At 58.7% G+C, this 57,345-nt stretch carries 55 protein-coding genes (1 of these 55 only partly in view); 16 read left to right on the forward strand and 39 right to left on the reverse strand.

Going from position 1 to position 57,345, the window contains the following annotated elements; translation table 11 throughout:
• Positions 1-417 precede the first annotated feature (417 nt).
• Entirely contained in the window at positions 418-1,293 is an 876-nt protein-coding gene (locus tag ACUDCK_RS29340) for a replication protein RepA (protein ID WP_445659386.1), read from the forward strand.
• A gap of 85 nt (positions 1,294-1,378) precedes the next feature.
• Here ACUDCK_RS29340 and ACUDCK_RS29345 read toward each other — a convergent pair whose 3' ends face one another.
• The 38 genes from ACUDCK_RS29345 to ACUDCK_RS29530 all read right to left on the reverse strand — a co-directional run bounded on the left by ACUDCK_RS29345 (position 1,379) and on the right by ACUDCK_RS29530 (position 38,662).
• Positions 1,379-2,170: a hypothetical protein gene (locus ACUDCK_RS29345; protein ID WP_054444507.1), complete on the reverse strand. Its 792-nt coding sequence runs from the start codon at positions 2,168-2,170 to the stop codon at positions 1,379-1,381.
• Between the two features lie 14 nt (positions 2,171-2,184).
• Positions 2,185-2,805: a restriction endonuclease gene (locus ACUDCK_RS29350; RefSeq protein WP_082387917.1), complete on the reverse strand. Its 621-nt coding sequence runs from the start codon at positions 2,803-2,805 to the stop codon at positions 2,185-2,187.
• Positions 2,798-3,157 (reverse strand): hypothetical protein, encoded by a 360-nt coding sequence (locus tag ACUDCK_RS29355; protein WP_445659380.1) that lies wholly within the window; start codon positions 3,155-3,157, stop codon positions 2,798-2,800. The genes ACUDCK_RS29350 and ACUDCK_RS29355 overlap by 8 nt, the downstream gene beginning before the upstream one ends.
• 10 nt (positions 3,158-3,167) lie before the next feature.
• Positions 3,168-5,243: a putative bifunctional diguanylate cyclase/phosphodiesterase gene (locus ACUDCK_RS29360; protein WP_054444504.1), complete on the reverse strand. Its 2,076-nt coding sequence runs from the start codon at positions 5,241-5,243 to the stop codon at positions 3,168-3,170.
• Between the two features lie 33 nt (positions 5,244-5,276).
• Entirely contained in the window at positions 5,277-5,996 is a 720-nt protein-coding gene (locus tag ACUDCK_RS29365; RefSeq protein ID WP_445659381.1) for a lytic transglycosylase domain-containing protein, read from the reverse strand.
• Entirely contained in the window at positions 5,996-8,122 is a 2,127-nt protein-coding gene (locus ACUDCK_RS29370; protein ID WP_445659382.1) for a type IV secretory system conjugative DNA transfer family protein, read from the reverse strand. Before ACUDCK_RS29370 ends, ACUDCK_RS29365 begins: the two co-directional genes overlap by 1 nt.
• 1,748 nt (positions 8,123-9,870) lie before the next feature.
• Entirely contained in the window at positions 9,871-10,134 is a 264-nt protein-coding gene (locus tag ACUDCK_RS29375) for a DUF3717 domain-containing protein (protein WP_082387914.1), read from the reverse strand.
• 29 nt (positions 10,135-10,163) lie between these two features.
• Positions 10,164-11,468, reverse strand: a complete 1,305-nt coding sequence (locus ACUDCK_RS29380; RefSeq protein WP_445659383.1) for a hypothetical protein — start codon at positions 11,466-11,468, stop codon at positions 10,164-10,166.
• Positions 11,469-11,495: 27 nt separating this feature from the next.
• Positions 11,496-11,945, reverse strand: coding sequence for a hypothetical protein (locus ACUDCK_RS29385; RefSeq protein ID WP_054444500.1), 450 nt, complete (start codon positions 11,943-11,945; stop codon positions 11,496-11,498).
• A 2-nt stretch (positions 11,946-11,947) separates the two neighbouring features.
• Positions 11,948-12,700 carry a hypothetical protein gene (locus ACUDCK_RS29390; protein WP_109442207.1) on the reverse strand — a complete coding sequence of 251 codons (753 nt, stop codon included), beginning with the start codon at positions 12,698-12,700 and terminating at the stop codon, positions 11,948-11,950.
• 24 nt (positions 12,701-12,724) lie between these two features.
• Positions 12,725-13,537: a hypothetical protein gene (locus ACUDCK_RS29395; protein ID WP_131728564.1), complete on the reverse strand. Its 813-nt coding sequence runs from the start codon at positions 13,535-13,537 to the stop codon at positions 12,725-12,727.
• Positions 13,538-13,661: 124 nt separating this feature from the next.
• Positions 13,662-14,132, reverse strand: a complete 471-nt coding sequence (locus ACUDCK_RS29400; RefSeq protein ID WP_131728563.1) for a hypothetical protein — start codon at positions 14,130-14,132, stop codon at positions 13,662-13,664.
• A 12-nt stretch (positions 14,133-14,144) separates the two neighbouring features.
• Positions 14,145-16,511: an ArdC-like ssDNA-binding domain-containing protein gene (locus ACUDCK_RS29405; protein WP_421466302.1), complete on the reverse strand. Its 2,367-nt coding sequence runs from the start codon at positions 16,509-16,511 to the stop codon at positions 14,145-14,147.
• A gap of 317 nt (positions 16,512-16,828) precedes the next feature.
• Entirely contained in the window at positions 16,829-17,530 is a 702-nt protein-coding gene (locus ACUDCK_RS29410) for a hypothetical protein (protein ID WP_131728562.1), read from the reverse strand.
• A gap of 14 nt (positions 17,531-17,544) precedes the next feature.
• A complete protein-coding gene (locus tag ACUDCK_RS29415; protein ID WP_054444494.1) occupies positions 17,545-17,805 on the reverse strand; it encodes a hypothetical protein in 261 nt (86 codons plus the stop codon).
• 9 nt (positions 17,806-17,814) lie between these two features.
• Positions 17,815-19,023 (reverse strand): LPD7 domain-containing protein, encoded by a 1,209-nt coding sequence (locus tag ACUDCK_RS29420; protein ID WP_054444493.1) that lies wholly within the window; start codon positions 19,021-19,023, stop codon positions 17,815-17,817.
• Positions 19,024-19,097: 74 nt separating this feature from the next.
• Positions 19,098-20,447 (reverse strand): KfrB domain-containing protein, encoded by a 1,350-nt coding sequence (locus ACUDCK_RS29425; RefSeq protein ID WP_054444492.1) that lies wholly within the window; start codon positions 20,445-20,447, stop codon positions 19,098-19,100.
• A gap of 77 nt (positions 20,448-20,524) precedes the next feature.
• Complete coding sequence (locus ACUDCK_RS29430) at positions 20,525-21,064, reverse strand: KfrB domain-containing protein (protein ID WP_054444491.1); 540 nt, start codon at positions 21,062-21,064, stop codon at positions 20,525-20,527.
• Between the two features lie 57 nt (positions 21,065-21,121).
• Complete coding sequence (locus ACUDCK_RS29435; RefSeq protein WP_054444490.1) at positions 21,122-21,373, reverse strand: hypothetical protein; 252 nt, start codon at positions 21,371-21,373, stop codon at positions 21,122-21,124.
• Positions 21,374-21,482: 109 nt separating this feature from the next.
• Positions 21,483-22,973, reverse strand: a complete 1,491-nt coding sequence (locus ACUDCK_RS29440; RefSeq protein WP_131728561.1) for a DUF5710 domain-containing protein — start codon at positions 22,971-22,973, stop codon at positions 21,483-21,485.
• Between the two features lie 209 nt (positions 22,974-23,182).
• Positions 23,183-24,427 (reverse strand): ParB/RepB/Spo0J family partition protein, encoded by a 1,245-nt coding sequence (locus ACUDCK_RS29445; protein ID WP_054444488.1) that lies wholly within the window; start codon positions 24,425-24,427, stop codon positions 23,183-23,185.
• Positions 24,428-24,467: 40 nt separating this feature from the next.
• Positions 24,468-25,220, reverse strand: coding sequence for a ParA family protein (locus tag ACUDCK_RS29450; RefSeq protein ID WP_054444487.1), 753 nt, complete (start codon positions 25,218-25,220; stop codon positions 24,468-24,470).
• A gap of 397 nt (positions 25,221-25,617) precedes the next feature.
• Positions 25,618-25,977: a hypothetical protein gene (locus ACUDCK_RS29455; protein ID WP_131728560.1), complete on the reverse strand. Its 360-nt coding sequence runs from the start codon at positions 25,975-25,977 to the stop codon at positions 25,618-25,620.
• 450 nt (positions 25,978-26,427) lie between these two features.
• On the reverse strand, positions 26,428-26,778 hold the full coding sequence (locus tag ACUDCK_RS29460; protein WP_165601208.1) for an H-NS histone family protein: 351 nt from the start codon (positions 26,776-26,778) through the stop codon (positions 26,428-26,430).
• A gap of 77 nt (positions 26,779-26,855) precedes the next feature.
• Entirely contained in the window at positions 26,856-28,253 is a 1,398-nt protein-coding gene (locus ACUDCK_RS29465; protein ID WP_082387911.1) for a TrbI/VirB10 family protein, read from the reverse strand.
• A gap of 2 nt (positions 28,254-28,255) precedes the next feature.
• Positions 28,256-29,152, reverse strand: a complete 897-nt coding sequence (locus ACUDCK_RS29470; protein ID WP_054444483.1) for a TrbG/VirB9 family P-type conjugative transfer protein — start codon at positions 29,150-29,152, stop codon at positions 28,256-28,258.
• A 12-nt stretch (positions 29,153-29,164) separates the two neighbouring features.
• Positions 29,165-29,929, reverse strand: coding sequence for a type IV secretion system protein (locus ACUDCK_RS29475; RefSeq protein ID WP_082387910.1), 765 nt, complete (start codon positions 29,927-29,929; stop codon positions 29,165-29,167).
• A 114-nt stretch (positions 29,930-30,043) separates the two neighbouring features.
• The gene (locus tag ACUDCK_RS29480) at positions 30,044-30,709 is read right to left on the reverse strand and encodes a hypothetical protein (protein WP_054444481.1); all 666 of its coding nucleotides are present in this window, start codon (positions 30,707-30,709) and stop codon (positions 30,044-30,046) included.
• Positions 30,710-30,718: 9 nt separating this feature from the next.
• Entirely contained in the window at positions 30,719-32,251 is a 1,533-nt protein-coding gene (locus tag ACUDCK_RS29485) for a type IV secretion system protein (protein WP_082387909.1), read from the reverse strand.
• 320 nt (positions 32,252-32,571) lie between these two features.
• Entirely contained in the window at positions 32,572-32,715 is a 144-nt protein-coding gene (locus ACUDCK_RS29490; RefSeq protein WP_165601207.1) for a hypothetical protein, read from the reverse strand.
• Complete coding sequence (locus tag ACUDCK_RS29495) at positions 32,712-32,870, reverse strand: hypothetical protein (protein ID WP_165601206.1); 159 nt, start codon at positions 32,868-32,870, stop codon at positions 32,712-32,714. Before ACUDCK_RS29495 ends, ACUDCK_RS29490 begins: the two co-directional genes overlap by 4 nt.
• Before the next feature lie 11 nt (positions 32,871-32,881).
• Positions 32,882-33,625, reverse strand: coding sequence for a hypothetical protein (locus ACUDCK_RS29500; protein WP_054444479.1), 744 nt, complete (start codon positions 33,623-33,625; stop codon positions 32,882-32,884).
• 167 nt (positions 33,626-33,792) lie between these two features.
• The gene (locus tag ACUDCK_RS29505; RefSeq protein ID WP_054444478.1) at positions 33,793-36,342 is read right to left on the reverse strand and encodes a VirB4 family type IV secretion/conjugal transfer ATPase; all 2,550 of its coding nucleotides are present in this window, start codon (positions 36,340-36,342) and stop codon (positions 33,793-33,795) included.
• A gap of 46 nt (positions 36,343-36,388) precedes the next feature.
• Entirely contained in the window at positions 36,389-36,724 is a 336-nt protein-coding gene (locus ACUDCK_RS29510) for a VirB3 family type IV secretion system protein (RefSeq protein WP_082387907.1), read from the reverse strand.
• The gene (locus ACUDCK_RS29515) at positions 36,724-37,047 is read right to left on the reverse strand and encodes a TrbC/VirB2 family protein (RefSeq protein ID WP_165601205.1); all 324 of its coding nucleotides are present in this window, start codon (positions 37,045-37,047) and stop codon (positions 36,724-36,726) included. Before ACUDCK_RS29515 ends, ACUDCK_RS29510 begins: the two co-directional genes overlap by 1 nt.
• A 52-nt stretch (positions 37,048-37,099) precedes the next feature.
• Positions 37,100-37,267, reverse strand: coding sequence for a hypothetical protein (locus ACUDCK_RS29520; RefSeq protein ID WP_165601204.1), 168 nt, complete (start codon positions 37,265-37,267; stop codon positions 37,100-37,102).
• Positions 37,268-37,280: 13 nt separating this feature from the next.
• Positions 37,281-38,315 carry a P-type conjugative transfer ATPase TrbB gene (trbB, locus tag ACUDCK_RS29525; protein ID WP_082387906.1) on the reverse strand — a complete coding sequence of 345 codons (1,035 nt, stop codon included), beginning with the start codon at positions 38,313-38,315 and terminating at the stop codon, positions 37,281-37,283.
• Complete coding sequence (locus ACUDCK_RS29530; RefSeq protein ID WP_054444474.1) at positions 38,312-38,662, reverse strand: hypothetical protein; 351 nt, start codon at positions 38,660-38,662, stop codon at positions 38,312-38,314. The genes trbB and ACUDCK_RS29530 overlap by 4 nt, the downstream gene beginning before the upstream one ends.
• Positions 38,663-39,082: 420 nt before the next feature.
• Here ACUDCK_RS29530 and ACUDCK_RS29535 point away from each other — a divergent pair, with 420 nt between their 5' ends.
• The 13 genes from ACUDCK_RS29535 to ACUDCK_RS29595 all read left to right on the forward strand — a co-directional run bounded on the left by ACUDCK_RS29535 (position 39,083) and on the right by ACUDCK_RS29595 (position 53,622).
• Positions 39,083-40,702 (forward strand): TcpQ domain-containing protein, encoded by a 1,620-nt coding sequence (locus ACUDCK_RS29535; protein WP_445659384.1) that lies wholly within the window; start codon positions 39,083-39,085, stop codon positions 40,700-40,702.
• 35 nt (positions 40,703-40,737) lie between these two features.
• Complete coding sequence (locus ACUDCK_RS29540; protein ID WP_054444473.1) at positions 40,738-42,597, forward strand: hypothetical protein; 1,860 nt, start codon at positions 40,738-40,740, stop codon at positions 42,595-42,597.
• Positions 42,598-42,605: 8 nt separating this feature from the next.
• Positions 42,606-43,667 carry a prepilin-type N-terminal cleavage/methylation domain-containing protein gene (locus ACUDCK_RS29545; protein WP_445659385.1) on the forward strand — a complete coding sequence of 354 codons (1,062 nt, stop codon included), beginning with the start codon at positions 42,606-42,608 and terminating at the stop codon, positions 43,665-43,667.
• 16 nt (positions 43,668-43,683) lie between these two features.
• Positions 43,684-44,352, forward strand: a complete 669-nt coding sequence (locus ACUDCK_RS29550; RefSeq protein ID WP_082387904.1) for a type II secretion system protein — start codon at positions 43,684-43,686, stop codon at positions 44,350-44,352.
• Positions 44,353-44,358: 6 nt separating this feature from the next.
• Positions 44,359-45,168, forward strand: a complete 810-nt coding sequence (locus ACUDCK_RS29555) for a hypothetical protein (protein WP_054444470.1) — start codon at positions 44,359-44,361, stop codon at positions 45,166-45,168.
• Between the two features lie 10 nt (positions 45,169-45,178).
• Complete coding sequence (locus ACUDCK_RS29560; RefSeq protein WP_054444469.1) at positions 45,179-47,110, forward strand: ATPase, T2SS/T4P/T4SS family; 1,932 nt, start codon at positions 45,179-45,181, stop codon at positions 47,108-47,110.
• Positions 47,111-47,168: 58 nt separating this feature from the next.
• The gene (locus ACUDCK_RS29565; protein WP_445659368.1) at positions 47,169-48,224 is read left to right on the forward strand and encodes a type II secretion system F family protein; all 1,056 of its coding nucleotides are present in this window, start codon (positions 47,169-47,171) and stop codon (positions 48,222-48,224) included.
• A gap of 1 nt (position 48,225) precedes the next feature.
• Positions 48,226-49,536 carry a hypothetical protein gene (locus tag ACUDCK_RS29570; protein WP_131728559.1) on the forward strand — a complete coding sequence of 437 codons (1,311 nt, stop codon included), beginning with the start codon at positions 48,226-48,228 and terminating at the stop codon, positions 49,534-49,536.
• Positions 49,537-49,547: 11 nt separating this feature from the next.
• Positions 49,548-50,078, forward strand: a complete 531-nt coding sequence (locus ACUDCK_RS29575) for a hypothetical protein (protein ID WP_054444466.1) — start codon at positions 49,548-49,550, stop codon at positions 50,076-50,078.
• Positions 50,079-50,088: 10 nt separating this feature from the next.
• Complete coding sequence (locus tag ACUDCK_RS29580) at positions 50,089-50,664, forward strand: hypothetical protein (RefSeq protein WP_054444465.1); 576 nt, start codon at positions 50,089-50,091, stop codon at positions 50,662-50,664.
• 264 nt (positions 50,665-50,928) lie between these two features.
• Positions 50,929-51,165, forward strand: a complete 237-nt coding sequence (locus ACUDCK_RS29585) for a helix-turn-helix domain-containing protein (RefSeq protein WP_082387902.1) — start codon at positions 50,929-50,931, stop codon at positions 51,163-51,165.
• A gap of 26 nt (positions 51,166-51,191) precedes the next feature.
• Positions 51,192-52,421: a tyrosine-type recombinase/integrase gene (locus tag ACUDCK_RS29590; RefSeq protein WP_082387901.1), complete on the forward strand. Its 1,230-nt coding sequence runs from the start codon at positions 51,192-51,194 to the stop codon at positions 52,419-52,421.
• 730 nt (positions 52,422-53,151) lie between these two features.
• Positions 53,152-53,622, forward strand: a complete 471-nt coding sequence (locus ACUDCK_RS29595; protein WP_445659369.1) for a hypothetical protein — start codon at positions 53,152-53,154, stop codon at positions 53,620-53,622.
• Positions 53,623-54,052: 430 nt separating this feature from the next.
• Here the strand turns inward: ACUDCK_RS29595 and ACUDCK_RS29600 are convergent, their stop codons facing one another.
• Positions 54,053-54,820: a hypothetical protein gene (locus ACUDCK_RS29600; RefSeq protein ID WP_445659370.1), complete on the reverse strand. Its 768-nt coding sequence runs from the start codon at positions 54,818-54,820 to the stop codon at positions 54,053-54,055.
• A 123-nt stretch (positions 54,821-54,943) separates the two neighbouring features.
• Here ACUDCK_RS29600 and ACUDCK_RS29605 point away from each other — a divergent pair, with 123 nt between their 5' ends.
• Together ACUDCK_RS29605 and ACUDCK_RS29610 are read left to right on the forward strand one after the other, a co-directional pair.
• The gene (locus ACUDCK_RS29605) at positions 54,944-55,570 is read left to right on the forward strand and encodes a hypothetical protein (protein WP_054444455.1); all 627 of its coding nucleotides are present in this window, start codon (positions 54,944-54,946) and stop codon (positions 55,568-55,570) included.
• Positions 55,571-55,752: 182 nt separating this feature from the next.
• A protein-coding gene (locus ACUDCK_RS29610) for a DNA topoisomerase (protein WP_242609794.1) crosses the window boundary here: on the forward strand, positions 55,753-57,345 show its 5' portion. The gene runs 60 nt beyond the window's last position; the window shows 1,593 of its 1,653 coding nt (coding positions 1-1,593); its start codon is at positions 55,753-55,755; its stop codon lies off the right edge, out of view.

The raw sequence follows: 57,345 nt of genomic DNA on the forward strand, positions 1-57,345 counted from the left end.
ATGAACCGGCAGGCCCCCCTCGAATTGGTAGACCAGAGCCACAAGATGCGCTTTGATGTTGAAGCCTACGATGAACAACTGCAACTCTTGGGCTTTCCCGCGAAACGCGCAGCAGTTCAAGCGCGAGTTGTTGACATGGCGTTTTCGCAATCGAAGAGTGCCGAAGAGTTGGAGGACAAACTCGTCAAAGCAGGCATCGGAGAGGATGTGGCGCACCACCAGGCGCAAGCATTCCATGCGTGCTTGGCCACGCCTCAAAAGGTGGGCAAGACGATCTCGCGCTGGTACGCGTTCGGTGACCCCTCAGTGCTAGCTAATGCAACACAGTTACCGGCCAAAGCCGCGCCGAAGGCTAGAGCGCGAAAGGGTGCGGCAGTCGAATACATACAGTCGACTGGTCAGGTCGACTACCCGTTATTGCAGACGAAGCAAACGTCGCGGGTACTGGATATCGGCCACCAGATCCGTGAGAACCTTCCCTCGAGCGAGGATTTCGCGTTCACCCATGCCATCTTTTGCCAGGTCGCGTTGCCGCACTCACGTTTCGAAGGCAAGGAGTTCATGCGAAAGTCCGGGCCCAACTGGATAAACGTTCAAGCCGGGATGATCGACGAAGGCTCAGGTCCAGTGCCCCAGCCTATTCCGTATGGCCCTATTCCCCGCTTGGCTCTTGTCTGGATCTCGTCATATGCAGTGATGAACCGAGATCGCGAAGTTCCTATCGGCTCGAGTGCCGCGGAATTTTTGGCCAACATGGGGATGGAGCGTGAGGGCAGGCGCTACCGGACGCTGCGCACTCAAATGCACGCGCTGGCCGCATGCCGCATCCAGCTTGGGGTAAACGGTCGTACCTACAACGGCCAGCCGGTCGAGCAGTTCGACGCTTGGATCAACAACCGCGACTCCAACCAGCGCCCTTTGTGGCCAGGCGTATTGCGGCTCTCTGAGACTTATTACAAGTCTTTGATCGAAAGCGCAGTTCCACTCGATAACCGGGCCATGCTGCTACTCAAGGGGAGTAGCCTCAAGCTCGACATCTACACCTGGATGGCGCACCGGCTGCATCGTATTGACACGACAGACGGCCTGTTTATGCGATGGTCGAAGTTGCGCGAGCAGTTCGGTCATGAATACCAAGGCCCGGATGCTGACAAGAATTTCAAGAAGACTTTCCTGTTGGCGCTCAAGGACGTGATGCAGGCCTACCCTGCTGCCAAGATTAAGAAGATCCGCGGGGGCCTGCAGTTCGACGCATCCCCCCCGCCGATCGCACCCCGACGGCTTCGGGCATAAAGACCGAAGCGGTAATTTCTACGGTGATGACGACGCGTGAAATCACCCCCCTTTGAGGGGGACGCCTTGCTGGGAATGGTCAGCCTCAGCGATCGGCCTGGGAGGCGTCGTCACGCTGTCGTCTACGTTGGCGCAAGATTTCGCGGACTCGTGCAGATTCCTGCGCCTGCAACTCTGTCACCGCGCCCTCGTAGTCGATGCCCTTATGGCTCAGCACCCAGCGCAATGTCTGCGCATCGTTTCGCGCCCGGCGTTCGCGTTCATGCAGATCCTGCATCAGCGCTTGCTGTCGCGAGTGCTTACCGCGCACGCGCTTCAACTCGTTTTGCAGTGTTTCCACGTCACCGAGCCTGGCTAAAAGCTTGGCGATGGTACCTAACTCGCGGCCGTGGTTCACGCTGTGCGCCCACTCGGCCTCCCGGCGCGTCGCAACTTCGTCATAGCGCAGCGCCGGCCCGGGGCGGACAGTCAGGTGGCCGGCCGCCACCCGAAAGCGCGGCCGTCCGTATTCGATCAACCCCCAGCGCGGGGGCAATTCTTCCGGCAGGATCAGGCCGGCCGGCGCGAAGTAGTAGCGATAGGTGCCGCCGCTCAGGGACTGATCTTGGCGATGAGGCTTGGCCAGGTCCGCGCGAAAATCTGCCCGGGAGACTTTCACCTCCACCAGCACCGAGTACGTCTCGGGGCCGACAGCGCGCACGCCGAAGGCGTCCATCACCTCGCGCCCGCAGGGCGACTGCACTTCGGAGAATGCCACAGTGCAGCCCGGGCCCTTCTTGCTTTCAGGCCGCACCAGCCATTCGACGGCGGCAGAGCACAGTTCGCGATGGGTTGGGGCCGTGATTGCCGACCGGGTGGTGATGCCCTTTTTCTTCATGAATCCTCCGTTGTCTAGGCGCGATGGGTGCGTATCATTTCTACCAACCGGGGGCCGTCGACCAAATTGACTGGCTTGCCTCGTGCGAACTGTTTCGCGTCCGATGTGAACCCGGCCGATGCCACGATCACAATCCCGCTGGCCCCGTGATGCACGGCCAGGCCGACCATCTCGCGGACAACGGCGACGCCCACTCGGGTGGACTTCCAGTGTTTGCACTGAACGAGAACTAGGTCACCGCCGACACTATGGAGACGGATGTCCACTCCCCCATCTCTGCCACCTTGGCCAACCAGGTCGACGGTGAAGCCCTGGCTGGAGTAAAACTCCGCAATTAGGCGCTCAAATTGTTCCCAGGACAGCTTACGTAGCGCTTCGAGGCTGTGTTGAGATTTGACCCACGTTAGACGTCGGCGCGTGGCGCGTGCTGCAGCGACCGATTTGATTGCCGAAATTGCGAGTGCAATCCACCCTGCCACGGCGATTGTCTCGGCTACAAGCGCTGGCATGGAGCTGCGGGTGGCAAGCCACCACGCAGCGACCCGTAGGGCCGCAAACATTGCAAGGCCCGACCAGAACCAGGTGCGCCACGAGTGGCCTAGCCTCCCCCGGCCAAGCGGCGGCCGCCTAGGCATGGTAGATATGCTCACCAAACAGCTTGCGCGCGGCTTGTAGCCGAGCACCCGTGCGCTCTTCCGGAGTGACCTGCTTCACGACAGTAGAGGCGAGACGCGGGCTTGCGAACGCCGCCAGGAAGGTCTTGTCGTCGAGATTTAAAAGAGCGCCCCGCAGCGCGGCGGCGTGGAAAGCCTGTTCGTCAAACAATCGCTCTGCGACGGCCACGAGCAGAAGTTGCGCTAAGCAGGAGTCCCGGCTGAGTACCGGAACCCCATGAACGTCGTTGAAATAAAGCTGGTCAAGCAACGCCACGAGGTTCATGCTGGGATGCCACGCCAGTAGTGCCTCGAGCTTCTCATTGTTAGACATATCTCCCCCGTTACGCGAGCAGTGGGATCGATGATTCGACGAGCAATTTCCGAAACTCCGCTGCTCGAATGGGCCGGGAGAAGTAGTATCCCTGGCACGAGTCGCATTCGAGTTCGATAAGTGCTTGCACTTGCTCGGCCTTTTCCACGCCTTCGGCGAGCGTCTTCATTTCGAGCGATTTGGCCAGCGTGACAATGCCCGACGCCATCTTCAGATCCTTACCTCCGGTGTGAATTCGGTCGACGAACTTCTTGTCGACCTTGATGGTCGTCACGGGCAATTCCTTGAGGTAGGCTAAGCAGGAATACCCGGTGCCGAAGTCATCGACGGAGAGCTGGACGCCCGCGGATACCAACTTGTCTAGGATGACCCGTGCTTGGTCGACGTCCTGCACCAGAAAGCTCTCGGTGATCTCGAGATTTAACAGATTCGGCGGCAGGCCCGTCTCATGCAATATGTCGAAGACAACGCCTGGCAGGCGCAAGTTGAACTGACGTACTGATAGATTTACGCCGATTGCGAGTCCATGCCCGTTGGGGCCTCGCAAGCCAGCGTCGTACCAACTCTTGGCCTCCCGACACGCCTCACGCAATACCCACTGACCGATTTCGACTATAAGACCAGATTCTTCTGCAATCGGAACGAACAAGTTCGGCGGTACTACATTGCCGTCTTTCTCCCAGCGGATTAGCGCCTCAGCACCCTCGACCTGGCTGGTATGCAGATCGACTTGGGGCTGGTAGACGAGAAAGAAGTGATTGCGGCGCAAGGCCAGCTCCAGTCCCTGTTCCAGCTCTTGCCGCTGTTGCACCGCCTTGTTGATCTCGTTGCTGAAAAATGAGTAGCGGCACCCGCCGGCGCGCTTGGCGTGGTACATCGCATCGTCTGCCTGCCGAAGGAGGACTTCCTTGTCTTTGGCGCCGTCCGGATAAATGGCAATGCCGATGCTTGCGGACAACTCCAGGCTGCGATCGTTGACGATAACGGGACGTTCGCACGCCGAGATAAAGCGCTCGGCGACGAGCCTGGCGTCTTCTGAGCTTCGCAGATCGTAAAGCAGTGCGACAAACTCGTCGCCGCCAAGGCGGGCGATCGTATCGGAGTCACGAATGCTGCCCTGCAGGCGGCGGGCTATCTCCATTAGAACGCGATCGCCAACATCATGCCCGTGCGTGTCGTTGATTTCTTTGAACTTGTCCAGGTCGATGAATAGCACGCCCAGAAGCTTGCTGTAGCGATTGGAGATCGCAATCAACTGCGACAGGCGCTCCTGGAACTGGTTTCGGTTTGGCAATCCGGTCAGGCCGTCGTACAGCGAGGCGCGCAACATTTCATCTTCCTCGCGTTCCCGGTCTGACACGTCACGCATGGTGATAGAACACAGGCGACGCGTCGGGAGGTTGATGAACCCAAAGCGGATCTCCATCACCATTTCGCGGCTATCTTTACCCTTCACCTTTAGACGCCTCGCGTTCCAAAGCGCCGCGACTTTGTCGTCTTTGAATACGTCTCCGTGAACTTCCACGATTTGCGCGGGCATGAAATCGCGGATATGCCAGCCAAGCACCTCCTCTCGCTGCCAGCCGAACAGTTGCGCTGCAGGTGAGTTGAACTCAACCAAGTGGCCCGCCTGGTTGACCACAGCAACTGCGTCCGTTGATCCCTCCAGCACCGCCCGGAACTGTTCGGCCGGGTCTGAGCGGTTCTCATCCATCAGCCGAGACAGGGACTTCATCTTGGCTTTGAGCAGAGGCATAGCGATTGGCCGAACGACCAGGTCGGCGCCGTCATACTCCGCAAGATCGTGGGCTTCGTCCAGCTCGATGTCGTCCAGAATGAAGACGATGGGCGTCCATCGCGGCGCAACGGACGAACGCAAGCGCGCCAGCACGCTTTCTGTCGACAGCGCTGATAGACCGTAGCTCAACACGACAATGTCGTGCTTGTGCGTAACGAAGGCGTCCACGCCCGCTTCAAGGCAGTCGCAGGTCTCCACGGCGAAGCCCCAACTACCTAGCGCAGCCGCCAACGAGACGAGTTCGGCCTGATTCGCATCGATCACAAGTACCGAGATTTTCCGCTTCATGTTCTTTTGTCCTTTCTGTTCCCTGCAGGAGGGCTATTCCTTGGGGGCCTTGAGGTCGGACTCACGTGCCTTGCGCAGTAGTTCGGCGCGCGACTCCCACCATTGCTCGGCCGACTGAGTACGCGCGTCAGCACTGGCCACCTTCAATGCGCGGCTACCGGTTCCAATCTTCAGGTCCGGCACAACCCCGGCGGCTTTGTATACGAGGCCGACATAGCCGTTGGCTACACCGCGGTCCCAGTTGCCGGATTGATAGGCCGAGATGGCCGCTTGCAGCGCCCTTTCGCCGGGGCCAAACTCTTTGGCCGCACGCTGATAGAAGTTAGTGAGGATCTTGCCGCCAGCGGACACGTTCGTGCACGGGTCAAAGACGTCTTCCACGCTCAATCCCAAGGCTTTGAGATTGCGATCGTTCACTTGCGACAGGCCGATGCTGACGGTGTGTCCTTTCTTCAGCAATGACTTGACCAGTTCAACTGCTTCATCTTTCGACGCCGGAAAATGAGAGCGAACCATGTCCTTGCGCACGCTCCAAGGGAGGTGCACCGGCCCGGCATCTGCCACTGCGTATACGTGACCCGATGATTCGACCTTCACAATGGACGCCATCGTGCTGACGGCTACGGTAGGGGCACATTTGGCAAGCAGTTCGGCCATAGGCATTTCGGATGCGGCTATGGCTGGTGCGTTCATCAGCAATAGCGCAATAAATAATGCCTTGCTCGCGAAAAAATTTTCACCGGTGAAAATCATCAGAACGCCCTCACTTGTTGGATTTCTTGGATAGCAATGTGATTTGCCAGCAACTGGTCGACGATTTTTTTCTCTTCTAATGTGAGCGCCGGAGCGTCGCCCATTATTTCTATCATGGTGGCTGTCTGGCGCCTTGGCGCTATGCGCTCGACGCGCTCCCGAAGAGGCGGATTCGCATGTGGTGCTGGCAGCTTTGACCAGGCGGCAAAATCGGGGACCTCGTCATATTTGATCTTCCGCCCATAGATTGGCGGGTTGTTAGCCACCAGCAGCACCAAGTCTTCATTGGACAGCGTCATCCATTCCCCTGCCGTCATCAACGGCCGGCCTGTCTTTTTGCGGGAGACGGACACATTCCCTGGCGAAATGCCCATCCGATTCGCTGATACGTTCTCTTCTTCTTCGGCAACTGTGGTCTCGCCTACCATCTCTTCCAGCCGCTTCGCCGTGCGCTCGTCCGACGGACCATAGGCAATACGAATATGGCACCCGGCCACAATGGTCTCGTTGTCGCCATACTTGTCTTGAAGCTGTCTAAGATCTTGGCAGATCAACATCAGCTTGATGCCGTAGCCAGCGACATATGACAGCGCGTCTTCGATGATCTCAATCTTTCCAAGCGCCGGGAACTCGTCGATCAACAGCAGCAAACGGTGTTTGTATCCTCCAACAAGGCGGCCATTCTCGGCCGACATTGGCACAGTATTTCGCCGAATGATCATGGCGAAAAAGAGCCTCGACAGCGGCGTGAGACGGTCCTTGTCTTCCTCGGTTGGAATGTAGTAGAGGCTGACAGGGTCGTCCAAGGTCATCAGGTCTCGGCACAAGAAGTCACTTGTCCGAGTATTCGCGGCGACCAACGGGTCAAGCCAAAGCCCGAGCACTCGCTTGGCAGTCGTCAGGATTGAGCCACGCTCTTCCTCCGGGATCTTCATCATTGAGGCCGCTTGCGAGGCCACGAGTGGATGTGTCTTGGTCGGCACACCCGCGGTGTCGACCCATCCCATCTTTAATTCGGGATCGTGCTCCGCGTCCAACATTCGCTGCCACATCTGCGTATCAGTTTCGAATCTTGGATCCGACAGATACATCACCATCCCGCCTAATGAGGCGTCCGTCTCGGCATAAATATGGTGCAAGGCAACGGCAGTGAGCAGCATCCACGCCATTGAAATAAAGTGATCCTCCATGCCCTTGTTGTCCGGGTCGACGATCATTTGACAGATGTTCTGCGCATCCGCAACGTCCCGATCGGTGAATTTGCGAATCTCGTCAAGAGGATTCCATTTCCAACCTGAGCCGTCGTTGCAGGTCGGAGCAAACTTCCCAACGCGTTGGCCTGCCCGACTTCGCATCCCTGCCGTCAGCGCGTAGTTCTCCCCTTTTTGATCTGCAACCACGGTCGAACCGGCCCATGCGAACAGGGTGGGAATGATCAACCCGCGTCCCTTACCCGAGCGCGTCGGCGCAAATACGAGAACGTGGGTGGGCGCATTGTCGCGAAGGTACTGTAGAGCCAGCACTACCGAGGGGTTGGCGTCAAGGAGCGGACGACCGTCCGCGTCACGCATTACCACGCCAGCATTCATGCGGAGTCTGTGTCTCGATCTGTAGTCTGCATGGGCCGGAGTTACCGTCTCGCCCTCTTTGTCCAACATGATCGACCCGACCAAGATGCCCTTAAGATCCGCGCCAGGGTGGCCGAGTAATCCAGTCCTATCCACCTCCTCCGCGGTCGCCCAGTGGGCATCGCCATGCAACGACTCCATCCCGGTAGTGCGCTTGAACGCAAAGAACGTCACGAGCATCCCGGCGACCAAACCAATTGCAGAGCCAGAAAGCGCAATGACGGTCATTTGGTATACCGTGGGCTTAACGGCTTCAATGTCCGCAAATCGCCAGCCCCACCCTATCCACTCGAACGGCAGATAGGCCGCCCACGAGCCCAAAGAGAATAGAGGTTCTCCCAAATGGCGCGAGTAGTTTGTCTTCGCCGCGAAGAACTGCGTGGCGCAAGCCGAGGCGATAACGACGATGAACATCATCGCGAGGATGCCAAGCAAGACGTTTTGAAGCGGCGTGCGAGCTGCTTCAAACGTCTGCAAGCGGTTTTTTTCAGTTGCCATAGCCTCGGCGCGATTTAGGAATCAGTGCAAACCAATAGTTTAGCCACATGCAATACATAAAGCATATTTTATTGTCGAATCGCCATTTTTCACTGGTGAAAAAGATAGCGCGTCGAGCATGAACGGTTTAAAGGGGGGTGATTTCACTCACGATCGCAGCCACGTCGCGGAGGTTTACCCTGCCGAGTTCGTCGCTTGTACGAGGCCGAGACCGAACAAGCTAGCCCAGGCTCGCATCGTGGCTGCCTGAATAGCCGGTATAGACGTTTGACTCGCCCACCAGACGTTTGCCGTGGCGATTACCACCTCCGGGCGACTTGAGGCAGCTACGCTTTGCAGTACCGGCCAAACCAGCAGTTGCTCATAGCAGATGAGGATCATCGCGCGGTGCCCTGCGAGATCTACAACTCCCGAGCCCGTCCAGTCTGAGACGATGTGTCGAACGGAAGACCAGGGGGCCCACATCCCCAAAGGAACGGGGATACGTTGGGCGAACTGAACGCCCTCGGCTTGCCCCAAACCGAATAGTCCATTGATGCGCTCGCGCTGGACGTTACCAGATGGGCTCTCTGCTCCCACCAACGCCGCTACGCCGCGTGCGCGCAGCGTGCGGCTAACGTCAGTCCAATACAGCTTGTTCAACTCCCAGCTACCACCTACTGCTTCTGGCAGCACAATAAGCGATGCACCGGCCGCAGCGGCTTGCTCAGTTGCCTCCTGAAGGCGTCGGATGACTTGGTAGTCGTCCGCCTGGCCCAACATGGTATCCAGTCCCACCCACCCTGCTGGTGCTGAAGGCGCCGGCCGGCCCGCCGCAAGGCCCATTGCCCCTAGGACCAGTAGTCCTAAGGCCGCGAGACACCTGGTCTCCATCTTGGAGATGTTTGCATGTTGGCCCTCGATGCGGTGCATCATCAACTGGCCTAGTCGTGCTGCCGAGGACGCGACGGCTAATCCGATAGCCACACCCCACCACCCTAGACCTGGTAGCCATACGCCCATGCCACTGGCAGGGTTGGTCCAACCGATAAAGCCCACTGGCGGCACGCTGACAGTCAGAAGCGCACAAAACGCGCGAAACGTGATCCAGCGGGTACCCCAGCAAAGACTCCAGGTGCCGGCGAGCAGGAGAGCGGGCGCAGTCCATACGATCAAGCCCCACTGCCAAGAGAGGGCATCTGATAAAGATCGATCGGCAAAAAAAACAGCCCCGCCGTGCAAAAGGCCACGACTGGCCGCCAAGTAGTAGACGAGCATGATCGCAAACGCGGTGCGCCTGCTTCGAGCCATGCCCCATCCCGCCACTGCGAGCATGGCCACTGGCAGTGCCCCCCAGATGCCGCTGTAGCCGACAAAGCCGGCGATTGCTGCCAGGGACAGTGCAAGGTATGGCGCACGCTGAGTCATTGCCGCGGCCTCAATAGGCGCTGGCGCTGCGCCGCACGTCGGGACGAAGTAAGAACCTGCACGCGGGCGCTCAACGTCTGTATCTCGCTTCGGAGATGGTTCACAAGCATTTCTGTGTCTTCAGGCAATAGGCCGCCGCGATCTGGCTGCTCGAGTAGCTCTACCAGATCCGCTTTGCAGGCAGCAAGGTTTAACAAGATCAACTCCACTTCGGTCCTCCACGACGCTACAAGATGCCCTTGCGCGAGGTGGCCTTCCGCGCCAGTCACCTCTTCGAGGAGTTGCGCGAGTTCATCATCTGCTCGCTTTGTAATCGTCGGCGGCATATGCGAAAGCCGGCCCTATGAAGTGGCATGCCACCGCAAGTAAGCCGCGCGCTGATCTGACGTGAGTTTGTCGAGTGGCCAAGTTTCGCTACGCGTGTAGATCATCGCACCGTAGACTTCCGCCATGAGGCTGCAATCGCGGCAGAGGATGACCTGATAGCGGACGTCTTCTACCGCGTTTGCTTCTGGATGGATCGAGTCGCGTCCTTGAGATGCGTTGCACCGATTAATTGCAGCTTCAAGCGCCGCAATTGTTAGGATGTGCTGGTCTTCGGACATGATGCGCTCCCCTTGCCTGCCTAAAGGCGTCAAGCGCCAGTGGATGCCCGCGCATCGCCCAGTCTGTCGACGGCGTTCCGCAGCATAAAGACTTCAGTGAGCGCCGTTTGTACGACCATCGTTATCGCGGAGATCAACTGCTGCTGCTGATCGGTGAGGGGCTGATGCGACGGGGGTGTGCCTTCCCCATCCAGTTGCGTCACGCCGGCGGAGTCGGGCCTGGCGTTGGAAATCTCCGATCTGCTCGGCTGCTGCGGTACGCGGGGCTCCTGGGCCTGCAAGGTTCCCTCGGCCGAAGGCGCCATTGCAGGCGCCGGTGCTGACGCGGGAACTTCGTCCGGATGCGGAGGGACTGTGCCGATCGCGTCCACCGTCGAGCGAGCATCGACCTCGTCGTCGGGAGATGCCGGAATGATCCCGACGTCGCTCGTGTGCGTAGCCGTCGCCTCCACGGTCACCTGGTCAGGGCTACGTGCTTGCTCGCGCTCTTGAGCGCGCTGGGTAGCCAACTGCCCCGCCCTCTCCATGGAGGGCCGCACCGGAGGGGTCGAGGTGGTCTGAGGGCTCGAGGTGGCCTCGTGGGCCTCAACTGGCTGAGCGAAGCGCTTTAGGCCCAACTCACCACTTGCGAGTAGTGCCATTAGCCCGGCGAATTGCTGTTGCATTTGCTGCTGGCCATGGGCCATCAGCCGCACTGCCTCCTCCAGGCCTCCCGCCGCGGTGTTACGCGGCTGCGGCGAACTGGGTGATCGATCCCGCGATACCTCGGCGGCTTGGAGCGGCGCTTGCTCGGCCGCCGGCGAGGCTGGGCGCTCCTCAACCTGACTGCCAATATGCAACGAGGCCATGGGCACGGCTGCTTCGTTCGAATGCCCCAGCTCGTGACCCTGCTCAGCCTGGCGGGTCAGAATCTCGGCGCGGAGGTCATTGACCAAAGCAGTGCGTTCTGCCGCCGCCCCGGCTTCCATCGTGAGGTCGTAGGAGGCTGGGATGTATGCGGCCATCTCCGCAATCACCTCTTCCACATCGGCGTCAGTATGCACTTCGACCTTCGCCCATCCCATATTCTTCAACACAGTGAATAGGTCGCTGTAGCACTGACGGAGGGCCTGCGACGAAGCTCCAGCGTCGATAGCCAAGGCGTCGGAATCGCAGGTGATTTGCACGCCGCTTTCAGCGTGGGCGAACGCAAGCTCGTCGGTAATGTCAACTTCGGTGAAGCCGCACGTCATGAAGCATCTTGAAATCCAACGATCTTCCTTCGCAAGTTGACTGTCGGTACGCAATAGGACAGCAGCGTATTCGGAATAGCTTTCCACAAATGGGTGGGTCATTACTTTCTCCACAAGAACTAAGGTCTGTTAGCGGCCGATGAACTGCCACAAGAGCGCGCCTACCAGGCCGCAGGACAGGCCGAAGCCTGCCGCTAACCATGCCGGCACCTTCATCCCGGGGCTGGCCTTGGCGGAGGCGTCGAGAAACATTGGGGCCAGCTTTGCAATCAGGCCCTTCGATACGATGGTTGCTTGGTCCTCAAGCGTTGTGCGATGCACAGCGATTGCGCTCTCAGTCGCCTCTTTGATTTTTTTGGGCAGCTCGTTGACCAGATGCTGATGTATGCCCAATATGACGAGGACAATGATGAGCGGATCGTCATCGGCAATGCCGTATTGGTCTTGAATAGCATTCCAATGCTGAACGTCTTCGGCCGTGAGCGGGCGCTCGAGGATGCGCTCCACACTGGCGATCAGGCCGCTTTTGCTTGTGGGCTGCACTGTGCCTTGGCCCCCGGAAGTCTGTTGATTGGCCATTGTCAGAAGATTCCTTGCTTGAGGTTGGATGCGTCATTCGTCATGGCCGGGGCTAGTGCTTCAGTAACGTCACACATCCAGTCCCGCACACGCTTACGGGAGAACGCCCGCGGAGTGACCACTTCAGGCGATTCGCGGTCGCACCGCAGTTCTGCATATTCCCAGGGGGGCAAGCGCAGCCGCTTGACGCGGTCAAGTTCCCCGGCCGTGAGGCGAGGGAAATCGATGACTTGCTCGAAGTTGGCCGCGTATCTCTCATTGAACGTCTGGAAGCGAAGTGCGTCGCCGAAATGGAGGTTGCGGACCGGGTACAGGCGCTGGAATCGCATAGCCAGCGTTTCGAGGTAGCGCAGCCCGTCCTCTGCCGGGCTCATGACGAAAAGAAATTTGAACAAGACGTCGACCTCCTCCGACATGCTCTCGGTGCATTGGAGGGTCGAATCGAACCATCCCATAAGCTGGTCGTCCGCTCCGTCAGGCGTATTGATAACGACGTGCTCCGATACCCTGACGTAGCTCATCAGAATGCGGAAATACTCGTCTTCCGTCATGCTCAAATGTGAGTCGGGCCGCAGGCGCCGAAAGTCGAGTTGCCGCGCAGGAAGCTTGCGGTCGTAGATCCGGTGCACGTCGGGCGTGCGTCCATCCCCGTCGATCACGGACACCTCGTGCGCGCCGAATTCTTGCATCAAGGCTTGTGCGAGGCCAATTGCAACGGCCGATTTTCCCGCACCACCCTTGTTGCCAGATACCATCCAAACTGTGGGCACGGTCGCGACCTAGAGATCCACGTAGGACCAAACTTGCTCCATCGGAATGGAGAGGTCCTTATTCAAATAGTTCTCCAGCTTCCAGTGTTCGCTCTCCAACAACTTGAACGCATCGGCGTTTTGGACAGCCTGCGAGAGCGGCATCATTCCGTCTGGATCGGATGCGAGCTTCGTCGTGACCCGCATGTGCAGGCCGGGCAAGGAAATCGTTATTGCCCTCCCCCTGCGCTCAAGATCGACGCGGAACGGGGATTCGTCCCAGATGAAGAACTGGTCAGGTGTCCCGAAAACCAGGTTGCGCACCACGATGATCTTGTCGATCAAGGCGCCGACGTTTTCGTAAGTCGTGTGCAGCAGATTTACCGAGTCGGCGAATAGATTAATCAGCCAGAACATCACGACTTCTGGCTTTCCCTGCACCTTCGATTTAAGGTAGCCGCAAAAGTCTTCGAAGTCCTTCCGCATCGCTTCTCCGATACCGGCGGGCAACGAAATTGCGATGTGGTGATCCGGGTGCGCGCGGACGAAGTCGATCACATCCATCCAGCCGTCGTCACGGCGCAGGTTGATCATCTGGCATACGGTCTGTCCGGTGAAGATTCGGATGACGTCTGGGTTCCGGGTGTCAGCTTCGATCACGGCGACCTTGTGTCCGCGCTGCAGAGCGCGGTCGACGAACACGTGGCAGGCGAACGACTTGCCTACACCGCCCTTGTCGCCGTGGAACAGAAACACGCGCTGCTGGAAGGGTTTGACGGCCGTGGCGGGGACCGCAGTTGCTGTCGAGCCGCTGTCCACAGAAGCAGAAGCGTTTTTTGCCATTTTGCACTCCGAAAATTGAATAGTGCAATATTTATAGCATACCGTTGTATTTTGTTAAGCCTCGGAATGCCAACTTTCGCCGGGTGCCGGCTGCGTTCGAGCCGCCCGCCGGCGCGGCTTACAGTCAACTGCGGCGGGTGCTACGCGGGGTCACCATCGCCCTCGGCGCCGTTTCACCGAAGGTGCGCGCCATGCCGGCGTCCAGGGCTTCACAGATGCGTCGTAAGCCAGCCAAGCTCAACGGCTTCGCCATTTCCTTGGCAATGACTGGCGGCAGCAAATCATGTGATATAGCTTTGCCGTCCTGCGCCCACGCTAAGACACTCCGCCTTACCGCCAATTCAGCCCTGATTCCAGCGGTAGCGCTGAACAAATCTTCAAGTTCGCCCTGCCCCACTCCGCCGCGCAACTGGAATTTTTCGGGCTCATCCACTTCAAATCCTAGCCTCTTGTTGGCAATTGCCTGGTCTGCGACGAACTGCAGGCTGGCCCGATCGGCCAACGCCGTTCTTCCGGTCGTATAGACCCATACGGTATTCGCTTCGAGCACTTGTTGGACCGCACTCCAAGCAATCGGATCGATCATTCGGTTCATAGGTGGTTGCTCCTATCGCTTTACATGCCCCTGGCCGAATTTGACCGAAGCCGCGTCGCGCCCAGGTTGCGATGTTTGCTGCACTGATACGCCCAGCGATTTGAGTCTGGGAGCGAGGTGTAAGAGAGTCTGCGTTGAGCCTTCCCTCAATTTCAGATCGTTGAAATCCGTTGGGCGGCCATCGAGAGATGCAAATGCTGGCACAACAGCTATACCAGCCAGAATTCTTGCCGCCTCTTCGCCGCAGTTGCGGCCTTTGTTTTCCAGCACAAGTTGAACATGGCGTTCCGATCCCTTCCGTGCCACATCTACGCGAACCTTCTGGACGCCGGCGCCTTCCCGCGTCTCGATGAAGAGTCGGTATTTCCCGTGGTCCGTTTCATGCCAACGGTCATCCGCGATCGCGGTGCCGAGATGCACGCCGCGTAGGCCTGCACCATCACCGGCCTGCACTTGCACCTCCCTCCCGCTGCTGGGCACGGGCGGCAGGTCAGGCATTACCTCACGAACCTGGTCCAGCGCTCGCTCGATCAAGAATTGATCGTTGTCGCAGCACACGATCTTGGGTTGTGTGGGAGGGAGTCGTTTGGAGAGAGCCTTGGCCACCTCCACCAGGTTGCCAGCGTCAAAGGTGACGACCATAGGAATGCTACAGCCCAGATCTTCATACACACTGGCCGCAGTGGCATAGCCTTCCAAGAAGATCGCCGCCGGCGCAGCCGCCAGTTCTGCAACGTTGTTCACACCGATAAGGTGAAAGGCCCCTTTCTTGGCGGCGCCAGCGACAAACACTTTACCTCCTCTCTCCCGGCTGGATATCACTTGGGCGGTCCTTATTTTGTCGTCGACGTCTTGACCAGGCACCACCAGGAACTGATCGTTCCAACTCTTGAACTCGGGCAGGTTTAGCAGCGAGCGCAACTGACGCTCATCACCACATTGGAACAGCCTGTGAGCGCGAACGCCCTTCCGCTTCAGATATGGGTGATCCTGCCCGTTGACGGACTCGAGGACTCGCAGAATCGATTGTGTTTGCTTGGCGATTTCCGCTTGTTGCTGCGCGAGTTCCCGATCGCGCAAAGCCGCTTGCTCACGTGCTTGAGCTTCATGAGCTGCGCGTGCCTCGGGGCTGATGGACCGCCCGTCATATCTCCACGGCCCAGACGTTCCTTTGAAGTTCTTGATGTATCCATAGGGGACCACGGCGTCTACGCAAAGGATGTAAGAGCCCTTCTTGCTGTTTCCCTTGGCATCGGCAGTGGGGACGTAATGCCATTTATTGTCGTCCACCGGCCCTCCCGGCGGCTCCACCAGGCCATGCGCAGCCATTGCCTGCGCAAACGACTCAAGAACATCCTTTCGCGGGGCCGCGACGCTACGAGGCAGCCATTTATCGACTTTGCCAAGGTCGGATCCTTGTGGCACATACCAACCCCGGAATTCGGGGTGCCACTTCACGCCGGCGGCCTTCGCGGCGGATATCTCGCTGGGAGGAATCGCCAAGAAAACGTGCCCCTGTCTTCCCGATCTCGCCGTGCCAGGCGATTGATTGAAGTTTTGCCGCGCGACAGGAGCGGGCGTCGACTGAGGAGCTTTCCCGAGAGGCGGCGCTTCCGGTTGAACGCTGACAGATTTCGCGAGCTTTGCGATTTTGGCGGCCACCGCTTGTGCATCTCGAGCTGCGCGAAAGAACTCGTCGGGGGCTTCGAGCAGCTTGCTGGTGAGCGGTAGCTGAGAGGCTGATTCGATGCTTGGTCGGTACCAGTCACCAGCCTCGCGAACAAAGAGGTAGCTTGCTAGCTGGACGCGTAGACTGTGTTGCCACTCTTCCCCCTTGCGCGGAGGGCCCAGCAGTTGGCCGGCTGCGCGCCTGGCGAGCGCGCTCGAACTAAGCAGGTGTGCACGCTCGATGCGTCCTCCCAAGGCGTTTGCGAAGGCTTTAAGGTCTACGGGCACCTGAGGCGCGCGGATAGCAAGATCCGGCATGCCGATGACCTCAGCGGCGTTGTAAAGCTTGATTACAGATGAGCGATACTGCTCCTGTTCATTGCCTGCAGAACCCGCGGCTTCCCGATGCCAAAAAATCAAGTTTGTTCCGCCACCCGGGCGCACGCGCCAGCCTGCAATCTCAGCCTGTCGAGCGGTTATGAAACGAGGGTCGTTCCAGCCGTGCGCTTGCATCGCCGCGACCAGCACTAACGCATTGGAGCTTTTGAAAACCCGATCCGCGCCGGCAATTCCGTTGTAGGGCATTTCGGGGGCAGGCAGATCAGCTCGGTCAGGCCGTTGCCAGGGGGCACGTTGTTTTCGCATGAGGCTCACCATTTCGGTGACCAGGTCATGTCTAAACTGCCTTTCTGAATCGGGGTAGCTACTCACAGGTTATGGCCCTTACTCGACCACAGTCAGAGTCTTTACGGCGGCGCGTGTCACGCCGCCAAGAGTAAATGCGGCGATTGGCACGTGGGATACGCCGCGCAGGGCGTCCAGCGCGCTTGGGGAAAGCCTGGCACTCCGCGCTGTATGGTCTGGCAGCCTCAGAGTCCGCGATGCGATGGAGAGGTGCAGCGACTGTGCTTCGAAGAAGGGGCTGTCATGTGCGGTAGCAATGAATACCCCCGCTGCTGACACAAACACCTCGATCGGGATCATTGGTGCACCTTCCATTTTCACTGGTGAAAAGCCATCAACGACGATCAGCGCCGATGGGACTGGCGAACAGCCTGCTGTTCGGCTTGCGACTGAGACTTGCCCTTATCCACCACAAGTCCATTCTTGAATTGCAGATCCAGCACCCGGTCGACGGCGAACGCAACGCCGCTCAGGATTGACTTATCGATGGCCGTCGCGGTTTGGGCGCGACCGTTCACAGACAGCAGCACGTGGCTTTCCGTTTCACCCAAGACCAGGCCGCTGTAGCGGCCATTTTGCAAATCTGGCTCCACGTAACTCCGCTGCAATGCAAACAGCGCATCCATTGCGTTGTGCAAGCCAAAGCCAGGCGCCGACGCCCGAGCGGGAGTGGTGGCCGATCCTTGAGGAAGTGCGGCTTTGGTCGATGGCTGCGCTAAGCTCCGGCTTTCGGTGAGCGGAGTCGCTGACAGCCACGTCTGTCCTTTTGAGGCCAGCAGCGCCTTCATGTTCGCAAAGCCCCGCGATAGCGTCGCAGTCAACTGACCTACGGTGCTGGCTTGAGTTGTGCTTGGTCCCTGCGTGATCTGGTCCTGAGTTGCTGGCGGCAACTTGCCCGGCAGATTGTGATGTGCCTCCGTGCTGGTCATGGCCAGGAGGCTGGTCATGGCGTGGGGGAGAGCAACCGCCGTGGAGAGGTCGACCCCGCTAAGCGTTTGTGTGAATTGGTCGTAGAGATCGCTTGCTCGCTTCGAAAAATCATCCATGGTGTGCCCCGACGTTATTGGTAGGAGGGGTAGTAAGGTTCGGCAAACTGGCTTTCGACCAAATTGCAAAACTGGTCAACGAGTTGAACCATCTTCGCGACGGGCGACTCGCGAACATCGAGCCTTCCGGCCTGGACGTCAGTGAGGAAGCCTGCGTAGAGCACAGCCTGGCGCAACTCGGGATTAAGTTGGCCCAGCATGGTTGCCGCTTGGTCGAGTCGTTGAATGACTCGACCGACGTCTGGAAGCGCATGAGAAACCGCCGCGGGGCGCATGTGACACTCCTATCTTTTGGGTCGAGCCCCGAGCGCTTGCTCGCGTCCGGGGACGACTCGTCCGTTTGAAAACTGCACATTGAGCAGTTGGCCGATCCTGTAGTCGACCCCATCGATCGCACGCTTTTCGATCGCTGTCGCGGTATTGGCACGGCCGTCTACGGTCACGATAATGTGGTGCGAAGTGGCCGCCAGAACTCGTCCGTGATAGGTCCCGCTTTGCAGATTCGGCGAGACCATATCCTTCTTGAACTTCAGAATCTGCTCTTTGGCGTCAACAAGGGATTTGGCCACCACGTCCGGCCGACCCTCTGCCACGCTTTGCTTGGCGGCCTGCTCCGCCAGCCGGCTGTCCAGCAGAGCCTTGTCCTTCTCGGTTGGCTCGTACCCCTGCACTTCGAGGCCCTGGAGGCGGCCCTCGAGCCAGGTGGCTTGGCGGTAGCGAGGCGTGCCGCCCACCTCTATCGAGGTCCAACCCTTGCTCTTTGCGAGTTCGATCCCGGCTCGAAAGGTGTCGATATCACGGTTCTTCAAGGTGATTTGTGCGCCACCATCAATCAGCGCGGGCTTGGACTGCCCAACACGGGTGTACGCGCCTGTCTCGTCTCGGATGTAGAGTCCACCGAGCAGGACGTCGGGCGGTGTCCGAGCCGGCGCTTTTGACTGGCCGGAGCCCGCGCGAATCAGTCCTTCGCCCTCTTCATCGACTGCCGTGCCGCCGGTCGTTTTCCGTTCCGCGCCCGCTCGCGCAACATCGTTGCCAACCGCATTTGGAATTGAGTCGGTTGCGAGATTAGTCCGCGGCTGGACTGCAGAAGGTTTACCTTGGCGGATAAATGACTCTTCTACCGGCCCGCCTTCCTCTTGAGGTGCCGGCGTCCACCATCTCGCGGCTTCATCGTGGTGCTTCTGCAAGCGCAGCAACTCCAGCGCCTGCGGGCCCAGAAGGTCGGCGGTGCTCAACCCACCCAGTGCCCGTAAGTCCTGCAGGGCCATCCCGCCCGGGGTCTTTGCCCTGGCGTCGGCGCCAGCGGCGAGGAGCAACTCGGCGACCCTCCCGTTTTGGATGGCGGCGTGATGAAGCACCGTGAAGCCCTCTGGGTCGCGCTCGTCCAGAATAGACAGCGTCGCCTTGTCGCGAAGCAGTTCTTCGACGCGCCCCTGGTCCCCCGCTTTCACCGCGTCAAACAGCTTCGTGGATTGATCCGCGCTGGGCATTATCCGTCTCTCCAATTTCGAAATAAAGATTGTCTGCCGAATCAAATTCCCCGATCCGGCAGACTGCTCGTTCGCTAAGCGTGATGTCGGCCGCCAACGCGCTTGCTCTGATTGTTCGTCTGTTGGCGTTCTTCTACCAGCGCCTTACCGTTCGGTTGGTATGAGATCTTCACCAACTGGCCAACCGTCGGACTCTCAGCCAGATTGCGCAACTCATGTGCTTTCATGAATTCACGTCCGCTCGCCTGCAGGGCGTAGCGGTCATTGGTGTAGAGAATGGTGCCCTCTTGCCATTCCGGTGCCCTCGGTATCGGAAAGCTAACCTTGGCGCCGGTCAAGCGTTCTTTAGCGGCTGCCAGCACTTCCTTGCGCGCAATAGTGTCCTCGCGAATCTCGCGCCGGGCGTCGGCCACTGCGCGGCCGAATACTTCGGGTGCGCCTGGCTCGTTAAGCGCGCCGCTGGGCACCACGAAGGACTTCAAGTCGACATCGAAAGAGACCTTGTCGGCCCCGTTGAGGAACTTATCCATGCGATGTAATGGCATCGCGGGCCGGCTACTGTGGTGCTCAATGGCGACCAGCATGTCGCCATTTTCCCGCCGTGTCACCGTGACCCCATCGATCTTTTCGCCCAACGTCGCGATCAGTTTGTCGTAACTCATACCGGCAAATTCGGCGCGAGTTTGCTGCGCGGTGAGTACCGATGCGCGGCCTTTGTCGGTGTACTTGATGCCCGTGTTGTCGCCCACGAACACTTGGCGGTCCAGTGCCGACTGCTGGTGGATGACAATTGATGCTTCGCCCTCGGCGCGGCTAGTCAGTTGCGCTGCGTAGTGAAGGTTGGCCGCGACGATTTCGCCGGAGTAGATCCAGTCCTTGCGATGGAAATCCGAGACTTTCACTATTTCGCCGGCGGCGAATTTTCCTGCCGCGGGGCTGAGTTGAGCCATTACCGCTTGGCGGGCTTCCTCCTGTTCAACTAACGTTTGGCCGGCGAACTCCAGCGCCGGCAGAAGTGCATTTCGGGCTTCCAGCGGCACCGACCAAACCTTCGCGTCGGATAGGAACTTCGCTCCCGGCACCCCGCGCATCGAACGAACGATGTCCGGGTGAAACGGGAACCCTACTTCGTAGGCCATGGTCCCACGGTTGAGCTGCACCGACACGGCGGCCTCAAGACTCAAGAACGCCAGGGGCAGGTTTTCGGAATCGAGCGGTGCTTCGTCGTGCTGGGTGGAGAAATGCTGATGTACAGCGGCCGCGATCGCATCCTGCTTTGTGCCGCTTAGGCCGGCTGCCTCTGCGGCGATGTGAAAGTCCGCGAGGACTTGAAACTGTTGTTGCAGGCCCGCACCCTTGACGGTGAAGCCGACACCGGAAGAGTTGAATTCCACATCCATCTTGCCCATTCTTTTGGTCGTCATTTTCAATCCTCAATAAATATTGATACAACGATTACACGGGTATGCCGTGTGCGGGCCTTAGGATCCGGCCGCGGGATTTAGCGGGAAACTCCCCCGCGCTTCTGGTTTATGCCTAGAATCGATACTTGAGCTGGGCGGCGCATGTCATTCGAATACGCGATATCCAGGGATTGCCCGAGCTGCGGCACCCGATCGAGCTTCGCCAATTCATGCACGACGACTTTGCCTCTACCGACGTCCTGCACCAAGTGCAGGTCGGTACGGACCTTAACAGAACCTGAATAAGTACGGTTGGCCTCAGCGGTGCTGACGACCACGTCGTCTCCCATCTGGCTGCGCAATTGCGAAACCGCCAACGTGTAACTGGCATCCAGGTTTCGCTCTACCAGGTCCGTGCTAATCGAAGCGAGCCGGCCTGTCTCGCGCAACTCTGCTTCTGCCTCATAGAGCGCACGCGTAGTCCGTGATACCTGTGCGGGCAAGATACCGACCCTGGTGGCCGCATCGCCCGGCCTCACTCCGTCGACCATCACCAGGCGGGCGGCGGCGAGAGACTTATCCGAAAGTCGGGGCCTTTCCTGGGCCAAGCGTTCGAACAACTCCGGAGCAATCCCCATGCCTCAATTCCTTTAGCAGCCAAGCCGGCTTTTCACTGGTGAAAATCTAACTGGGCTCTACATGTCGGAAAGTGCTTGCTGCGCTTTCAACCTGACACCCTCGAACCAGTTCTCGACGTCATCGGACGTAAACGATGCCTGTTGCATCGCGAGCGACACATCTCCGGGCTCCAGTTCAGCCTTCGTGAGGTCATCGCGCGTGTAGTGTACCTGCGCCTTGTTCTTGACGGCTTCACCATTCATTACGGCACTCATCTTGACTCCCAGCCGCCCTATGGCGACGCCAACAGCAATCTCCGGCACAAACATGCGCATTCCTTCGCGTGCAGCCGTCGACAAAGTGTCGTTGATAATTAACACCAAGTCAACAGCAAATTAACAGTTAATTAACAGATATGGTTACATTAAATATTGTTTTCTAGCTTTTGGTAAAGATGACCCGCTGATACTGGGAACGTTCGTCGCTGCTATTTTCGATCTGGACCAGGCCGTTGTATTTGGGCCTCAGCCGCTCAAGTTCATTCCTCGAAATCTTCAAGGACCGCGCGGCTTTCTCCCAGTAGCTGTCATCGAGACGGAAGATGAACTTGGCACCGATGTTGACTAGGAACGCTTCGGAGAAGTTGCTGGGGGATTGGCTGACAGCCCACAAGCAAAGCCCGAATTTGCGGGCCTCCTTGGCGATCTTGTTGGGCATGTTGTCCTCGTCATCCGAGAAGAATATGTCGCTCTCGTCGAGGCAGACGATCTCTTGCACCTGCTGCTGTTGGCCTCTCTCCACTGCCCGGTCAAAGCGTTCGGCCAACACGAAATGAACAAACATTTCGGCCTCGGCGGGTTGCAACGCGCTGATGTCGTAACGCCAGACGGCTGCGTTCGGATCGAAGGGCGGGGGCTCGGGGCGGAAGATCCCGACGTCGTTCAAGTTGGTCAAGCGATCGTATACGCTGTGCATCACTTCCGCGCTCTTGAGTTCCAGAACTTCGTCAAGCTCACGGCCGGTCTGCACCTGCTGCAGATAGGCCTGAAACGCTTCAATCGCCTTGTCCTGGGCGTCATTGCGACTTTTAAGCAGCCGCTCCAATTCCTCACCAAGCGCTTCATTCTTCTGGTGTGCCAGGCACAGCTTGTGGTAGCGCGCTGCGTACTTGTTGACGTCTTGCAAGTGGTGCACTGCCGCGGTGTTGGTTCCGAGATACGCTGCCTCCAGCCGCCGGCGCGCGAATACAACTGCATCGTCAAGCGTGGGGTTGGCTTTGGCGAGGCTTTTGGGGGCCCACAGTAGCAATTCACCTTCGTAGCGCTCTCGAGGAACCCACCATGCCTTCATGTCCACATCGAAGGCCGCGCCAGCCGCCTTAGCGAGATCCTTCTGCGCGAACGGCACGTCCAGGTATACGCGATTCTCACGGCCCTTCATGCGCGCCGCAACCTCGGCGGGATCAAGGGGGCACCAGGTGCGGGGGTCCTTCGCTGAGAATCCTCTGCTCTTGTACAGATCCTGAAGCAGACGGCGCAGCGCCGCCTGCTGCCGGGCCCCTAGTGCGTGCCGGCGTGTGATGCCCGTGATGAATTTGGCGATTTGTTTTCGCACCCCGCCGAAATGAGGGTGGGGATTGATCGCAAGGGGATTGATGCAACCATACGGAGTTGATTCACTGAACTTGACGACGCTCTCTCCTGGCGTGTCTAGATCGTTGTGCCGATCAAAGACGTGGAAGCGGACGCGCCCCTCTGCACTGGCCGAAGCGTGTCGTATCGCGCGACGCAGTTGCGATGACTTGCCAGCCCCCGACTTGCCTGCAAACATGATGTGCGAGTTGACAACCCGCGCCTCATCCCAGAAGACGCTGATTTGCTTTTGTTCACGCTCCCACTTGTCCTGAATCACTCCGACCGGAAACCGCATCTACTTCCCCGTAAAGGCCGCCTCTAGAGAGGGAAGGCAACCCGAACATTTGCAATGCTTGTGCAAGTATTTCAAGATAACACAAATATTGCCATATTGCGAACAATATGCCATATATCGGCATATATCCCCATTTACCACCGTCGCAAAAATGAGAATGCCCAGGTCCTAGGAGCCTGGGCATCCCCCGAGCTTGCTGGGGCTGAGGCCTACTTGTTGGCCAATTTGTGGCCCGCCTCGGCCAGCTTCAGACCGAGCATCATCGGCGGCAAGCTTTCGACTTCCTCGGCTTCGCCGAGGGCGCTAAGAACCTCGCGTACCACAAGCTCAGGCAAGCGGAAGCTAACCGACAAAGATTGAAGCGTGCCACTGGCCTTTGCCTTCTTTTTTTGAAGGTGTACCAGAATGGCCGATAGCTGCCCGACGGAGAGCTGCGAAGTGACGATGTTGGCAGGCGCATGCGTCGCGTCCGGCGCTTGTCCTGCAGACGCGGCGTTTGAGTCCTCATGGGGAGCGGTGCTGGCGCCGTTGCCCGGGGTGTTGTCCATCGTTCGCAGCTTGCCGTCGTGGGGCTCCAAGCCTTCAGCCGAGAGGCCGTCTGGAGGGCGATAGCCATCGGGAGTTTCCGCGGTGTCAGCATTCATCATCATCCGCTGGGCCGCGGCGGCCGGGTCCAGGACGTTCGACTGCGAAGTGGCGTCGGGAGCGGAGCCTCCGCCAGCGGCCAGCGTGGTGACGGGCAGTCCACGCTTGACCATGGCTTCGAAACGGCGCAGTTCCTGCGAAGTAAGTTCGCCGGAGTCGCGCGATGCGCACATCGCGTAGATCTGATCTTGCACTTCGTCTGGGAGCTGCGTAACCGCGTACAGAATCCAGGCTTTTTGGATGTAGCCGGGCTTCACCCACTTCTGGTAGTTCGCGTCGTCTGCAAAGGCCAGGTAGCGAGTGACCCAAGCGGGCTTTTTGCCGAAGTGTGCGGCAAGTTCATGCTTCTTCATTTCGCCCGCAGCAACAATGTCGGCGATATAGCGCGCCGTGTCCAGCTCGGACAGATCCGCGCGGTCGACGTTTTCAGCCAACCGGAACAGCCGCAGGCTTACGCCCTTCAGATCGTTGCGGATGTTTGCACGGATCTCTTTCCACTCGAGCAGATGGGCGGCGCGAACACGGCGTTCCCCCACCGCGATCTTGAATCTGCCATTGTCGAGTTCGATCAGCGTGACTTCGGCCTGCTGGCCGTGAATCTTCATGCTCGAGGCGAGTTCCTGCAGCTTCTCCTGCACCTCGGGCGCGATCACCCCATCGGGCGTGTAGAAGTCCTGCCGAGGTTGGGTCGAATCAAAATCGATCAGATGCAGAGGGACTACCCTCACGCCGGCGCCGGAAACGGCTTGCGACGCCTTCGACTTCTCCGCATTCGCGGCGATTTTTTGCAAGGTGGACAACGACGTCATGCGATTACCTCTCTTGTACCTGTGTTTTCTGTGCTTTCACTTACTGGACAACGGCGCGAACGAAGTCGAGCCACTGCCCCTTAGTAGCCTTGTTCGCCCGGCGGTACCGCCAGACAGGCACGGGTACGTCCTCCTGGCGGCAATCGGCGACAGCAACGCGATCATTGAGCACGGCAATCACCTCGTCGCCGTAGCTTTGCTGTACAACCCCGCAAATGGTCTTATGAGACTTCGACGACGCCTTGAACTTGTTGATGGCGATCATCGTAACGAGCCCCGGGTTCTCGAACCTGACCGATTCCAAGGTCTTGTATACGTTCTGGAGGCCGATCACCGCTTCCGTGTCAGGCTCAACGGGGATGACCACTCGGTCCGACCAATACAGCGGTGCGACATGCCGTAGGCCGATCGCCGGCGGCGTGTCGATGATCAACACGTCATACGGCAGTTCACGAAGCTTTTCTTTCATCTTCGACGAGTAGACGAGATCTTCGACCTTCGAATCGCTGTCGATGGCTTCCAACTGCTCATGGCCGTGCCACACGTCGATTCCGTTGGCGGTGGTTCGCGAGGGCTTCGCCGTGCCGCCAGACTTCAGCAACTCCATGGCACCGCCCACGTAATCGTGTTGTATGTCGAACTCGTTGGTCAGCGCGCGGCTGAGACTGCCCTGCGTGTCGAGATCAATCACTCCCGTGCGCAGGCCTTGTTCCTGTGTGTAGCGCGCCAGGTTGAAGGCGGTAGCAGTCTTTCCGACTCCGCCCTTGCGATTGATGAACGTATAAATAAACATCCGTTGGCATCCTTCTTGTCGCGTAGTGACCATCCGCACCCATCAATGCTGGGCCGGCGTTGGTCTGGGTTTACTTCGTTTCCGTTTTACCCGCCAGCAACTTGAGCGCCGGGTTGCGTCCCAACCAGTCGCGCATTAGATCCTGAGCCGTTACCGTACTTCCACTCCCCTGCTGAAGCGTGGTTTGCGCGGCGAGCGAGCGATACGCCACGATGAGGTCACCGTTCAAGCGGAGGGTGAGAGCTTCCGTTTCGCCTGGGGTCTTACTCCTAGCCATAAAATCACCGTACAGTGTTGTGATGCTGTAATGTTAAGGCATTGCATAAAATAATGCAACATCGATTTTCACCGGTGAAAAAAAAGCCTCGCATCAGCGAGGCTTGGGTCGGTCGTTATATCAGGCATTGGTCGGAGGATACATGTACTTGACCCACCAAAAGATTGCGGTGTAACAGAAGACCGACATTGAGACGTCCAACTCTGCGCATAGGCGTTCCACCTGCTCCTTGAGTTCGTCCGACACTTGGAGGTTAAACGTGTTCCAACCGAGCACCGTGCGCGGTTTTGGGCGTCGCCAAGTAAGTGGGCTGCTCGCCGCCCACGGTTGGTACATGATGAACTGCCTCAACATTTCTTCGTTCATCACCATCAGCTTGCCATACTTGAGCATGGCGAGCCCTTTCAGATAGCGAATGATCTCCACTGGACAACGCGTTTGAATGATGACCAGAGGACTCTCGCCGAGCGATTGTTGCATATGCTTTAACGTGGAGGTGAATGGCGGCTGCGGGCGGGACAGTGGACTTGTAAGACGCCGCCAATTCATTATAAAAGGTCCATAGTCGTTTGCAGACAACATTAGAACACTACAACATCTTTTGTCCACCGCTAAAAGCCCGCATTGTGACAAGAAAAATATCCGGAGCGGAATTTCTTGTACACACGCCCGCAGTCGCTGAGCGCAGCCCCGCCACGCGGAGGATCCGCAACCACTTGAGGCCGACGGGCTGTCTGGTGTAGGGGCCCGTATTTCAACGCCAGCCGCGATCCCGCCGAGTGGTAAGTCGCATCTATCCGGAAATGGCGCCGGCGCGCAGGTTGGGCCGGTCTTGGTACAGAGGGAGAGGCTTTGCTTGGAGGCGTGCTGAACAAATCGCGCGACAATTTGCCCATCATTGACTTGAGAGAGCGCGTCGGTTCGAACCGCTCAAGGGGTGATGAGGAATGCTTCGCGTGATGTGCCGGCCCGCTCAGCGGCACTCAGCCAGCGGGGCGGCTTGCCTCTTCCTGACCAGGTGTCGCCGGTGGCTTGGTTGCGATACTTCGGCGCAACCGGCGCGCGCTTGGAGACATCGTGAATCCTTGCCGGCGTTGTCCTGCGACCCGTCTTCTGAGCCGATTTCAGCGCCTGTTGTATATCTTCGGGTGTCAGCGAATGCTGGTGCATGATCTGCACAATCTGCTGGACCTCGATCGCGCGACGTTTTACCAACGCACGGTCAAGCTGGGACTGCAGCGTCTTGATCTGGGAACGAAGGCGGGTGATGGTCTTATCCATAAACGTCGTTTCCTTTATCGAAATGTCATTGTGTGCGGCCTGCGCCATTGTCTATGGCGCGCTACCGAAGAGAAGCCCTACTTCCACGACCAAGGGCGGTCAAACACTACGTTCTGCTTGACCAAGATGTTGAAGCGCGTACCTTGGGACGTGGTGATGGTCGGCTGGATGTTCAAGTAACGGTTGACCATGTTCCCAGAGACTTGGCCCAACTGTGTTCCTAGCTGCGCTGCGAGCGTCTGGTTGACTGAGGGGCCTTCGCTGTCGCCGTTCGACCTACGGGACTGTGGTTGCGAGAGTTGAGCCCCTGCAGTAATCACAGACATGAACGTCGCCGCTTTGATCACGGTCCACATGTGGTTGTCGACTTCCCCCGTGAGGCCGGCAGCTCCGACCTGGTCGACTGCTGGCATCCCCAGAAGGGCCAATTCAGAGCCATCCGGGAACTTCAGCAGGTCCCAAACCACCAATACACGCTGTTGCCCGAAAGCGATTTGCGAGTCGTAGTGGCCAACCAATCTGGATCCGCTGGGTATTAGGACAAAACGACCAGTCGCAGAGTCCATGACATTCTGGCTGACATGCGCGCGGATGGTGCCGGGCAGGTCGGAGTTCATCTGTGAATCCATCATGGCTGGAATGAGCCAGCCCGCTTCAATTTGATATGGAGACCGGGGCTTCTGAACGCTGGCGGGCAGGTAGGTAGCAGGAACCGCCCCAGCGTTACCCACCATGCCGCCTAAGAATGCCTCCTTGCGCGCTTGTTTGTTCTGATCGTCCTGCATGCCATTAGGCATGCCCTGAAGATTTGGCTGCCCTCCCCCTTGCTGCCCTCCTCCGATCGGAGGAACGACGCTACGGCCTGCGGCCGGAGTTCCTTCACCTTGCTGCCCTTGCTGAGACGAGCCGTCCCGTAGGTCGGCATTGCGCGCTTCCCGTAGCATTTGCAGGCGATTCCTACGCTCTTGCTGTGCCTCCTGCTCTTCCGGAGAGAGTGTTCCGTTCGCTCCCTGTTGTTGACCTGCGTTCGTATTGGCGCCGGCTGCGAGCGGGTCCGAGCCTGTGCGCAGCCCCGGCACGACGGGTTGCCCAGCGCCGGAGGTAGGACGCCCAGACGCCAGGGCAGCTTCGACGTCGGCCGATTTGGACACGCCATCACCGGCATTGGCGACGCTGCTAGGTACGGTGCTCTTGGGCCCGTCGCGCTTGGCCTTATCAGCCAGCCTGGCCGCCTCTTCCTTTTCTTTCTGCAGCGCTGCAGTTTCCGCTGGATCGGGCAGCGCCGTTATTCCAAGGACGATGAGCGCGAGAATTGCACCGCCGGCGAGCGTGGCGAACAGTTTCGCTCGCTTGCTCAACCCCAAGTAGCCCTTCGTCTTTCCTTTGAGATCGCCGTGTATCTTCCCGCGAGTCGGTATGGATTGCGGCGCACCGCTGAAGCTAGGTTGTGCCTGGTTGATTTCCTTGTCAGCCATGCTTACCAACTCCACCGCTTGTGCTTGTCCCAGATGATTGTAATTTTGGAGACGGACCCGTCGCTGCCGCCATAGAGAAGCTGCGCCCTCTTGAAAAGTCTGTCCACAAGAAAGAACTCGCCATCGCGGCCTATGCGCCGGCTGTTCACATCTTGTGGCTTGCCGTCGTCGTCGAGGAGGACGAGCGTTGGAACCTCGGTCCGGTCCATCATGGGAGACATCTGGATCCAAACTCGTCGGCCGTCGTTGCCGACCCTGACCGGACGCTGGTCCTTGTCTCCGCCGCGGATGGTGTAGCCCCAGTCCATTTCGTCGAGTGAGACGGTTGGGAGGTCTGCCTTGCGCGAAGCCTCGTCTTGCGCAGCTTGATCTGCTTGCGCTTCGTTCTCCCAAGTCTGCACGATCTCATCGGGATAGTAGAAGCCAATCTGGTTCATGTACTCCTTATCCGACTTCGTCGAGACAAGCTTGATGTGATACACGCGCCGATCCGTAAAGAGGATGACGTTCGTTTCAATATCCGGCAGGGTGGGTTTGAAAATCACGTGAGTCCATAGCGCGCCGGTTCTTGGATCCTTGGACCTTGCCCGGTCCATCTTCCACAGCATGGTGTCTCCCCGCGTTGAATCCATCAGGATTTCACCGGGCTGCAGGTCGACAGAGCATGCGCGCATGATGCCGCAGGTCAACGTGGGCATGTATTGGCCGAAGGGGTACAGGACGCGCCCTTCGTCCGACACGATCGGTTTGATCGTGTTGGTTTGCTGCCATTGTTGCACCTGAGCCATAACGGCCTCGTCGAGCGTCTTGTAGTTGGCGCCCGGTCTGCCTTGCGCCTGGAAAGCTACAGCGAGCAGCAGGACGCCAATTGCGTGAAGTCGAAGTGTGGTTCGTCGCATGCTTGGTCCGCCTTACATCTTTTTGGCCCAAGTCAGCTTCTGGACGTAGAAGCCGTTGGGGTTCGTCTCGAGCTGCGTCATCGAATTGGAGCCACGGATGAACTCGATTTCGAGGTGGCCTCGATACTTGATCGGTTGTCCGACTCGTCCGCCGTTAAGATCGATGAACTGTTCAATCCATTCGACTTCCCAGGTCTGGGCTGAGAGCTTGAGACGCGATATGACAGTCACTTCAACGGAATGCGTCTCGCCCACGATAAAGGGGTCGTTTTCCCCCCGCATCTGGTCGACGAACCAGCGGCGCCCTGCCGACTCGTCCGGCAGCCGGGAATAGCACCTGGCCTGCAGCTTGCGCAGGCCCATCTTGTCCCCGAGCACTGTGCGGCAGTTCTCTATGAAGTCTCCGACCTCGGTGTATTCTTGTTGTGCCAGCAAGGCAGCATCCGGAGCGGTGTCCTTGACCAGAACCGACCGCCCCAAACTGCTGGTTGCTATCGGAACTTGGATGTATTTCGGGATCTTGAGGGCGTACACCACTACCCCGAGCATGAACACGCTGAATAGGAACTGGTAGAACCAAGCTCGCTGCCAGTTCCACGTCCTTATGCTTTGTCGCATCATGCGATCGTCATAGGCCCTTTGACCGTCGAGCCAATCGCCGCCGCCAATGTCTTGACGGGCCCCGGGGCCATCTGTTTCGCTCGCCGCCATGACAGGAGACTCGTCCGAGGCGCGCCGCTTGCCGAACCGTCCGGTCATCAAGGATTTCAGTCCCATGGATTTTCACCAGTGAAAACAACAATAATTGCAAAATTGCGGAACGTATTCATTTTAGGCAAAGTGCAATTAATATTGCAAATATAATTGCACTCGGTCCACTGCCCGGTAAGCTCACCGTTTGAATGTCATCTCAGTAGTGGGAACCAAGGCGCGCGCGTTTGCTTCATCGTCGCCTGCCTTTTGGTTCTGTTGAGCCAGGTATGAGCCCATAGCTTGCGCCTGGGATGCTTGCAGTTGGCGTAACTGCTGCACTTGTTGGACCAGTTGTACTGAGATCGCGTTACCTGCCTGGATCGCCTGCATTTGTCCTTGTGCCGTCTGGCCCTTGGTGCGCAGGCTCTCGATCATGCTCGCTTCGCTCTGGACCTGATCCATCGTCCAGCCGGATGTGTACAGCAGGTTTTCGACCGAACCCTTAGTTTGGTTCCCCCACGCGACCAACTTATCCAGCATGTTTCCCCCCTGGGCATATCCCTTGTAGGTGTTGTTGAACCGGCTTTGTACGCTGGCGAGGGAGTAGCCCATGGACTGGGCGGTGTTGTATACCGAGCGCAGGTCCTGCAGCGCGTTCATCGTCTGCGCCCAAGGTGTGTTCGGATCCCGCAGCGCGTTCTGCAATTCGATTTGGACGAGCTTTGCCTGCTGAGCAGTCTGCGCCAGCAATTCGGTGTTGTTCAGGATCTGTGTCACTTCCGTCGAGCCGCCGGTGCCTGCAACGCTCCCTGCAATTGCAGGCGTTGCCACCGACAGCAACGTCGCGAAAATAGTCTTCTTCATTACACTCTCCTAGTCTCTGCTGTGGGTGTCGACGTGCACCTGCACGTGACCGCTATCATGTTGCATCCCTTGGACGCTGCCCATCGCAGCCCTTCCAAGTTGTGTACCGGTACCTGGCCGTTGGCCGCGCATCGCGTCGGCCATGTTGTCCAAGGCTTTCGATACGCGATCTTCGCTGGTTTGCGGAGTGGCCGCCGGTGGTGCGCCGGCCGAGCTGGCGCGGCTATCGTCGCCAGATGCTCCACCACTACTTCCGGTCTCACTTGGAGCGCCGCTGCCACTCACGCCCGCGTCAGTGGCATCGCCGGCCTCGTCGGCAGCGCCCACCGGATCACCGCCCATGGGGCCAAGCAAGGATTGGGCTGCGTCGGCTGAGTTCATGCCGCCCGCTCTGCCATGCCCCCCTGCTCCGCCGCCGTTGTTGGCGCCATTTCCGCCGTTGGAAATAGAGCCCGATCCGCCGCCCAGCGCCTCAGATAGATTGACGAAGCCGCGGCCCGCAGCCGCCCCAGCACCACCCGCGCCCTTGGATGCCGCATCGGCGACCCCTCCAGCGAGTTGACCAGCAGATGCTGCTGCAGTCATCGTTGTGGCGATCGTCTGCATCATCTGCAGACCGGCAAACATTGCTTCGTTGCCACTGATGTTGCTCTGACCACTGGCCAACGCCCCTGCTATCTTGCCGGCGGAGAATGCGCAAACAGCGCCGAGGAGGCAGCCGAAGACGACGATCCAGATTGGCGCGAGGTTGGCAGCCGTGACCGTCTTGAAGTTGTTGCTCCAGGGTACTAACTGGTCGTTCATCACCCCGACTATCACCCCAAGGATGATGAGACGGTAGCCGATCGACAACATCGTCTGAAGTGGGGCGATGCTGCTTTGCTTTAACGCTTCAAGACCGCCCATTGCAAAAGCTATGGGGGCCGCGGCGAGTATCAAGAAAAACTCCAACGTAGCAATTGCGACCGCGAGCGCGATCACGAAGAACGAAATTAGGATGGCCAGGCATGCCACCGACAACATCATTGATGGAAAGAAATACTTGAACGCGTTCAACAAACCATCGCTCGCGCCGGTGGCCTCGTTATACGCAATCACCATATTGTTCTGCAGCGCGATGCCGTTCCACATGATGTTGCCGGGCTGCAAGTCAACTCCCCCGGCCGCTACCCTTCCGAGGGCCAAAAACGAACTGAAGATCGCGTTCAAGAGGCCATAGCTGTTGCCAATGAGATACATCAGGAACCCTAGCCAGAGCATCGGAAATACGAGCTTGGCGAGTAGCTGTTTCGGATCGTCCACCGAGAACGCCGTCTTGTAGTTTCGCAATGCAAACTGGATTAGAAACAGCACGCCGAGAAGGCGTAGCGCGTATGGCACCAACTGGTTCGCAACGTTGCTCGCGGATTTTTGCATTTGCGTTGACATGGCCGGAAATACGTCGTCGACCGCTAACGCCGCCTGCGATAGGCCCAGCCCTACTAGCACGGCCGAAATGTACAGACACCGGCGCAAACCCTTTCCCATTTTTTCACTATGCATGATTTATTGCCCTAGATATCGTAGTATCGGCGATGCAATTGCCTATGTGCCGGTAACGGGGATTCGAGTTTCGGGCGGTTAGCTACTGAGGCGCCCTTGCTCGCCCGTCAAAATCCTCGGGCACATTGAAACGCCGTCGCGGGGTCGTTGGTGCCCAGCTTGGACGCCTAGGCTATGCAGCACGAAATCGAGGCGGTCCCGCATCGACAGTCGTTTTCCAACGGTCAGTAGTTCGATGGCAAGGTGCCACTTGCCGCCGGCATTAGGATGGTCCCCTTCGAAGAAGGGCGTCGAGACCGCGCCCTTAGGATTCGTTGGGCTTACCGCTTGAACTGCATTTCCTGTTTCGGAACGAACTGCTGCACGTCATCCTTCGGTTGCGGCTTTGCTGCCGGGGGCTCGTCCTGTTGACATCCCGAAAGGAAGACCGCGGTGATCAGCGCCAGGCTGCCGATGAATTTCATTGGCCTCCCCCAGCGGTGCCCGGTACAGCGGGTACGACAGTTACGCTGCTGTTATCAGGCAGCGATACTTCGGCGGCACGCGCATCGACGGCGTCGAGCGCCGTCTCCTCAAACGCACCCATTTCATCGGCTTCTTCTTTCGTGAATACGCCCATTACATCAACTCCTAATTGTTGCCGTTGTCCTGTCGGCAAAACAACAGCGGTATCTGAGGGATGGCCTTCAGGTACTGGTTGTTGTCCACCAGGTTCTTGTGAACCAGCGCCCATTTGAACTGGTCATCGCTATCGTAACTCGGGTTCCAAGTTCCCTCGGCTACTCTTTGAGGCCGCAACTCGTTGAGGGCGTCCCGGCGAGTCTTGATCATATCGATGGCGGACGGCGTCAGAATGCCGTAGCCGATGTAGATCGACCAGTTTTCGACAGGCACGGTATTGTCGCTGGCCATGGGAAGCAGCGTTTGAATGGAGACCTCGGCAGGCAAGCCTCCGTCAAAGCGACGATATATCGGGAACAGGCCTCCGTCGTAGCGCTCCCAGCCACTGCCGGTTAAGAAGTAGGCAGTTCGCTCGCCGGGATCGTGCGCTCCGACGAAAACCGCTCCTGGCTGGCCCTGAGCAGGCAGGCGATAGCTATCCACCAAGTATGGTGCCTCACCAACGCACTTAATTTCTGCGGCTTGAGCGGTCTTCATGAAAATGACTCCCACGGCGGTTGTGGCGATCAGCGCGACGCCCGCCCCTAAAGCGCGGCGTGCACCCCATCGGCGGCGGGCGAGCACGATAAGCAGGAACGAGATCTTCAATGAATGCAAAGCCACAACAGCCAGATTGGCCGCGGTTTGAGCCAGCCCAATGGTTAATCTGGGAGCGAAGAAGCAACCCAGCAGGAACACGTAGAACAATGACATCTCAGCTCCAAAAATGAGTTTGATGTTATAGCATTATGCAATCTTTATGGAATTTTCACTAGTGAAAATTCTCGCGGGTCGTAGCTCGGTGCTAAGAAGCACGTCCCGATGGGGTAGCACTTCCTTGGCCGTCTGACATGAAGCCTGTCGAGCAGAGAAGTTTACCTTCAAGCAATAGCGGAGAACTGGTCGCGAAGAGAGGTGGTGGCGTCCTTTTGATAGCGCTCCAACAGTTGGACCACTTCTTCGGCGACGTCGAATTCTCGCATCCATTGTGAAATCCAGGTGCCCCCGAATTCGCGTTGGAGTTCTTGGATGCGCCGGGTGTTTTCGGTTCCTGCGACACCTACAAGTGATAGAGCGGCGCGGCCCAGTCCCAATTGAAACATCCGCGAACCGTAGGGAGATGTGTAGTAATAGTCGCGCTTCTGGACCCCTTTTGTGACGAGCTTGATCTGCCGGGGGGTCAAGCCAAGGCGCTGATAGTAAGGTACAGAAACGTCGGTATCTGCATCGCGGTCAGGGAGGAAGATTCGTGTCATGCACGCCGAGTAGATGGTGTCACGGATCGGGGACTGGTCAAGGTCCGCAAGTTCCTGCGTAGCAAATACGACGAACGCGTTTGCTTTGCGCAAAACCTTGAGCCATTTCTGCAAGATTTCCTGGAATAGCGGGTGCTTCAACATGAGCCAAGCCTCGTCCAGGACAATCATGACAGGCGATCCATCGAGTTGCCGCTCGATGACACGGAACAGGTACATCAGCACGGGAGCAACGTGCTTGTCGTCCAGCTCCATCAGGGCTTCCATTTCAAAGACGGTGAAGCGCGTCAGGTCGACGGTATCTCCCGTACCGTCCAGGATCCCACCCGCGCCTACGCCGGTGGTGTAGTAGCGCAGGGCTTGCGCCATTTCCGTGTCTTGAAGCTTGCCCGCGAAATGTGTGAGCGTGCGAAGGTCGCGATCTTCGCGCCCGAGCGCCGCCAACGTCGCTCGTATCATGGTGCGCCGCGACGATGTCACTTCGACGTTGTTCAGCGCCAGCATGGCTTCTATCCATGACTCCGCCCAGGCGCGCTCCCCGATCTTATGGACTTCACCCAGGGGGAAAAAGCCGACGTCAGTGCCTTCGCCCATGATGTTGTAGTGCGTGCCTCCGCACGCTTGGTTCAACGCGTAGGCGGACCAACCCTTGTCGAACGCAAACACCTTTGCGTTCGGGTAGCGAAACCACTGGGCCATCAGGAATCCCAACATGGTGCTCTTGCCGCCGCCGGTCCTCCCCACCATCAACGTGTGGCCAACGTCGCCTACGTGCAGCGAACACCGGAATGGTGTATTTCCCGAGCTGACCGCGTAGAAGTGAGGCGGGACATGGAGCGAGTGCTGGTCGGGATACTGGCTTTTAATTTTGTCGCACGGGTTCTGTTCGAGGCCTTGCCAGGGCGCAGTGGTCGGAATGAGGTCGGCCAGATTCAACGTGTGGATCATGGGCCGCCGAACGTTTTCCCAGCCATGCCCAGGAAGGGTTCCGAGGAAAGCCTCCACGGCGTTGACGCTTTCCTCTCGAGCCACAAAGTGCTTCTGACGTAGAGCGTCAATGACCTGCTGCGCGTCGGCTTCCAGCGACCCGAGGTCTTCGCTGTACAGAACGATGGCCCCGGTGTAGTAGCCAAACTTCACTTCCTTACTGCGCAACTCGTTCTTGGCGGCCTGCGCGTCATTGCTCATTCGCAATGCTTCCTCATTGATCCTTCCCCCCACCCTATTGAGAGCCTGATCGAGGAATTTGCGAACCTGCTGATTCCACTTCGCGTAGTGGCGATCCATCACTGCCTCCGCGTGTTCATCGTCAACGAAGATGAACCGCGTTGACCATCTGTATGCAACTCCAAGGCGATTCAGAATTTCGAGGATCGCTGCATGTGTGCCTTCGGAAGGCAATGAGTCGACGGCGATGACCTTGATGTGCTTATTGCCCACCCGCGGCTGATCGCCACCGACGAAGTCCTGATTGCCTATCAGATAGTCGATCGCAAAGGGTGCCGTGCCGGGAGGTGGCAGTGCAATCTGTTGGCGAACGCCGGTCGCGCACCAATGGAACACGCCGAGCTGGGGATCGATAACCGTTCGTTGAGCCAGATTTGGATATTCGATGGTCTGGGGAACCAACGGTTCGACGGCGACGAACTCCAGGCGCAATTCGCTAGCGATGTCGTCGATAGTTTGGATGAAATGTTTCTTCTGTTCGGCTGGCACACTCTCGGGCGCCATATCGTCACTAGCCTCGCGAACGAGGCTCTTCACCTTATTTTCCAAAGGTGGCGGGGGTAGCCAGGTTAAAGTCAGCACGCGCTGACTCTCGAAGTGGCGGCCCTCCCCTTCGTACATTCTGCGGCGTTCCTCGTCCAGAACTCTCGTAGCCGCGTCCGGAAAGTAGCCCGCCTTCGGGTATCCCCGGCTCTCAAAACGAAACGCATTGAAGTGCAACATCCACCCGTGGCCGAGCCGCTTCAGGCCAGCATTGACGCGCTGCGAAATCGCCTCGAGGTCTCGCGCTGAACTCGAATCTGCGTCGCGCCCCATAACCGCGAACGACGCCATCAGTTGCCCAGCCTTTCCGATGACAATTCCTCGCCGGCGGTCGATAACCGCGACGTACTGAAGCAGATCGGCGTAGCCCTCGAGGGTGTCGCGAAATTCTCGTTGAAATATCATGTGGTCAATCCAAGCGCGTTGGCCAGGCGCGCGGCCTGGCCTCTGATCAGCGGAAACTCTTTGATTTAGGCACATTCGCTGCGGGTCGACCGCGCGCGGGATAGTTGCGGCGATATCTAAGCGCGCGACGTGCCACCAGGGTCATGAACGGATCTGCCTTGCCCATCCTCCGAGCAACCCACAAACCACACAGGCCGACGGCGGCCCCCAATGGCACACCGAACCACGGGCCAAAGCCAACCGAGTCTACGAACCCAACCATGATGCCCAGCAGGATCACGATGTACACCAGCTCGCGCTCTCCACCTTTGACCATGATGCGCCGCGCGAGGCTCGTGTAAATCCGCCTGAGCGGCAGTCGGTCTTCGCTTTCGCTAGCCATCAGCAGGGGATCAGCGAAGGCCACAGCCAGCGAATGATCGAGGATCCGCCGATGAGCACGGAGATCAGCATGAAGACTACGACCAGGGCCTTCATGACGCCCTTGATTTCTTCACCCCACAGGAGCGCCACAGAGGTCGCGAAGAAGACGATGACCGCGAGGGCGAATGCCGTCTTTCCGGTGAGAGCATTGGCGAACGTGCAGAGTGGTCCCTCCCAGGGAAGAGACTGCGCTTGCGCGGCCCCCGCGTATACGCACATGATGAGAAGCGTCACGAATCGTGAGCCTCCCTGATTCTTTGCAGATGCGATGTCTTTGAACATAGTCATTCATTCCTAAATAAATATTGTTTCATCGGCTAAAAGTTAGCGCCTATTAGGCGCGGGCCGCCGCGATCGCAGCTCGCCAGCGGTAGACGCGGGCCCGCATACGGGGCAGGTTCTTCAGAAAGCAAGCAGTGACGCTCACTGCGATCAACGCGCCGCCAGCAAGCGCCAGGTGAAGGTTGGTGAAGTCATTTGCGCGGCAGATCAAGTCTTGCATGGGCTCCTCCATATCAGAGCGGTTTTACGAGGAACTGATTTTTGAGGCTGTCATAGCCACTGACAGCTAACACCTCCTTCAATACGCGCCGGCCCGGCGTAGTCGGGTCTTTTTCCAGGTACAGAACAATGTCGACCGCGCGCCCGATCAGCGCGAGCTTCGACGGAACGCTGGCTTCTTGAATAAGCTCATCCAGGCGGTACAAGCCGTCCAACGCGCCGTCTGCGTGAATCGTCCCCATCCCTCCTGGGTGACCTGTGTTCCACGCCTTCAAAAGGTAAAGAGCTTCGGAGCCGCGCACTTCACCGACCATGATCCGGTCAGGCCGCAGCCGCATGGTGGCTCGCAAAAGATCCTGGATCGAGGTGTGGCGCGACGTTCTGAGAAATTCAACAAATGGCGCCCTGCACTGCAGTTCGCGAGTGTCCTCGATGATGATGATGCGATGTTCAGGAGTGTGTACTGCGATGGCTTGCAGAATGGCGTTGACCAGTGTGGTCTTGCCCGATGCGGTGCCCCCCACCACCAGGATGTTTTTGCGCTGGCGAACTGCGTCAAGGATCACCTCCATGTGCGCCATGGTGATGATTCCCTGGCGCACATAGTGCTCCAACGTAAAAATCTTTTCCGCAAGCTTGCGCATCGCGAATATCGGGCGTTCAACGACTGGCGGCAGCAGTCCCTCGAACCGCTCTCCTCCCAGCGGAAACTCGCCTTCCAGGATTGGCTTCTCGGCGCTGACGGTCGTGTCGAGGAGTTGCGCAACTGTCCACATCATGTTGCGTGCGGCCGACGCCTGTATACGCACGGGAACGCCGCCATGGCACAGCGTCTGCAAGCCATGATTCACCGAATCTGTGAGAACTGTGCCGTTCACCGTGAGCATGACTTCGAACACCAGCGGATCGCGGAGTGCGGCGAGTACCTCATTGCCGAGATTGCGTTTAACCGACTCGAGCAATCGCTCTCGTTTGACGCGCTCTTCTGGCGATAGGCCTTCATCAAGAGCGAACGCATCTGCGGCGCTGACACTGAGTGGGGCGTTCATGATTGTTGCCGAGCCGATCGCCGCTTGCCCTGCAGCGGCAAGCCAGTGGACGCCTGCTTGGCTTCCGGGATTGCGCTCTCCGTGGGCGTTCCCCCCGCGCTGGTCGCCATTGCCCTTTCCTCCGCCTCTCGCTGCGCTCGCTGCTCGGCTCGGCGCACGAAGGAAATCAACGTGGACCTCTTCACTTCCACGCCGTTCTTGGCCAGGAATTCTTTGATTTGATCGTAGGAGTAGCCGCGCTGCTTTAGTTCCGTCACCTCCTCCATGTGCATCCACACCTTCGACGAACGGCGTCGCCCACGTTTGGCGGGCGTTTGCTCAATGAATTGTTCAACGGAAATGGTCATGTCTGTGTCGGAAGAGGAAGATTCGCGCCTTGCAAGATTTTCACCAGTGAAAAAGGACCCGGCGAACTATTTTTACAATTATCTATGCATCCTTGCAAATGTGCAATATAGCTTGCATAATCTACGCAAAATCACCCTTTCCGCCGGTGTTCAATGTTGTTTCCTCCAACTCGTCTGAGTCCGATAGCGATTTCAATAATTATTGCTTGTTGCCCGAATGTGGCGACAGCGGGCTTTCGAGCGCTCGAGGACAGTAGCGGAAAAGCCCAGGGTGCCTCTCGTGCTGGCACTTTGGAGCCCAGGTACTCCCCTATCCCGAACGTCGTCTTGTCATTTCAAGCACGGGGTAGCCGACTGACTGGTGACGCGCAGACCGGGCTGCGCGAATTTGTAAGGCATGGGGGCACGCACGCGAGTTACGTGATTGTGGTGAAGGGCGACCGTTCCATGGGAGCGTCCTTGATATCTGCTCGAGTTGCGACGGCCCGGCAAGCACTTATTGACGCCGGCGTCGACCCAAGCAGATTTACGTTGGGTGTGACGGCCGATTATGAAGATGACCTTCCCGCGCCATATATCCGGGTGTTTCTCGCGCCCTCTCCGGCGTTGCAGCCGACCACTTCGACGAGCCTCGAAAGCAGCAAGACCCCTGTCGAATCGACGGCTCGTTCGGCATCCGCCGGCGGCGCTGCCTCGGCGCTGTCCAGTGCGGACGTGCAAGTTGAAATTGCGAGCCGAATAATCGCCATCAGCCAGTCCGGGAAACTGGAGCCACAAACCGCCCTGATGTTGATGCAGAACTTCTTGGGACCTCAAGGCCATCGCAACAGTGAAGCGAACGAAGCCCGGCCCGAGCATGCTCAGTCGTCGGTCGTCGGTTCGCGGCCAGCGGATCTTGCACCGCATTGGCGAAATGCCGATGCCCTGCCCTCCGTACCGCCTGTTGCGAGGCCTCAGCCGCAGCAGGTGCAATCGCATTCTCAGCGCAGTTACCAGACCGCCCAACCACTGTCAGGCGCGGCAGCGCTACCGATTGTGCGTGCATCCGGCAGCGTGCCTGCGCCTTATCGCAACTCGAGCACGGAGACCGAGGTGGAGCAGGCCCAGTCCGCTACGGCGTCCACATTCAGACTGGCCCAGACCAGCCAGCACGACGTCACTGCGGTGTTCGCGCGGGCTCCGGTGCCATCTGGGGCATCTCGGCGGGAGAAGCCAACGGCGCCACCTGCCCGGACGATCGCGCTTGATAGTGCATCCGCCCAATCGATTGAGTCAGTCGAAGATTTTTTCGGCATCCCGAAGGCACCCCGACGCCCGGAGGGTTTCAGCACGGCCCGATACGTCGTTGCGGGGCCGGCCTTCTCGTCCCCGGCCAGCACCGAGCAGTCTAGCGAAAAGGCATTGGCGTCGGTGCCGGAGGGAATTGCAGCGGCAGCAGCGGTCTCTTTGCCTATCACCGTCGCATCCGTGGAGATACCAAACATCCCATTGGCGACCAACGAACAAACGGGACCGCAGGTGTCGAGGACTACCCGGCCGTCCGCTAGCGCCGAAGGCCGAGCAGTGGAATCGATGACCGCACTGACGGTGCATCCCGGCCTGCGCCTGGCAGGTGAAGTTGCATTGGCGGACTTTCCCCGAGCCGCGCCGGGAACCCTCGCCACTGGCGTGGCCGCTCAAACTGCGCCCTTGAGCCGCGATGCGCCGGACTTGGATGGCGGACATGCTGGTGTTGTGTCGGACGGAAGCAGCGTGGCCGCCGGGAATGTCGCCGGGACGGCCATCCAGGCTCCGCCAACTTGGCATCTGGATTCTCAAAAGACACTTCGCGACAACCTTGAAGCATGGGCCAACACAGCAGGCTACAGGTTGAAGTGGAACGCTTCGAACTACATCCAAGTTGTTACGCCGCGGACCTACTCCACCGAATTCCTGAACGTCGTTAAGTCGGTTGGGCAGGCCGTCGCTTCACTTGTGCATATCGAAGTCTATCCCGACGCAAATCCCCCGGAGATTCGCGTGTCCGACGCCACGCAATAGGCCGCTCTACGGCATCTTAATAACGGAAAAATCTCATGACCATCCCCCGCATTTTCATCGCCGCCGCTGCATCCTCGTTGCTGGTGGCGTGCGCCACAAATTACGACAAGGAAGCGCGCGAGTTCCATGAAGGAGCCACCAAAGGCTTGGACGATGTGAAGGAGCAGCAGCGCAAGCAGGAGGAGATTGTCCGCGCAGGAGAAGTCCCATTGGAATTCAAGCGGTTGTCTGATGCCGAGCAAGAGGCCAAGCAACACGCCTGGCTTCGCGCTAAGAAGGTCACTTACGTGCCCAAAAACGCTGTCAGCGCCATGGAGATCCTCAAGGTGCTGCGTGCCCATGGCATCAATATCGCCACGTCGCTTCCGCTGGATAACTATCTCTACAGCGGGCTTGGTGTCACTCAACTGGATGGCGAGACCGCGCTCAAGACACTCCTACTCCCCATGGGCCTTGACTATCAGTTGGACAGCCAGGCCAAGGTCGTGGAGATCATCCCCATGCGCTCGCAGACATGGACGATCAACATCGGGAACCGTACAAGCAGCTACAGCTCGGCGACAACGGACATCGATGACGAGGATGGATCGCCTACAGGCGCAGGGGTGGGCGGCGTCGCCAACGCCGGCTCGGCGAGCCGGCGCAATGGTTCCGACGGCGACGGGAGCAACAAAAACATGAACACCGTCACCAGTACGGATAATTTCTGGAAGAGCCTCTCCAACGAGCTGTGCAGCCGGCTCGCCACCCTAATCCCAACGGCGGCCAACAACAACGGTGTCAATTTGAACGCCGCGCCGCAGATCCCTGGTGGTGCCCCTATCGTCCCGGGAATCAATCCGGGGATGGCGATTGGCGGGCGTGTGGGCGCCGAAGTAGGCGGTGGAGGTGCGGCCACTTGCGGTGGTCAGAGCGCCGGAGGCAACTCGCTCTACACCGCTACGCGCATTGGCTTGCCCTCGATGAACCCGGAGACGGGCGCGATCACTATCCAGGCACCCGGCTGGCTGATGAAGCAGATCAGCCCCTACATGGACAGTATCCAGGCCAAGTACAACACCCAGATCACTTTCGACGTGGAGGTCGTTGAGGTCACGACGAGCAAGAGGTCGACGCGTGGTCTCGATATCGCGAGCTTCGCGCGCTTCGCGAAAGGCCGCTATGGCGCCGTCGTCACCAACAACATCCTCGGCGGGGCAACGATCAGCTTCCCGAGCGGCGGGGGCCAAATTCCCAGCGTCAATGTTCCGTCGACCTCCCTGGCGGCGACGCCCACAACGTTGTTGGGCGTTTCCTCTGCTGCGGACGGGTTGCAGATCTTCAACGCGTACATGGACACGCAAGAGAATACTCGCACCATTCAGAAGCCGACGGTTTCCACCACGAGCGGCTCTCCCGCTGAGTTCGACTACCGGACAACCGGTCATTACACGATCAATAGTCAGCAAGCCGCTTATGGCACTAACACGGGCGCGGCCGCGACAGCGACCCAGAACATTCTCGTGCCCTACAGCACTGGAATGCGGTTGCGCATTAACCCGCGCTACGACTCCACATCTGGGATCGTGCGCGCCCAGGTGTCCATGCTGCTGAAGAAAGTCGTTGGCTGGGACTCCTCCAACCAAGTCATTACCGCCGGCGAGAAGGTCGTGCAGATCCCGCAGCGCATCCCCATTATCAACAAGCAGACGAACAACGCCGAAGTGGTCTTGCGCGACGGTGATTTGATTTTGCTGGGCGGCCTGAGCCAGGAGAACACCAACGACCTTGGCAGCGGTATTCCTGGCCTTAAAGATGTGCCCGTGTTGAGCGCTGTATTCGGAAATGAGAACAACAGCGGATCCAAGACCTCGATGTACCTGGTCTTGCGCGTGGGTATCACCAAACGCAACTAGGCACCAATATGACTCAACGCCAACAATACTGCGGCCGCAAGCGACTGAGTACCCGCGCTATGCGGCCCGCGCGCCAAGACGGTTTTACGCTGATCGAGATCCTGGCATCCGTCGCGTTGCTGGGTTGGTTGCTCTACCTATTGGCGCCCGTGGTGCGAGACGGATACAGCGCTCTAATGCGCGCCGCCGATGGACGCCAGGCGCTGAGCAACCAGAACGTCGCGGCGGTGCTTCTTGACGCCGCGCGGACGCGGTCGCTGCTTGGACAATTGCCCGAGCCGCATAGCGGCGGGGGCCTGCGAAACGCCGTTCTGGACCCAGCGGATTCCGACCTGGTCAGCCTATTCTCACAATCCGGACTGCTGCCGCGCGATATCAACAGCGACGGCAGCGCTGCGCAGAACGCGCGGGTCTATCAGAGAACGCCCGACATCTCGATGCAGGTCCCCTTGTACTTCCGGAGCGGGCCCCTAGTCACGCTCGCCTACCAAGTTGGCGCGGTGTATAGCACCCGCTGCCCGATCTCGTCAGCCGCATGCACTGGCGTGGCTGGGATACCCGGTGCGAGTACCGCCCTAACCCTCGCTAATGTTGGAACTTGGGCACCCACACCTCCTGACTACGGTGTCCAGATTTTCAGCACCTTGCAACTCCAGCGCTCCATGCTGCAGACGACCGTCACCAACGTGGATCTGATGCGGGACAACTTCCAGAACTACTACCGCGAAAGCCAACGCCTTGCGTCTGCCACGGACACGACGAACTGGTATCCCGCCGCCGCAACGAGTCTCGCTGGGCAGAACCCTGCGACAAACCAGGGTTGTTACGACGGCTGGTATGACCTCTCCAGCCCTTCCGTAAACGTTCTGGCCCAAATTGGTATGGACCAGGCCCGGTACGGGAAGACTCAGTGGGGCGGGCCTCTGCAGTATTGCCGCGACTATAAGCCAACTGCCGTCGGGCCCAACAAAGTTCCTCACTACGGTGCTGTGCGTCTGAACGCCAGCGTGTCAGCAGGGGTCGCACCGGATTCTTCAAACCCTACCAACAACGTCGTCTTGACCTTCTGAAAACATCGAGATAGCTATGAAACAACCTCAGCGCATACATCGCATGCTCAACCTCTTTCCGCGCTATGTGCCTGCCGCCGTGCTCGCGCGGGCGCATCGCCGGAAGCAGACTGGCTTCACGCTGCTCGAAATCTTGGCCGTGGTCGCAATCCTTGCGATTCTGGCCTGGATGTTCGCCCCAAAGTTGCTGGGATCCACTGACAACGTTAAAAGCCTTGCATACCAAGACATCGCGCAGGGCCTTGCTAACAACTTCCGCATCATCAACCAAGCGTGCGGGACGGCCAATATGGTGGCCACGTCGGCAGTTCCGACTACCCCGGGGGCCGAGGGTGCCTTGCAATTGCTGGTCGACGGCAGCAACGTAAATCCGCAGTACGCCGCCTGCTATGCGAACACGAATGCGCTACCCATGCACGAGTCCATTCAGGGCTCGCCCGGCAACTATCGGCTGGGCGGCTCGACGGTGACCCTGAGCGATGCCTTCATCAACAACCGGAACGTCATCGCCGTCCAATTCTCGCCCGTCACGGATGCGGTGGTGTTGGCGAACTATCAGCGCCTGTCGAGCACGCCTGGTGCGATGAGCGCGACCGCCCTGCCGGCAGGCGCGGATACCACTGACCCGAAGATCCAGTTCTCGGCAGGCGGAAGCGGTAATCGCACCATGACCATCTTCTACTGACCGATCATGCCGTTGCTCCTCCTTGGCGTGGGATTCGCCTTCCTGACTTTTGTGCTCACGGGGTTCGCCACCTCGGCCGGGCACGCACAAGCGCTCGACGGGCAAGCCCGTGCCATGGCCACGCGCTTCGTGGCTGGCGCAATTCAGAACCAGATCATGGATTCCGGGGTGCCGCCCGCCTCCCTGGAGGAGGCGGCCGGTCGCTCGGGTTATCAAGAACTGCGCGTGGAAGCTGGGAGGCCATGGCAGGGATACGCGGTCAGCCCGATCATGACTGACGGTGTGTGGCAGTTCCGCCGCGCGGTGGTGTTTTCGCAATTGCCGCGGGATGCCACCGACACCGCGACGTACCTCGCGGATAACGATTGCGGCAACGCGCCGTTCTCTTCCCCGGGCCCTTGGTGCGGGAGGAAGCGCAGCTACTGGTGGCTCTACGACAGCCGCAATGATTACGCAAACGAGATCTCCCTAGAAAAGCTTGCGCAACGGCGAATCCTTCAGAAGTTCGCACGCGCATATTCACAAGTAGTCGACAACCGCCAGGCATTCCCAAAGCCCGCTGGCACGTCTGCCACGTTGGCCGCGCTTGTCGGTTTCGGCGGCACCGCGGGTATCTGCGCGGGCTCCTACATATGGGCTGGTGTGCCTCTGGACTGCGCCGATTTGTTCTCGGTTTGGGGAACGCCTCGTGTTTACAACTATTTGACTGAGGACTACGTCGCAATATTGACGACCTCGACCATAAAGGACGCCACAGGCAAAGAGGTGCCCGTGGCAAGCCAGCTCGACGCGCGCGCGCGTCTGTTTGCCCAATAGGATTCGAATCATGACCCAGCAAGACGCGGCCTCGCGCATTCAGGATGTCCAGTCGTCGTTGGCGGCGCTTCTCGACGAATGGGGCTATCCGGACCCCACGACAGCGCCTCGAGATCTCGCTGACGTAGCATCGCAGATTGTCGCTAATCCCGGGTTGCGCGCTGGTGACTACGTCGTTCAGTTGGAATTCGCCACCCAGAGGCAGGTGGACGTGCTGATGGACAGCAAGCCAGCGAATGTGTTGACTCTCGAGTATCTGTCAGACAAGATCAGCAATCTACGCCCCAGCATCCAACGGATAGTGGCACTGACGGAACGGCGTCCCTACTACACGACCCTGCCCGAATCGCCTAGCGCCATGATGGCCGAAGCCGCAGTCCGCGATGCGTGCGGGCACGAGTCAGTTCTCATCGACACGCCGAGCGGGCGTCCATGCCTGGTCTTCACCGACAACGGGCGCTTGAAGGAATTCGAGCAGATGGCGCGCGACATGCGCGCCAACAACGCCTTGTACGGGCTCCACCATGCGGGTCCAATTCTTGCCTTAGGGCAGCGGGCAGAGATTTATCGGCTGGCGAACCTCGACGGCGGTGACATCGTCGCGAACGATCTCAACAGCCAGACCAACGTATTCACTCCTGAAAAGGCGACTACAGACTTGCAGCGAATGTTCGTGCGCATGCTCGACTTTGCACACGAAAAGCAGTCAAGCAATATCGCGCTGCAACCGCAGGCGGACGGTATCGTGATCGCGCGCTATCGGCGAGCTGCTCACATGTTCGATATTCCGGTCGTTCGCCCGTTTTCGCCGGACCAAGGCAACGAACTTGCCCAATTTCTGCACCGGATTAGCCAGGCTAAGTACACCGACGACCAGGCGACCGCCGAGGGGCGTCTGCTGGCGCCGGCTGACGGGAACTTAATCTATCGCTCCCAAGAAGCCGAGGTATTCCTGCGGCTCGCGTTTACTCCGATGGATTCGGCTGGCCTAGATATAGCACCGGAGTCGATCTCAATCCGACTCATCCCTCGCAAAACCACTCGGGTGCAGCTCGACCAGATGAAGATCAAGACCAGCGTTATCAAAGCGATCGAGGGTGGGCTTCGCGAGACCAAAGGCCTCATATTGCTGGCGGGGCCGACCAACTCCGGCAAGAGCACGACTATCGCTGGTGCACTGACACTTGAATACGAAATGTTCGGGAAGAGCCGTAACCGTCTTTCCATCGAACATCCAAAGGAGCGGAACATCCCTGACGTGCTCCAGCATGCCGTGACCGCGCGAAACGGCTACGACCTCATGACGGCGGCTCTGCTGCGGCAGGATCCGGACACGGTTTATGTCGGTGAAATCCGGAGCCGCTCTTCGGCTGCCGCTGCGGTGCGGGGCAGTGGAACGGGCTCTCTCATGCTATCGACGATACATGCTGGCGATTCAATCATGGCCATCCCCACCCTGCGAGCCTACATCAACAATCCGGTGATTGATAACGCTGAAGCTGCCGTTGTGAACGAGCACGACATGATCGAAGCCCTCAACCTCGTCGTGGCACAACGATTGATCTCTCATATATGTCCTGACTGCCGGAAGCCGTTGGACCCGAAGATCTTCAGCAAGCAGCATGTGCAGATTGAAGACTACTGCCGCAAGCATGGCCTGGCGCAGCCCACCGAGGCCCAGTACACCGCGTTACTGGGCAGCACCTACGCCGCCAATCCGGAGGGATGTAAGAAGTGCGATCACACAGGCTACGTGGGCGTGGTGCCGATCAATGAAGTCCTTTCGATGACGCGGGAAGTCAAAGATCTCCTGCATCGCATGTTCGAGCGACGGACGTTCAGGTACAGCGAACTCGTTAAATTCCGCGATCGCAGCCTGTTCGATGCAGCGCTGGAGAGAATTTTGCTCGGCGAGTCGCAGATATCGGACCTGTTCATCTAAGGCGCGACGTCGAAGGCGGCGTCAAATCGCGAAAATTTTACCGAGCATCGCAACGTCAATGACCAACACGGACGAACAACTCGACAAACCTTTTAGCCTGCTGGAGATTAACCTGGCGGCCATGTCGCTCGCGGCACTCGCAGCAACACTGAGCCTGGACCAGGCTCTATCCGAGCTTGCCAGGCTCCAACGCACCCGTGCGACCTTCTGGCTGACCGCAAGCTCGCATGTGAGGGAAGGCAAAGCGCTCTCCAGCTTTCTCTTTACGTACTGGCCGGCCATGTACGCGACGCCCGTGGCCATTGCGGAACATGCGGGGAAGCTGCCGCAGGTCCTTGAGGGACTTGCGCAAACCGCCGAGCTGCAGCTTGAGATTCGGAACCTAATGCGCAAGCTGTTGTATCCGCTCGCGATGATCGCTGCGGGACTTGGCGTCAACCTTTTCATGCTTTTGGCGGTAATTCCCGCACTTACCTTCGGCGACGGATTTCGCAAGCCAAGCGCGATGATGCAGCTCTCGAGTTCCGTGCGCGATTTCCTCAACGGCAATTCGGTTGTCATAGTGGCGGCCCTTTGCGTGGCCGGCGTTGCCGTCTTTCGCGTGGTGAGGCGGCCTGACGTGACCTCGTCGATATTAGCCAAGCTTGACGACATACCAGCCTTAGCAAGTGCGGTTCGGTCCCTCTACTTCGGTCTGTGGGCCCGGTACATCAGCCTGATGCAAGACTGCGGCATCCCGCTGCAGGACGCGTTGCGTATGTCAGAGCCGTTGCTGTTGCCGTACATGGTGCCCTCGATTACTACCGTGCGGGAGAACGCGCGGATGGGCTATAGACATGCTTTGGATCTCGATCGAATTGATGAAGCGGACCCGCGGCATCGTTTGCCCGTACTGGTCTGCAACGCGTTCCGCCTCACAGAAAGCACGGGCAACGGGAGCAGCCATTTTGAGCACGCTGCCAAGCCGCTCATCAAACTAGGAATGGATCAGATCAAGCGCTTCCTGACCTACGGCAATAACGTTGCCAGCATCGCTGCCGCTGTGATCGCAGTGTCACCGATGGGCCTCTACTTCACGCAGATTTCGGACCTTATTTCCAATGCGATTCGTTGATATGAAAGCAGCCCTCCTTCGAGCTGTTCCTTTGGTGCGCAGGATTTCCTGGCGGTCTAAGCGAGGTTTGTCAGACCGGCGCACCTTCACCGCAGGCGACGTGCCTCTGGACAGTGTTGACGGTGGTCACGCGCCAACGCGCCAGAGTTTTGCGCCGAAGCGCTCCTCACACGCACCGGACTTCATTGGAGACATCGCGGGCCTGCAGCAGCCCGGTGCCTTCATGCCAGATCGCGCTGTAATCACGGGCGAGCTGGTGTTTGCTTCTCTTCAGAACTCCTCTCCGGGGCCCGCCTTCACCGCGCTGGTGCCGCGCGTAGTGACACCTTGGTTCAAGGTCCGCAACCCTCGATTGATGCACTTGTGGGTGCACAACGATCTCGTTGTGAAGAGACGTGATGCCCGCGTCGCGTTTGCGGTCGACGGCGTTCTTCGCTACGGTAAGCGAACGAAGGGCCGCGCCATTGTGTTCAATGGTTATCGGGGTAGCAATTGCACCTATTTGCACTGGTACCGCTTCACGAATGGTGAACTGGTCGACATTCAGGAACGAGTGCTGCGGGTCGACGACACCAGATATCAAACGGAGATCAATGCTCTCCTTAGCAATATCGCGGTGGACGGCGACACGAAGCTCTACTGGACGGATCCCCTGCCGGCACCGCGGTCGGAGAAGCTAATTCATATCGGTTCTACGCCGTTCCAGCGCGTATCAAGAGTGCCGCTGGCTCGGCGGGAGCCCGCTCGGCATCGCTACGGCCCGTGGCTTGTTGCGTCACTGGCGTTGATGGCTTACCTCGTCCCGACGGCCATTGAGTGGGCCAAATACTCGCACGCGCGGGCCAGATACGAGGAACTCGCCAGCGCAGGGCCTCGTAACGCAGAGTCTCTCGAGGTGTTGCGAGCACGTCAGGATTGGTTAGCGTCCCCTGCCCCTATGCAGGCTAGGATTGCGCCACTTGCGGGCCTTTTCAGCACTATCGCCTCTCACCCCACATGGCAGATTCAACGCCTCCAGATCAACGCGCCGACGAAAGGTAGAGCGTCGGCTAGCACTGCAGCCTACTCTGCGGCCAACGGGCAGCCGCTGCCGGACCTGCAGGTGACCATCAGCGTCCCTCGGGAAGATGTCCGCAACCCGCTTGACCAGGCGCAAGGGCCGTTACGAGAACTGGCCAACGCGACGGGCCTACTGCTGCGTGTCGCGGCGTCGCCTGTCGGCTTGGTGGAACAAACTTCCGCCAGTGGAAAAGTGTTGTTGATCACTATCGAAGCGTCGGCTGACCTCCGAGGCCAGCACCTTAACCAGTAAGGAGGCATCCCATGATGCAAAGCAAGACTTGGCGATGGCTCAGCTCCGGCGTCTTTTGTCTGATAGTGTATTCCGGTGGCACCGATACGTTCGCCCTGGTTCAGTCGCGGGCGGCCGCGCAGCGCGCGGCGACCGATGCGCTCCAAGCTTGGACCGTGCAGTACAAGGCGCTCCGACCGGTAGAGGCGGCATGGGATAGTGCGTATCCGACGCAGACCCCCAAGGATTTGCACGCCGTGCTCCAGCTTTTGGGAACCGAGGGGTTGGGCTTGGACGTGCCGGCGCAATTGTTTTCGACCACGGGTACGATCAATCCGGTCGAGTATGGTGGCCAGAAGCTGGGGATTTACAGCTTGTGCGTGCAGAACGGGGGGGGCAATTCAGGGCTGACTGCTACTGCGATCGATTATCCAACGCTCTTCATGGCCCTCGAATCGCTGGCGGTCCGCAAAGATTTGAGCTTTACGCAGGTCACCATCCAGAACGGCCCCGTGCCCAGCATGACGTTGGCCAACACGTGTCTCCTACTTAAGCCCAATTGAAGGCGTGCTGATGAAGAAAACTGCAATATCCCCGCAAAACGCTGTTGCGCTGCTTGGCGTCCTCGGCTGCCTCGTCGCCTATCAGGCGAACCAGCTTCTGCACACGACGGTCGTCGCGCACATGACGGTCACGGGGGGAACTCCCCCGGCGCGCCCCGCTCAACTCGACAGCTTGAAGCAACTCTATCCTCTTCTCGCCACGCCTCAGACCCAGGACCAGTCGCAAGGTAAGGGGGCAGCCGATACTCCCCCGGTTCCGCAAACACTTGACCAGTTGTTTGGCCGAGCTGCGCGCGCCGCCAAGGTCGATGGGAAGGCCAAAGCACAGGAGCCGGTTGACTATTTTGCAGCGCTGAACCAGTCGAAGGCTAAGAATGTGCGGCTTGACGGCCTGGCGCCAGGTGTCGGCGCGGTGATCAATGGGATGTTCATTGCCGTCGGAGATCCAATTCCAAGCTTGGAATATCCCGCCGATGCCGAGCAGAAGAAAATGGTGGTGCCTCGCTTGACGACGGTCGCACCGGCCGGCATAACGATCCGAGAGCCCAACGGTTCCCGCAGCATCGTGGTCACTATTGCCCAGTAGTCGCCGCAGCAACCCTTGAGCACGTCGTAACAGGCCCGCACATCGCGGGCCTTTCCTATTTCCCCACCGCTGCAGGGTGCAAACGCATATAAGGATTGGGCCGTGGAGAGGCGCTCGTCACGGAACATGCAAACGCTCCATTAGCGGAATTTTCACATTGTGCATGGTTTATAGGCGCCATCTTCTTGGACTGTGCTGCTAATTAGCGGATGAAGAGCCCGCGCTTCACACAGAAAATGGGAGCTTTTTCACGGCACCAGCCCATTGACCAACCACAACGCGGCACTCGGAAAGGCCCTACGCCGACTTAGAGAGGAGCGGAACCTTACGATCGAGACCCTAGCCTATCAGGCTGGGCTAGACCGTAATGGTATTTCGCTGATCGAAGTCGGCCGTCGTTCGCCGACTTTTAACACTATCGCTGCGCTCCTGCGGACCATGAATGTGGGTATTGTTGAGCTTGCCCGCCTGATTGAGGAAGAGTTGAACCAGTCGGAATAGCGTGACCGCGCGAGAAAGGACTTCGCGTGCTCGAAGCACATTCTGAACTCAATGCCGACTTCGTCGGCCCACCGGCACTCCCGCGCCCGAACTCTCGCCCCACTCTTGCGCGCGCAATCGACGTCTACCGTGTACGCGTCAGCATCTTGAAAAAGGGGTTTGCTCAGGAGGCTTTTCGTCTTCAACAGCTCCAGCGCTCGGACCTCGGCGCGTTGGTGATGGATGAGGTCACGAGCGTGGACATCGCTTCCTACCGGGACGCTCGGCTGGCACAGTTGAACCCCAAGACGCTAACACCGATTTCGCCAGCCACCGTCCGCCTAGAGCTATCTCTTCTATCCAACATATTTGAAGTCGCCCGGATCGAATGGGGGTTTTGCTCGGGCACGAATCCTTGCCGCGATGTGCGCAAGCCCAAGGTTCCGCCTGGCCGCGCGCGACGGCTCACGCCCCGCGAAGACCGCCAGATTCAGCGGTACGCTTTTTCCAGCGCAAACGCGGAGCTGTTTTCTATCGTGGTGCTCGCCCTGGAAACTTGCATGCGTCAGGGTGAGATCCTCAATCTGGAGTGGCAACACGTCAATCTTCGTAGCCGTATCGTGCACCTACCGGAAACCAAGAACGGGAGCCCGCGAGACGTACCTCTGACGACAGACGCGGTTGAGGCATTTACTCGTCTTGGGGTAAAGCAGTCGGGCCGGGTGTTTCACTATACGCCGGCAGGGATCAAGTCGACGTGGCGCTACATGCTGAGCCGATTGGGAATCGAGGATCTGCATTTTCACGATTTACGACATGAGGCGATATCGCGGTTGTTTGAACGCGGCACCCTCGACATGTTGGAAATTGCGGCGATCTCTGGCCACAAGTCCTTGAGCATGTTGAAGCGCTATACGCATCTTCGCGCTACGCGCCTAGTTCGCAAGCTCGACGGGCAGCGTAGTCGGTCCAAGCAGGCTGTTCTAAATCTGTTGCTTCCCTACCCTGCTGTTGTCGATTGCCGGGCAGGCTCCGGGGTATCGGTTTCCTTCCCTGATTTCAGTCCGCCGCTCTCCGTATCCGGTCAAACACGGGTTCATGCTCTGCAGCTAGCGCAGAGTGCACTGCTTCGATTGCTTTGCACGCTGATGCGTGATGGTGCCAGGGTTCCAGAGCCGGATCAGTATTTGCAGCCCGTCGACCGGCATTCGCTGGTGATGGTTGATCCCTTGGCGCCGCAGACGGAGCAAACCGCGCTGGCGACGGAAAGTCACTGATACTTTTTTTGTCGCAGATCGCAGCAGAGCAGGGCCGGGCGTGTCCATCCGACGTGCTCTCTTTCTGCTGCAATGCTGGTCGATCTGGCAGGGGCACCCCGCACTGTCGTTAGGGCTACTGATGCGTCCTAGGCCGCTGGGTAGCGCCGCGCCTGCAGCTCGCCCTGGTCTTGGCAATGCCGCCGTCTACACCAAGTGCCACTTGAGGTCCGCGGGGACGCCGCGGGCGCAAATTGCGCAAGGGCAACATCGAGACGGCGGCCTGGCCCCATTGTCAGCACGGTGACGCCGCGGCCACTGACATTCCCTCTTTTTCGGCGCCTTCGTTGTAGCGCTGGCTTTCAAATAAGCGCAGTTGCCGGGAGGTTGCAGGCGCCGCGCTAGCCGGCGGCCTGTTATCCGCTATAGGCAGGCACTGATGGATAATTGGAGGCCAATCGTAGTAGGAACACAGGATGAACGAACAAAAGTTAGCCTTAGAGCCGTGTCACAAATGTGGCGAACATGATATCGATGCTGAGGGGCTGGCTACTGAGCTGCACCCAGGTGTTGCATATGTGATTTGTGAGGCATGCAAGCATCGGGGCCCAGAGATCTTTCCCCGGGGTGACATGAGGTTGAGGGAAGATCGTGCGAAGGTTCTGAAAGCCGTCATTGAGGCATGGAATGCCGAACAACGCCTGCGTCGCCCGGAGCCTGCTGAAAAGCGGGGCAGACTTGATCCAGCTATTTGACCTGGAGGCCGAAAAGCAAAAAGGCCGATGCCTGCGCCGGCTTGTTTGCGCCTTGCCAATCCGGTGTCTGGAGAAAGGTCAGCCTCAGCGTCACCGGCAAGGATTCGCAAGCTGGCCCCGTCTCATCCGTTCTGCGGGACTATGGGCACAATCCTGGGGACGGGTTGCACTATTTCTGCAAGGACTATCAGGAGGTACTCGAGGCAACCGGGGTAGTGCTGTTCAATATTCAAACGGCCGGCACTGCTGAGCAATCTCGCCTGTCTCAGCTCGCCGCGCTGGTCGCGATCGACGGGCGCGTGCTCGCGTCCAATTACGACATCGCGCAGTCCGACAACGGCGGCTTTAGCGTATCGTCCTCGGCCTCCGACACCCTTGCGGCTGGAAGTCATCTCTTACGGATTTGCGCGGCTGCCCGTGCCGTCAGCGACTGGACAGCAAGCTATTCGGTGAGTGTCATCCGCTAGCTCGCAGGCGGCATCACCTTGCCAATCCGGTATTTGGACTAGATACGTCCGCGCATCGGGCGACACAATGTCTGGACGCCTCCAGATCCAGCAGAACGACTGGTCTTTGGTCGGCCTAGATGGCAGTGGAGCGGGGAACGCTGTCGGTCAATCTAGCGCCGGCAGCATCAATATCAACGATGCCTACATCCGATCCGTCGGACTTTGGCTGTCGCAGATTAATTTCAATGGATACCAGGGACCACAAGGGCCACAGGGGCCTCAAGGGCCGCAAGGCCCACAAGGGCCAGGCTACCCAAACGCTGGGCCCCACGGGCCCGTAGTAACGGTTGTACGCGTCCGCTGCGGCGTTCTTCAGCTAGTCTACGCAGACGGCACCAGGGAGTACCTCGACGTCGCGGCATGCTCCGATTGAAGAATCGGACTGTCGTCAGTCAAAACATGCAGCCTGGCACGAGATCCCTGTCCCACCAGCAACGGCCGGATCGCCCTGGGCCCTCAGGTAATAGGTCAGACCTGACTGAAACACATAGCAGCCCCCCGCTTGCTCCTTCCAGGCGTACCAGGAATAAGTCAGGGCGCAGTATTTGCGATTGCCCATGCTAACGGTGTTGCCGCTGCCAGAGGAATCGGCGGAATACCAAGTTTTGATGGGTGTGGAGGACTGTGCTCTCCAAATACCGGATTGGCAAGAAAGTAGCAGTCCGGTCGTTGTCGCCGCGACCAGACCATTTGGGGAGCATGATGAGCCCTCCGTGGCCACGTTCTTTATCAGCACATTCCCCGCGGCGATGGTGCCGGAGTAGTCGCTAGACTGCTCAACCCACTTGGACCCGTTCCACATGTAGGGTTTGGCGGTCGACATGACCATACGCACATCGCCAGTTGCATTGCCGGCTGGGGGAAGGTTGGCGACCGCTGCCACAGGGTCCTTCCAATAGCCGGTCGTCGCCTGCACTACGACGGTTGGCGGTTGTGTGGCAGCAGCGCGGTTGGCCTTCACTGCTGCTGCAGTAGGATTCACCACCATGTTCACGGGGTTGCCATTTGCGTCGAGCAAAGTCACGTTGCCGTTGTCTTGGGCGGCATTTGCGGGTACCTGGTGCCACCACACTTCGGCGGCGCTGGCTGGCGTATTGAGGCCAACGAAGCCAACTAGGAGAGCAAAAGCGAGGTTCTTCATTTGCATACCTTGCATGAAATATTGCAATATTCATTATATGCGTTCCAAACCATAGTACATAGAATGTTAAGAACCATCAGAAACCTAGGATTGTTCCTGGTAGCGCTTTCGTGGCGCGCTAGTGTCGCTGCATCAGGCGTGGAGCTCGCCGCAGCACGCGAGCAGATGGAGGCCTACTCCCCCGCCCTGGTCGCCCTATACGATAGAAGCCGCGACGTGTTGCCCGCCTTGCAACGGTACGTGTTACAGCAAGGATTCAGCGAAGCGCACGAGCAACTGGGTGTGCTTGTCCACGAGATGATCCACATCGAATCAGCGAGAACGGGCGCGTTTTGGATCGATGGGCAAGGCTACGAGGGGTATGAACCGACGTACTGGCCTCCCTTATCCGGCCGCGACCTGCCTCTATCGGATGTTGAGAAGGCGCAGATCGGGCTGATCTATGAGAACTATCTTTTGAGAAATCCCGAGGCGACGCTTCGCAATGTGGTCGATGAGCTGAACGCGTATTCTCAAACGGCGGGCTTCATTTGTGGGCATTTTGCCGGGGGTGCGGACAAGCAGGTCCGTCCGTTGCTTGGTCACCTGGCCCTGGCGAATGCCTTCCTTGCGGCGTACTCGACTGGCGAGAGTGAAAAGACGTGTGAGGACGTTTCCACGAAGGGCGTACTGGCCCTCATTGTGAAGAACAGCTACAAGGCGCTGAGTGCATGCGGGGTCTATGCAATACCCAGCCAAGGTGCCCTTCGTCGCTGCCTGGAATAACTCTACCGTCGTCCAACCCACCCGGATTTTCACCGGTGAAAATTGACACCATGCCGCAAGCACAATCTCCACTCGTCATCGTCGACTCGGTTGCAATCGCGGACCGACTACGCCAAGTCTTGGGTTCCGATTTCGAAGTGTGCGCGACCGGCGGCCAGATATGTGACCTGCCCGCTGACGAAATGGGAATTGACTCAGACACGGCCACTCCTCGATTTCATCTTACTGAGACCGGCCGCAGTGCTCTGAGGCGAATTCGGCCGTTGGTCCCGGCAGGCAAGACCGTTTACCTTGCTACGGAGTCGTCCAGCGCTGGTGAATGCCTTGCAATTCATCTGGTTTCCCGCTTGCGCCTGAAGCACTATCGACGCATTCATTTGGTCAGCCTCGAGCCCGCCAAATTGCGAGCCACGTTAGGTTGCAGTACGCCGTTGAATTATTGCCTTGCGAAATCCTACCAGGCGCGTCGAGCTATAGATCGGCTTATTGGATTCACTGTGAGTAGGCCCCTTGCAGCCAAACTAGGACGGAAAGGTGTATCTACCGGGCGCTTGCAGGCGGCGATACTCGGGCTGCTGCTCGCACGAGAGCGCGCTCACTCCGAACGACGTTCGGCCGTGGCTACTATCGACCTGCACTTTCCAGACTTCGTCGCCAGTTGTCGCACTGTTGGCCGGATCGAAGATCCGTCGCGCGAGATCCAGAGGGTGAGCGGCGGTTCCTTTCGAGTGGTACGAAGCGTTTCGCGTGTGATTGCGCGAATGCCCCCTCCTCCACTCACCATCTCATCAACGTTGGTGCTCGCGTGCCGCCTTTGGGCCTATAGACCCGAGGAGATCCTGGCAGGCCTCGATGCGTTGTATCTCGCCGGCCAAATTACGCAGCCATCGACCTACATTTGCTCGTTCAACTCCGACGCGCTTGCCTCAATCTTGGCCGTGGCGAGGCGGCTCGACTTGCCTTTACCCGAGGCGGGCCACACTTTTCCGGAGCCTCAAGTCGCGGAGGCCGGTATTGAAGGGCTACGGCCGACAAATGCCGAGATTGAGGACGCCGGCAAGACCGAGGTCGAGCAACGACTGTATTCCCTAATCTGGGCGCGCGCGGTGCTGTCCCAATTGGCTCCGGCCGCCTATTCGATGCAAGAGCTGACTCTGGCTGACGCCGATGGACGGCGGTACTGGGCCAGGGCTTGCCAACTACAAAGTCCGGGGTTTCTTGCGTCGATCGACACGCTAGGCGTGGTAGAGGCTGATGACGCCCCTCCGCATTTCGGGGAAAGCCCACCTCTTCCTGACTATCCAAAAGGGGCCTACGTTACTCCGGACAGAGTTCGCGCCGTTGCTTCAGACCGCGGTCTTCCTCCAGGACTGTACTCGGCGGCCGACTTGGCCGCCGAGCTGGAAGAACTGGATGTCGGTCGTGCGGACGCCGCATACAACGTCATGCGGTTGATGAGCGCGCGTGGCCACATTGAGGAAGTCCGAGGCACTGTCACGCCCACCGACCAGGGCCGTGCCATCTATGGTCGGCTGTGCGGGTCGTTCTCCTTTGCAGCCGTGCCCTATTTGAGGATGCTGGAGGCGGCCGTACAAGGCGTTGCCCAAGGGCGCCGCCAGCTTTGCAATGTCATCGAGGATTTTCGGTCCACGCTACTGAGCGAGCTTGAGACGTTTGAAGCCGGCCCTGCCACGCCGTTAGGAAAAACGCGAGAACAGCGCCCGTGCCCGAAATGCGGCCGTCGCATGGACCTGACCAACGGACCTCATGGGGCT

It is taken from the genome of Achromobacter sp. CF-sbj1-Ac2-l, assembly GCF_052698165.1.

Excerpts from the sequence above, each read along its gene's own strand:
- ACUDCK_RS29345 (WP_054444507.1), bottom strand. The coding sequence starts at position 2,170 with ATGAAGAAAAAGGGCATCACCACCCGGTCGGCAATCACGGCCCCAACC.
- ACUDCK_RS29350 (WP_082387917.1), bottom strand. The coding sequence starts at position 2,805 with ATGCCTAGGCGGCCGCCGCTTGGCCGGGGGAGGCTAGGCCACTCGTGG.
- ACUDCK_RS29355 (WP_445659380.1), bottom strand. The coding sequence starts at position 3,157 with ATGTCTAACAATGAGAAGCTCGAGGCACTACTGGCGTGGCATCCCAGC.
- ACUDCK_RS29360 (WP_054444504.1), bottom strand. The coding sequence starts at position 5,243 with ATGAAGCGGAAAATCTCGGTACTTGTGATCGATGCGAATCAGGCCGAA.
- ACUDCK_RS29365 (WP_445659381.1), bottom strand. The coding sequence starts at position 5,996 with ATGATTTTCACCGGTGAAAATTTTTTCGCGAGCAAGGCATTATTTATT.
- ACUDCK_RS29370 (WP_445659382.1), bottom strand. The coding sequence starts at position 8,122 with ATGGCAACTGAAAAAAACCGCTTGCAGACGTTTGAAGCAGCTCGCACG.
- ACUDCK_RS29375 (WP_082387914.1), bottom strand. The coding sequence starts at position 10,134 with ATGTCCGAAGACCAGCACATCCTAACAATTGCGGCGCTTGAAGCTGCA.
- ACUDCK_RS29380 (WP_445659383.1), bottom strand. The coding sequence starts at position 11,468 with ATGACCCACCCATTTGTGGAAAGCTATTCCGAATACGCTGCTGTCCTA.
- ACUDCK_RS29385 (WP_054444500.1), bottom strand. The coding sequence starts at position 11,945 with ATGGCCAATCAACAGACTTCCGGGGGCCAAGGCACAGTGCAGCCCACA.
- ACUDCK_RS29390 (WP_109442207.1), bottom strand. The coding sequence starts at position 12,700 with ATGGTATCTGGCAACAAGGGTGGTGCGGGAAAATCGGCCGTTGCAATT.
- ACUDCK_RS29395 (WP_131728564.1), bottom strand. The coding sequence starts at position 13,537 with ATGGCAAAAAACGCTTCTGCTTCTGTGGACAGCGGCTCGACAGCAACT.
- ACUDCK_RS29400 (WP_131728563.1), bottom strand. The coding sequence starts at position 14,132 with ATGAACCGAATGATCGATCCGATTGCTTGGAGTGCGGTCCAACAAGTG.
- ACUDCK_RS29410 (WP_131728562.1), bottom strand. The coding sequence starts at position 17,530 with ATGGATGATTTTTCGAAGCGAGCAAGCGATCTCTACGACCAATTCACA.
- ACUDCK_RS29415 (WP_054444494.1), bottom strand. The coding sequence starts at position 17,805 with ATGCGCCCCGCGGCGGTTTCTCATGCGCTTCCAGACGTCGGTCGAGTC.
- ACUDCK_RS29420 (WP_054444493.1), bottom strand. The coding sequence starts at position 19,023 with ATGCCCAGCGCGGATCAATCCACGAAGCTGTTTGACGCGGTGAAAGCG.
- ACUDCK_RS29425 (WP_054444492.1), bottom strand. The coding sequence starts at position 20,447 with ATGACGACCAAAAGAATGGGCAAGATGGATGTGGAATTCAACTCTTCC.
- ACUDCK_RS29430 (WP_054444491.1), bottom strand. The coding sequence starts at position 21,064 with ATGGGGATTGCTCCGGAGTTGTTCGAACGCTTGGCCCAGGAAAGGCCC.
- ACUDCK_RS29435 (WP_054444490.1), bottom strand. The coding sequence starts at position 21,373 with ATGTTTGTGCCGGAGATTGCTGTTGGCGTCGCCATAGGGCGGCTGGGA.
- ACUDCK_RS29440 (WP_131728561.1), bottom strand. The coding sequence starts at position 22,973 with ATGCGGTTTCCGGTCGGAGTGATTCAGGACAAGTGGGAGCGTGAACAA.
- ACUDCK_RS29445 (WP_054444488.1), bottom strand. The coding sequence starts at position 24,427 with ATGACGTCGTTGTCCACCTTGCAAAAAATCGCCGCGAATGCGGAGAAG.
- ACUDCK_RS29450 (WP_054444487.1), bottom strand. The coding sequence starts at position 25,220 with ATGTTTATTTATACGTTCATCAATCGCAAGGGCGGAGTCGGAAAGACT.
- ACUDCK_RS29455 (WP_131728560.1), bottom strand. The coding sequence starts at position 25,977 with ATGCAACAATCGCTCGGCGAGAGTCCTCTGGTCATCATTCAAACGCGT.
- ACUDCK_RS29460 (WP_165601208.1), bottom strand. The coding sequence starts at position 26,778 with ATGGATAAGACCATCACCCGCCTTCGTTCCCAGATCAAGACGCTGCAG.
- ACUDCK_RS29465 (WP_082387911.1), bottom strand. The coding sequence starts at position 28,253 with ATGGCTGACAAGGAAATCAACCAGGCACAACCTAGCTTCAGCGGTGCG.
- ACUDCK_RS29470 (WP_054444483.1), bottom strand. The coding sequence starts at position 29,152 with ATGCGACGAACCACACTTCGACTTCACGCAATTGGCGTCCTGCTGCTC.
- ACUDCK_RS29475 (WP_082387910.1), bottom strand. The coding sequence starts at position 29,929 with ATGGGACTGAAATCCTTGATGACCGGACGGTTCGGCAAGCGGCGCGCC.
- ACUDCK_RS29480 (WP_054444481.1), bottom strand. The coding sequence starts at position 30,709 with ATGAAGAAGACTATTTTCGCGACGTTGCTGTCGGTGGCAACGCCTGCA.
- ACUDCK_RS29485 (WP_082387909.1), bottom strand. The coding sequence starts at position 32,251 with ATGCATAGTGAAAAAATGGGAAAGGGTTTGCGCCGGTGTCTGTACATT.
- ACUDCK_RS29490 (WP_165601207.1), bottom strand. The coding sequence starts at position 32,715 with ATGAAATTCATCGGCAGCCTGGCGCTGATCACCGCGGTCTTCCTTTCG.
- ACUDCK_RS29495 (WP_165601206.1), bottom strand. The coding sequence starts at position 32,870 with ATGGGCGTATTCACGAAAGAAGAAGCCGATGAAATGGGTGCGTTTGAG.
- ACUDCK_RS29500 (WP_054444479.1), bottom strand. The coding sequence starts at position 33,625 with ATGTCATTGTTCTACGTGTTCCTGCTGGGTTGCTTCTTCGCTCCCAGA.
- ACUDCK_RS29505 (WP_054444478.1), bottom strand. The coding sequence starts at position 36,342 with ATGATATTTCAACGAGAATTTCGCGACACCCTCGAGGGCTACGCCGAT.
- ACUDCK_RS29510 (WP_082387907.1), bottom strand. The coding sequence starts at position 36,724 with ATGGCTAGCGAAAGCGAAGACCGACTGCCGCTCAGGCGGATTTACACG.
- ACUDCK_RS29515 (WP_165601205.1), bottom strand. The coding sequence starts at position 37,047 with ATGTTCAAAGACATCGCATCTGCAAAGAATCAGGGAGGCTCACGATTC.
- ACUDCK_RS29520 (WP_165601204.1), bottom strand. The coding sequence starts at position 37,267 with ATGCAAGACTTGATCTGCCGCGCAAATGACTTCACCAACCTTCACCTG.
- trbB (WP_082387906.1), bottom strand. The coding sequence starts at position 38,315 with ATGAACGCCCCACTCAGTGTCAGCGCCGCAGATGCGTTCGCTCTTGAT.
- ACUDCK_RS29530 (WP_054444474.1), bottom strand. The coding sequence starts at position 38,662 with ATGACCATTTCCGTTGAACAATTCATTGAGCAAACGCCCGCCAAACGT.
- ACUDCK_RS29540 (WP_054444473.1), top strand. The coding sequence starts at position 40,738 with ATGACCATCCCCCGCATTTTCATCGCCGCCGCTGCATCCTCGTTGCTG.
- ACUDCK_RS29545 (WP_445659385.1), top strand. The coding sequence starts at position 42,606 with ATGACTCAACGCCAACAATACTGCGGCCGCAAGCGACTGAGTACCCGC.
- ACUDCK_RS29550 (WP_082387904.1), top strand. The coding sequence starts at position 43,684 with ATGAAACAACCTCAGCGCATACATCGCATGCTCAACCTCTTTCCGCGC.
- ACUDCK_RS29555 (WP_054444470.1), top strand. The coding sequence starts at position 44,359 with ATGCCGTTGCTCCTCCTTGGCGTGGGATTCGCCTTCCTGACTTTTGTG.
- ACUDCK_RS29560 (WP_054444469.1), top strand. The coding sequence starts at position 45,179 with ATGACCCAGCAAGACGCGGCCTCGCGCATTCAGGATGTCCAGTCGTCG.
- ACUDCK_RS29565 (WP_445659368.1), top strand. The coding sequence starts at position 47,169 with ATGACCAACACGGACGAACAACTCGACAAACCTTTTAGCCTGCTGGAG.
- ACUDCK_RS29570 (WP_131728559.1), top strand. The coding sequence starts at position 48,226 with ATGAAAGCAGCCCTCCTTCGAGCTGTTCCTTTGGTGCGCAGGATTTCC.
- ACUDCK_RS29575 (WP_054444466.1), top strand. The coding sequence starts at position 49,548 with ATGATGCAAAGCAAGACTTGGCGATGGCTCAGCTCCGGCGTCTTTTGT.
- ACUDCK_RS29580 (WP_054444465.1), top strand. The coding sequence starts at position 50,089 with ATGAAGAAAACTGCAATATCCCCGCAAAACGCTGTTGCGCTGCTTGGC.
- ACUDCK_RS29600 (WP_445659370.1), bottom strand. The coding sequence starts at position 54,820 with ATGCAAGGTATGCAAATGAAGAACCTCGCTTTTGCTCTCCTAGTTGGC.